Genomic DNA, 57671 nt, shown 5'->3' on the forward strand with positions numbered 1-57671 from the left:
CAACCTCAATTTCTGATTCGATATCTGTATCAGATTCAACGTCAGTAAGTAGTAGAACCAATAATTTACTGCCTGATACAGGAAGTGATGACTCATTCAATGGAGAGATATATGGGTTACTTGCCTTATTATTAATTATTGGTATGAAAAAAAAGAATGAAAATGAATAAAATAATCTTAAAAAGTCTTAAAAATTAATAAATTTTCTTTATAATTAATATGGGGTATTTGAAATATTATATTTGCTTTTATAACATTTTTAGGGAAGCTCTCTTTCTCTCTCCTATGAATAAAAGATTCCCCATATAATATTGTAAGATACCCTTTACTTATAAACTAAAAGCTGTCCAAAATTGGACAGCTTTTTATGTAAAAAATAGTTTGAAAATCTAATAGTCCAATGATAAACTTTATATTTTTATTAAATATCTGATATAATGACAATTTTAAAAATGTTTGCTTTAAAGGCATCATGATTAAATTTAAAGCTGATATTTATCTGGTATTGCTAATAGTGATACAATTATTATTCAATGAAAAATCGAAGTGATATTATGTCAACAGTTGCAATAAGAGTTGATGATCAATTGAGAGATGATGCTATAGAACTTTTCCAATCTTTGGGTTTGGATATGTGACAGCAGTAAAATTGTTTTTGATTCAGTCTGTTAAAACTCAAAGTATTCCTTTTGATATAAAAAATAAAATATCTATTTCTGATGAGGAATTTCAAAAATTAGTAGAATTAAAATTTAAAGGAATTAGAATAAGAGTTGATGATCCTGAAAGTATAAAAGATTTTTTTGGTGATGAAGATTTTTCAGAATATGAGAAATATTTCAAATGAAAATATAGACGGTATTTTACAAGATTTTAGTATAAGTGTTAGTACTTTAAATAGTTTTTTAAGATGTCCATTAAGTCTTTCCTTATGTTGACGTGTTAGGAGTTCTTATGAGTAAAGATGATATCTTATCTGGTTTTTCCTAGATAACTTTTGATCAACTTATTAATGAATCACTTTTAATACCAAATGTGGTACAATTAATTAATGCACTTTCAAATTTTATTGATTTTCAAGCATCAAATATTTTTGGACATTTTTCGAGTTTTCAAATAGCATCATTAATGGTGAAAAAAGAATTTGGATATGCAATAATAAATAAAGGATCAGTCATGAGTGAAGATAAAGACCTTTGTTTTAGAGTTTTGGAACCATATATATATATATTGAATCAAAACTGATTTGGCGTAAAACAAAAAATCTCGATAAGAAACTAGATTATTTTATTACACAATTAAATAAACATATTTTTGAATTAACATCCGAAAGTAAAATGAAAGATTAAGGTGAAAAATTTTGGAATATCTCACATTAAATACTGGGGCAAAAATGCCTATTGTCGGACTGGGGACATGGAACCTTTCTGGGCAAGAATGCGTAGATACAGTTTCAAAAGCTATTGATAATGGCTATCAATTAATAGATACAGCTCAGATGTATGATAATGAAAGAGAAGTAGGTTTTGCAATTGCTAATAGTAAAATGAATCGCGAAAGTCTTTTCATAACAACAAAACTAGATAGTAGAAGTAACAGTTATCAAAAAGCCAAAGATCGAATAAACCAATCCTTAAGTAACTTAAATGTTGATTATCTTGATTTACTACTTATCCATGAACCTTACTCATCGGATGTAGAAATTTATCGTGCCATGGAAGAAGCTTTAAAAGAAGGAAAAATAAAGGCCATTGGACTTTCCAATTATAATAAAAACAATTACCAAAGAATACTAGAAAATTGTAAGATCATTCCTGCTGTTAATCAAATTGAATCTCACTTGTTTTTCCAACGACAATCATTTCAAAATTTCTTATCGACACAAGGAACATTGATCCAGGCATGGTCGCCATTATCACAAAATAAAGTAGATTTAACAAAAATATCCGAAATATCATCTATAGCAGACCATTACAGTAAAACTCCAGCTCAAGTAGTCTTACGTTTTATGATACAACGAGGTATATCTGTGATTCCCAAAACAAGACGAGAAGAGAGATTGATTGAAAATATATCTTTATTTGATTTTGAATTATCTAAAAGTGAGATGGAAACATTGTTCCAACTTGACAAGGATGAGACTCTTTTTAAATGGACTATTGGATTGAATTAAAAGGATAAATTTGGATAAACGAAGATTAAGAAATATAAAGTGAAATATATATAACAAAACGAATAGCAGAACGGTGATACTGAACTTCTATATCGTAAATCACGAAATTATTTAAAAATGAATAAAATAGTTTAAAAGTGCTAAATATTTTTTAGTGCTTTTAAACTACCCTAAAACTGATCTTTTAAGGTTGTATCTTGCAAATTTCAGCTGTTAAAGTAAGTGCTTTCATGTTATTATTAAAAATTTTTGAAAACTAGTAGTTTATGATTGAGGAAAATGCTATGAATTTGGTAGATTATGAAAGACAAGAGGAGCTGAGTAGAGCAAATCAATTGTTTTCAGAAAGCAACAATTTACAAAAAAGACAATTAGATCAACTACAAAATGTTGGATACTTTCAAAGTTAAAGTAATAGTTGATGAATTGTATCTAGGCTATGACAGAGAAGATGAGCAATTTTTACTATCGGATATGATTGCAAAATATTATCGTCAAGAGTTAGATTTTGAAAGTTTGAGAACTTGGAATTATGTAGGTGGCGGTTCTTTAAATTTTTCGAATGTGGAAGAGATTGAGCAGAATAGACAAGGCATATCGCTTTATTTTGGTAGTCGTCAATCAGAAATGTATTTTAACTTTTATGAAAAACGTTATGAAATTGCAAAGCAGGAAGGAATTACTGTTGAAGAAGCATTAGAAATTTTTGAGTTGTGGAATCGTTATGAAATACGCTTATCTCAAAGTAAAGCTAATGTAGTTGTGGATGAATTTATTTCTGGAGTTCCAATTGGTGAAATTTCAAGAGGTTTAATAGTTAGTAAAATAGATGTTTATGATGGAAAAAATGCTTATGGAACTTTTAAAGCAGATAAAAAATGGCAATTAATGTTTGGTGGTGTTGAGCCTTTAAAATTTGTCACTAAACCAGAAGCTTATAGTATTGAACGAACGTTACGTTGGTTAAATGATTCTGTATCACCTTCTTTAGCTATGATTAGAGAGTATGACATGATTGTTGAAGGTGATTATTTACAAACCATTATTAATTCTGGTGAAGTAAATGAACGTGGTGAAAAGATACTTGATGGTATTAAAGCTAGTTTAGGTATTTTGTAGGAGGAAAGTTTTGTATAGTAATAGAGAGTTTGCTTATATTATTTATAGGCAAAATAATTTAGAAAAAATGATAGATTTACTTATTTCTATGATTTCTGATCGAGAGTTTTATTATCCTGAAATTAATCAAGGTGAATTAAGTGACTATCAAAAAGATATTTTTGATCTCATTCAATTTGGCTATGGTGGTTTCTATGAAGTTAAGAAAGAATATGAAGATAGACTCCAACAGTTGACAACATTGAAACGAAAGTTACTTAAGTTTGGTTTGGTTATGCAATCTCTAGAAAAACAAAAGGAGATAGTTATTCGTTTAGCTGGTAAATATCGTTTTGAAAAAAGAATTTTGATGAAAATAGAAATATTTAGAGGTGAGGAATATGATTGAAAAGTTGTTAGAAATAAGCATTAATTAGTATTGCAAAGCTTTTTATGATCTTCTATTGAGGTATCAATTTCAATAGTGATAGAAGAAATATTGTAGTTTTTACAAATTTGCCTAATAGATTGTTTGCATTCATCTTTAAAATTATAATTGGTTAAGCAACAATGAATAATTATTTTATTATCGATGCCATCCATTGACCAAACATTGAGTTGATTAATAGACTTGATGTGAGGTACTTGTTTTAAATCATAAGATAGAGATTGGTAGTTAATGGAATCAGGGACACCATCTAAAAAGATTTTCAAATTAGATATAAATTTTGGTGTTGCCTTTGATAATATGAAAATAGAAATTAAAATTGATAATAAAGGATCAAGAAAGTACCAAGGTTTCAAATTTAGGATAAGCGATAGAATGAGAATAGCAATCCATCCAAGTATATCTTCTAAGAAATGAAGACTAAGAATTTCTTCATTTTTAGTTTTTCCTGAGTGGGTGGCAATACTGGCTAAACCATTGACAAAAATGGCGATAATAGATAATATCGTCATTCCTTGATAATTAACAAATTTAGGGTTCCATAATTTGGGGATATTTTCAATAATGACCCAAGAGGAACCGCTTAGAAGAATTAAACTGGTTATTAAAGCACCTAATAGGCTAAATCTTTTATAACCTAATGAAAATTTAGAATCTTCATTTCTAGAAGCTGTTTTTTCTAAGAAAGCTGAAAAGCCAATGGCTATAGCATCTCCAAAATCATGAATAGAGTCAGCCAATATAGCTCCTGAAAGAAAAATATTTCCATAAATGAACTCAATAATTGAAAAACAAAGATTTAAAATAAAAACAATCATAATTTTTTTACTTGATGTCATGTGTCACTCCTTTTGTTATACTAATATTAAAATATATTCTTTGAGTCTATTATCTATAAAATAATAGAAAGTTGCTAGAAACAATAATGAACATCTGTTCATTATAGAACAGAAAATAGAAAGTGTCCGTAAAAATATGAATAGACAGATTCAAAAAACCAAATCAGCAATTTACAATGCTTTTATTCAGTTATTACAAGAGGATGATTACTCACAAATAACTGTTCAAGATATTATAAGTCTTGCGAATGTAGGAAGAACTACTTTTTATTCACACTATGAGAGTAAAGAAGTATTATTAAAAGAACTTTGTGAAGAACTATTTCATCATTTGTTTAAACAAAAAAGTAATGTTACTTTAAAAGAATACCTAATACATATCTTGAAACATTTTGAGCAAAACATAAATAGTATTGCTACATTATTATTATCCAATGATCCATACTTTTTATTACGTTTTAAAAGCGAATTAGTACATGATGTTTATCCCAAATTACGTCAAGATTACATAGTTAGTAAACAGCTATCAGAAGAATTTATAATGCAATTTGTTTTGTCTAGTTTTATTGAAACTGTAAAATGGTGGCTTCATCAAAGGCCAAAACAAAGACTATCAGCTGAGGAGTTATTGAATTCTTATTTAATTATGATAACGGGATAGGAAAAAATATATTTGAAATCATTATAAAAAGAAAAAAAAGAGGACCTAAGGGTTCTTTTTTTGTGGGAGAAATTATGAAAATAAGGTGCCCAACCGTCATAAGTTGATTTATTGGTATTGAATATAAAAAAAGAAAAAGAGGAAAAACAAAATGTCAAATACACGTTCAGAAGCAGATAAAAAATTGTTAAATGTAGCTCATGAGTTATCAGAATTACTAGTAGGTCATTCTTATGATCAAGCTTGGGAGAAAGCTTGGGAGAAAGCTGGAGAGTTAAATAGTTTACTTAAGAGACGTGAAGAATTTACTTTGCCAGAATATATGATTGATATGATGGAACAACACCTAAAATCATAGCTTTAATATTAAGTCGGTTGTATGATGATCAGCAAGTTATGTTGAAAAATTTAAAAATTGTAAACATGAATAATCAAATATTTTATGACTATAGATATGGTGTTTCGACAAATAGTGCGATAAATAAAAGTCTTAAAAAATGTTTTAAAAATATTAAATATTAATTCAAAAATGACGGCAACAGGTGCAAGGCATACTTATGGAAGTTACTTATTAGCAAAAGGTGTAGATATTTAGGTAGTTGCAAAGTTAATGGGTCATAAGGATATTACACAGTTACTAGAGACTTATGGTCGTGTTTTGACAGCGGTAATCAATAAAGAATATGAAACTGTTAGGAATTTAGTTTCTTAAAGTAAATTTTTAAAAATAAATTTTCTAGAACAAATTTAGAACAAATTTAAAAAACAAAGAAAAAAACCTTTAAAATTAAGGTTTTCAACTATATTATTAGTGCCCCCTACATAGAGAGTCAATCCTATGATAATGATTTCTACTGTCACTATGTATTTTTATAGGTAATTAAATTTTTCATATTTTATGAAAAATAATCAAACTTTTATTAATATGGAACAAAAATGGAACAAATTTATTTCATTTTTTATCGACGATAGTATTGGGTGGAAAGATTAGTTTTAACTTATTTTTTATTGATTTTAAGTCCGTATTCAAATAATTTATTAGTAAATTTATTCATTATTTACGAATTATCATTAGAATTTTTAAATTCTTCCTCTAAAATATTGAAAAAATAACAAAAGTAGAATCAAGATACCTATTGTACCAATATATATTAAATTATTTGTAAAGATATCTGCAACTTGTAATATTGATAGAGCGGATATAATATAAATTGAATAGGTTACACTAAACTAGACAGAAATTATAAAGTGTTCTACACTTAAGAAAAATAGGAGAAAAACCATGTCTAGAAAAGTACGTCGTCACTTCACCGATGATTTTAAGCAACAAATTGTTGACCTTTACAATGCTGGTAGAAAGCGTAGTAGTCTCATCAAGGAATATGAGTTAACCCCTTCCACCTTCGATAAGTGGGTCAGACAAGCCAAAACAACAGGTTCATTCAAGTCTGTTGATAATCTGACAGATGAACAGCGGGAGCTGATTGAACTCAGGAAACGCAATAAAGAACTCGAAATAACTCGAAATGCAATTAGATATCCTAAAGCAAGCGGCGGTGATTATGGCACAAAAAGGGAAATAATCACTGCTAATAAGGATAAATACAGCATTTCAAAGATGTGTCGCTGGCTGAATATGCCACGCTCAAGTTATTACTATCAAGCCGTGGAGTCAGTATCTGAAACGGAGTTTTAAGAACTATTAAAAGAATTTTCCTCGAGAGCGAATCCAGATACGGATCCAGAAAAATCAAAATATGTTTGAATAACGAAGGCATCACACTTTCACGTCGTCGGATTCGACGCATCATGAAGCGACTCAATTTGGTTTCTGTTTATCAGAAAGCCACCTTCAAACCACATTCCAGAGGCAAGAATGAAGCCTCTATTCCCAACCACTTAGACAGGCAATTTAAGCAAGAAAGACCACTACAAGTCTTAGTAACTGACTTAACCTATGTTCGTGTAGGCAATCGTTGGGCTTATGTTTGCCTCATCATTGACCTATACAACCGGTCTGTCTCTTGGTTGGCACAAGACCGCTGAACTCGTTAAGGAAGCCATACAAAGCATCCCTTACGCCCTGACCAAAGTCAAGATGTTCCATTCAGATCGTGGCAAAGAGTTTGATAATCAGTTAATTGATGAAATGTTGGAAGCCTTTGGAATCAAACGTTCGCTTAGTCAGGCTGGTTGTCCTTATGACAATGCCGTAGCTGAAAGTACGTATCGTGCTTTCAAAATTGAATTTGTTTATCAAGAAACCTTTCAATCGCTGGAAGAACTAGCTCTTAAGACTAAAGACTATGTTCATTGGTGGAATTACTACCGAATTCATGGTAGTCTCAACTACCAAACACCAATGACTAAAAGATTAATTGCCTAGAAAAACACTTTATAAATTTTGTACAGAAAAGTGTTGCCTTTTCATAGTTTACCTTAAAATAGCACTGTACCAAATTAAGGAGATGCAGTTTTAACAACGTCTGATAGATTGAAAAGATAAATATCAAATTGATATATAAAGCTTTGTTAATCATTATATTATTATTCTACTTGATATTGAAACTATAAGTAGTATAATTAAAATAGGCTAATTTGAATTAGCTTAATTGGAGATAATATGAATACAAAAGAAAAGATAATTTATGAAGCATTAGGGTTATTTTCTAGAAAAGGTTTTGATTCTGTGTATATGAATGAAATAGCAGAAGCAGTAGGGATAAAAACGCCATCATTATATAAACATTACAAGAGTAAACAAGCTATCTTTGATGCATGTTGTGATACTTTTTATGAGAAAATACGTGCTAAGAGTTCAATTATTGGTCTACCTGATAATAATGAAATACAAACATATTATAGTAAAGTCACATTAGTTGAAATGATAAATAATACTATACAACTTTTTGAGTATCATTTATCGGACTACTTTGTATCTAATTTTAGAAAACTATTAATGATTGAAAGATATAATTCTCCAGAACTGGATATACAATTCAAAGAAATATATATTGAATCTGTTATCACTCAGGAAGAAGAAATTTTTAAAATGATGATTACTAATAAAGTAATACCCAAAAATAACTCGCATGTGTTAGCGGTGAAATTTTACTCACCTATATTTTTCTTATTACAGAAATACGACCTTGATCATGAAAAAATTGATGAGGCAAAAAAAGAAATAGAATTAATGGTAACTGATTTTTATTATGCATATATGGAAATGAGAAATGAAAAATGAAAAAAATATTCAATGTATTTCTAACCCTATTATGTTTATTTGTTATTTTCAACATGATATCGTTTTTTAAAGCTTTAAATAAATCTGAAAAAAAGTTAACACATTTAGACCATCGAGAAGTAAAGCTAAGTTATGGGAAAGTAACATATTTAGACCATGGTAATAGTGAAAACATCTTACTTTCCGTTCATGGATTATATGGTGGTTATGATCAAGCCTTTAATAATCTAAAAGATTTTTCTGATACTTATCGAATAATTGCTCCGTCTCGATTTGGTTATCTAGGCAGTGATATAAAAGGAAATGGAAGTCCTGAAGAACAAGTTAGTTCCTTTATTGAACTGTTGAACCATTTAAATATTGATAAGGTATTTGTAGTTGGTACGTCTGCAGGTGGAACAGTTGCTATAAAATTTGCTCTTGATCATCCAGAGAGATGTAGAGGACTAATTTTATATAGTTCAGCTTCTCCTTGGGACAAAAAACCTAATCATGTTCCAAAGCGATTGGGACCTCCTGAATTTTTAAATAATAATATTGCAATGTGGTTAATATCACCATTTTTTGATCAAACGATGGGGATGAAGCCAAGTACGATTTATCAAATGTTTCCGATTGATAAAAGAGCAAAAGGTGTCAATATAGATAGTGACATTACCAATCGAGATATGGCAGTTAATTTTAACGATTATAGGATTGAAGATTTAAAAGTACCGACATTGATCATACATTCAGAAGATGATAAAGTTGCACCATACTCCGCTCCACAAGGTCACGTTAAACAATCTCTTTATAGGTATCCAAGGTTAACAAAAAAGATCTTCAAAAATGGGGGACATTTGATGGAGGGACATGGAGCTGAAATAAAGAAAACTGTAAAAAAATTTGTGGAAGAGAACTAGCATATAAGTAAGATTGTAAATTTGTCATTGAAATTTAAATTAAGATGTTTTTCGGGGATAAATGATGGGACAAATCCTCTTTAGACAAGGAAAAAAGCCTTTAAATAAAGGCTTTTTTATGTATAGTATGATGCCCCCTACAGGGCTCGAACCTGTGACCCATAGATTAAGAGTCTACTGCTCTACCAACTGAGCTAAGGAGGCACAAAAAAGAAAGCTGTATTGGCACCGGTGGTTCACGATTTGTATTGACACCGCACATTATGAGCAGGTGGGTAACGTGATTTCTCTTTGCAGTTGCTTCCGCGTGATACGGCTTGCATACTAGAGAAATGCTTTGTTTCCCGAAAATACAAAGAAATAGTCGGTCAACACATTGATGTGAACTCGTATGCCACAGCGATTCTTGTTTTTCTATGCTTTTATCATACCACTTTTTGGGAAAAATTCAAGCTAAAATCCCATTTTTTTTGGAAACGGTTGCCTGTTTCCAGTCTTTTTCATGATTGCGACAGTTTGTCAATCCGTTCCTTGTTGGCGCCTAGGGCCCGTTCGTACTTGCCGGTCTCATTGGCCTCGAAGTAGTTTTTGTGCACCAACTTATCGGGCAGGTATTGCTGCTTGACCCATTTTTCTGGGTAGGCATGAGGATAAAGGTAGTCTTGGGCATTTCCCAGTTCTTTGCTGCCGGAATAGTGGTCATCGCGAAGGTGTCTTGGAATAGGGAGATTGCCAGACTTTCTCAGGTCACTGAGTGCAGTATCCATAGCGACGTAGGCTGAGTTTGACTTTGGCGATAAAGCCAAGTCAATAACTACGTTGGCGATTAGGATTCGGGCTTCCGGAAAACCAATCTTTTGGGCGGCTTCCAGTGCCGTAACGGTGTGAATTTGTGCGTCTGGGTTGGCTAAGCCGATATCTTCATAGGCAATGACGGTCAAGCGTCGAGCTAAACTTGGCAGGTCGCCAGCTTCAACCAAGCGAGCTGCGTAATGGAGACTAGCATTGACGTCGGAGCCACGGATGGCCTTTTGCATGGCAGAGAGAACATCATAGTGGCCGTCACCATTTTTATCCATGGTGATGTAACTGCGTTGGAGACTGTTTTCAACGGTGTCCAAAGTGATATGGCGGAGACCATTGGCATCCGGTTCGGTTGACATGACTGCCAGGTCTAGTGAATTATAGGCAGATCTCAGATCGCCATTTGTGGCAGTGGCTATAAAATCAAGAGCATCCTGATCAAGCTGGATGTCAAAAGCAAAGCCTCTTTCTTTGTCGGAGATAGCTGTCGCGATAGCTTTTTTGATAGCCTCATTGGTCAAAGGCTCCAACTCGAAGATTTGCACCCGGCTACGAATAGCGGGAGTAACCGAGAAGAAGGGGTTTTCGGTGGTGGCACCAATCATGATGATATTACCATTTTCCAAAAGTGGTAAGAGGAAGTCCTGTTTGGTTTTGTCCAGGCGATGGATCTCGTCTAGGAGCAGCACCAGACCACCAGAAAACTTGGCTTCTTCAGCAATTTCTTGCAGGCGCTTTTTAGTGTCGGTCGTGGCGTTGAAGGTCCGGAAGGCAAACTTAGTGGTCCCTGCAATCGCGCTAGCAATCGAGGTTTTACCAATTCCCGGCGGTCCAAATAGAATCATTGAAGATAGCATGTTTGCGTCGACCATGCGCCGAATAATCTTCCCAGGTCCAACCAGGTGTTCCTGTCCAATGACTTCAGCAATAGTTCTGGGACGCATTCTCAAGGCTAAATTATCAGGCATCAGAGCCTCCTTTATCGTGTTCTTTAGGCTCTATTGTATCAAAAAATCCCCTTTCTTTCAGGAAAGGGGGATGTGACTAAGGGAAGATTTGGTATCTAAGCCAGATGATCATCACTAATAAGACGAAAAGGATACTGTTTATAACAATATTTTCTTTAAATGGTGTCATCTGATGAAAGAAGACCGTTTTTTGATCTGGGTCACGAGTACCTTTGTATTCTTTGGGGACAAACCACTCTATTAGCCAATAGGTTAATAAGATGATAAAAAATGATAAATTTGCATCTTTTAATAATACAAAAAATATGCCTATAAATAAGATGAAGAATTGACAAATTTTTGCAACTTGTACTTGTCTTAATGTTTTGAGTTTTTTCATAGTCTTCTCCTTAGTCTACCTATAGGGTCATTTTACTGCTAAGCTATTCGAAATTCAAGATTTGTTCTTGATTATGAGAAATGTTTTTATCTTTAATCAACGATAGTTTTCTGAGACCGATTTATGCTACAATAGTGTCATTATTAAAGGAATTGAAGAAAAATCTATGAAACGACAAGCAGTGTCCGCGCGAATGGTAAAATCGCTGGGCTGGGAAGATGGGATTATGGAAGTGGAATACATTTCTGGACTGATTCACCAATACCACCAAGTTACCGAGGCAGAATTTGTTCGAGCAACGACGGGAAATATCGATAAAAAAGTTCGTTTAATCGGGAAATCTCACCCTTTTACAAGAGTAGAGAAAGACTAATAGACGCCCTTTGAGGGGCGTCTATTACTTATTGATTGGAGTACTGAATCATTCATTCCCTTGGGACTGATGGTCCTTATAAAGTGAACCACCAATACCACCGAGGAATCCAATTAAGATTAAGAGAATAACGTTACTTATTTTTTTCATCTAAACGTTTCCTCCTATCGATATCATCTTGTAAATTCTTGGCTAGTTTTGACCAAGACCAGGCAAAGACAACTAATAAGATAATGATTACGATTCCCATATATTTTACCTGATTTCCATTGGATAAGAGCATGATAGCAATATCAGCTTTGCCAATCAATGAAAAAGCGGAAGATGTGAAAAGACTAAACTTTTAATGAAGACTTAGAGGACGATACCTTACTTTGTTTAAAATCTGCCATTTTAAGTTGTCTATAATATGGATGCCCATGTTCCACTAATGTCTCGAACAGAAACCTGTTCTTTGTTTAATCCATATTCTTTCCTAAATAATTGTTGGATTTGAGTAAGACTTAATGTGGATTCTCCTTTGTAACCGTTCAAGTGGTCGGCATAGGTCCAGTCGCTTAGTTTAGCAATGTCAGGGAACTCATCAATTTTGGCATTTTCATCTTTAAAGACAATGAGTAGGCGATGCTTAAATTGTTCTGACACACCTAATTTTGTAAATAAGTTATTGCTGACTTCAATCATATTTTTCACACTTTCTTTTGTGAAAACAGACACCCAAAGGGTATCTGTTTTACATTGCTCCTAGGGGACCTGAATTTTGTAAGGGGGTTAAAATGACCTGGTTGAGCTCAAGATTATATTCTGACATAATCATTTCACGTAGCTTTTTGTCACTGATGTGAGAAAGAACGGTATAGACATTATTTCCTTTAGCATGAGAAATAATCTTGATATGCTCCATCACATTAGGATTCTCTGCTAATTCAATAATCTGATCCGTATGTTTGATTGCGATTGAATAGCTGTAACCACGCATTTTTGTAGCTGGGATTTGTCCGATAATTGCCATATTTTTCACACTTTCTAATAAGCATTTTTTAAAATTGAGATAATTATAAGCTTCCCCCCACTTAAAGTCAATCAAATGATAGTAGTATAGTTTTTTAGTATAGTAGCGCTAGATGTAGTGGTAATAACATTTTTAAGGTCTATTAATAGTGATCAATAGCAGACCTATAGGATTGGGCTATAGGAGGAAAATTGGATGCTTTTCATTCTATATTCAATTCTGACTTCTAAAGAAAAATCATTGCTTTTATGCTACAATAGGGTCAAATACATTAGAACGGAATAGGTATATTTATGGCTAAATTTGGCTTCTTATCGATTATTGAAGAAGAAATGGACAAGCATTTTAATTATGACTACGCAATGGATTGGGACAAGAAAAACCATGCGGTGGAAGTGACCTTTGTTTTGGAGGCTCAAAACAAGGCGGCGGTTGAAACCATTGATGACAAGGGTGAAGTGTCGCAAGAGGATATTGTTTTTGAAGACTATGTGCTCTTTTACAATCCTGAAAAGAGTCAATTTGATAAGGAAGACTACTTGGTGGCTATTCCTTATGAGCCTAAGAAGGGCTTGTCTCGTGAATTCTTGCAGTACTTTGCTCAGTTTCTCAACGAGGTAGCGACTGAGGGGCAGAGCGATCTCATGGATTTCTTAGAAGATGACACTAAGGTTGATTTCGGTCTTGATTGGGACGCGCAAGCTTTTGCCAAAGGGCAAGAAGAGCTGCTTGAGTCTGAATTTTTTGCTTATCCACGGTATTAAGGAGAATTTATGAATACTTGGCAAGAGTTGACGGTTTCAGTCCATCGTGAGGCGGAGGAAGCTGTTTCTAATATTTTGATTGAGGCTGGTAGTCAGGGTGTGGCTATTAGTGATAGTGCTGATTACTTGAGGCAGGAGGATCGTTTTGGCGAGCTCTATCCTGAGGTCGAGCAGTCGGAAATGGTTGCTATTACGGGCTATTTCCCGGATAATATGGATTTACAGGCTTTGCGGGCGCAAATTGAGCAAGATTTGCAAGCCTTGAAAGCTTCTGGTTTGGAGACGGGCGAGATTAGCCTGTCTGCTCAGGACTTGGCTGAGGAAGATTGGGCTGACAATTGGAAGAAATACTATGAGCCAGCTCGGATTACGCATGATTTGACTATTGTGCCTTCTTGGACGGATTATGAGGCTAAGGCTGAGGAAAAGGTTATTCGTCTGGATCCGGGTATGGCCTTTGGGACTGGGACGCATCCAACAACTAAGATGAGTCTTTTTGCCTTGGAGCAGGTTCTGCGTGGGGGCGAGACGGTTATTGACGTGGGTACCGGGTCTGGTGTTCTGTCTATCGCCAGCTCTTTATTAGGGGCCAAGGAAATTTTTGCTTTTGATTTGGATGATGTTGCGGTGCGCGTGGCAGAGGAAAATATCGCCTTAAACCAAGGGACGTCTAATATTCATGTGGCTGCTGGTGACCTTCTAAAAGGTGTCGAACAGAAAGCGCAAGTTATTGTTGCTAACATTCTTGCCGACATCCTCATTCATCTGACTGCGGATGCATACCGCCTGGTTGAAGACGAAGGCTATTTGATCATGTCTGGTATTATTTCTGAGAAATGGGACATGGTCCGCAAGTCAGCTGAAGATGCTGGTTTCTTCCTGGAAACCCATATGATTCAAGGGGAATGGAATGCCTGCATTTTCAAAAAAACCGATAATAGAGCAGGAGTGATTGGTGGCTAATGCAACAGTATTTTATTAAAGGTCCTTTTCAAAATCCAATTGTGATTGATGACAAAGAAACCTTGAAACACATGTTTCAGGTTATGCGGTTGACGGATGGCGAACAACTCCACTTGGTTTTTGAAGATGGTATGAAGCGGTTGGCCGTTGTTTCTGATAGCGCAGCCCATGCTTTTACCATTCTTGAAGATCTGGACCAAAACGTTGAGTTGCCGGTTCAAGTGACTATTGCCTCTGGCTTTCCCAAAGGTGATAAATTAGAATTGGTAACGCAGAAGGCGACTGAATTAGGTGCTCATGCCATTTGGGCCTTCCCCGCAGACTGGTCGGTGGCTAAGTGGGACGGCAAAAAATTGGTCAAGAAGCAGGAAAAATTGGAGAAAATCGCTCAAGGAGCGGCGGAACAGAGCAAACGCAATCTGATTCCAGCCATTCAATTATTTGAACAAAAGGCAGCCTTTCTTAAGACCTTGTCGGACTTTGACCAAGTATTCGTAGCCTATGAAGAATCCGCTAAGGTCGGCGAACAAGCTACCCTGGCAAAAGGTTTGAAGGCCTGTCAAGCAGGCGACAAAATCCTCTTCATTTTTGGACCAGAAGGTGGTTTGTCCCCCCAAGAAATCCAAAACTTTGAAACAGCCGGTGCCCAACTTGCAGGCTTAGGTCCCCGCATCATGCGTACCGAAACAGCACCTTTGTATGCCTTAAGTGCTGTCAGCTATGCGCTGGAGTTAGATAAATAAAAAGATTCTCAAAAATAGGATTATTAGTGAGAGAGAACATATGGTAACTATTAAAGATGTTGCAAAGTTGGCTGGGGTCTCGCCCTCGACAGCCTCGAGAGCTTTGCATGACAATAATATGATTAGTCAGGCGACCAAGGACAAGGTCAGAAAAGCCATGGAGGAATTGGATTATTCCCCCAATTATTCGGCACAAAACCTAGTCAAAAAACAATCCAATACAGTTGGTATAATTTTGCCATTTAGAGGAAATGCTGAAGAACTTGGAGATAACCCATTCTTTATGCAGATTATTCAAGGTATTTCGGAAATTTGCAGTAAAGAAGGCTATTTGGTCAGTCTTGCAACAGGTCATTATGAGGAAGAACTCTTAGCAACAGTCCAGAATATGGTTCGAAGTGGACGGATTGCAAAGTTCATTTTTCTCTACTCAAAGACACATGATAAAGTTTTTGATTATATCATGTCTGTAAAAAGTGAATGTGTGGTTGTAGGCCAGTCTTACAATGATGACAATAAGCATGTTCGTTATGTTAATAATGATAACCTTCAGGCAGGTAAGGATGCCACATCTTATCTTTTGAAAAAAGGATACCAACACATTACATATCTCTATACAGATATGGACGAACTTGTGCAAGCAGAACGATACATGGGCTACGCTGAAGAGATGAAGAAAAAAGGCTTAAAAGCCCAGACGGCTCATCTGAAAGAATTATTAAGTGAGAGTTCCTCAAGTAATCAGTCATTGAAAGAATACTTAAATCTACATCCGACAGAAGCTTTTGTCACCTGCGATGATATTTCAGCTATTCAATTACAAGGTCTCTTGAATGAAGAAGATGCTTCGAAAGCAATCATTAGTTTCAATAATTCCATTTTGGCAAAAATTGCTAATCCATCACTAACTTCAGTTGAGATTTTTCCTTATCAGTTAGGAGAGGAAGCAGCTAACCTCCTCTTAAAAGGTGAAACAAATTATCAAAAACCGATTATTGTTTCCCATGCTATAATTGAACGACAATCAAGTTAATCTTTCCCGTTTTTGGGGAAGATTTTTATTTTTTTAAAAAACGTCTTTACAAAAATATAAAAGGAGCATATAATATAGTCAAGGAAACGCAAACGTTTGCGTAAAACGTTTGCATTGCTGTTAATTCTGTGTTTTGTCATTTTTCATGATAAGCACTTTTGAGAGTAATAAGGAGAAAAAAATGAAGACGTCTGTCAAACAGATTTTTAGTTTTGAATTTTGGCAAAAATTTGGCAAATGCTTAATGGTCGTTATTGCTGTAATGCCTGCTGCTGGTTTGATGATAAGTATTGGAAATTCAATTCCAATGATTAACCATGATTCAGCTTTTCTTGCTTCTTTAGGTAATATTGTTGCTCAAATTGGTTGGGCAGTTATTGTTAACTTGCACTTGCTTTTTGCTTTAGCGATCGGTGGTAGTTGGGCTAAAGAACGTGCTGGTGGTGCCTTTGCTTCAGGTTTAGCCTTCATTCTCATCAATCGTATTACAGGTGCCTTTTTCGGTATTAATGCAGCCATGTTAGCTAATCCAGCTGCCAAAGTTTCTAGTTTATTCGGAACACAAATGATTGTCAAAGATTACTTTACTAGTGTCTTAGAAGCACCTGCTTTGAATACTGGAGTCTTCGTTGGGATTATTGCTGGTTTTGTTGGAGCTACTGCTTACAATAAATATTATAATTATCGTAAATTACCAGAAGTGTTAACTTTCTTTAACGGTAAACGTTTCGTACCATTTGTGGTTATTTTACGTTCTGTATTAGTGGCACTAGCTTTAGTTGTTATTTGGCCTCTTATTCAGTCTGGGATTAATGGTTTTGGTAAATGGATTGCTTCATCTCAAGATACAGCACCATTTTTCGCACCATTCTTATACGGAACTTTAGAACGTTTACTTTTACCATTTGGTTTGCACCACATGCTAACGATTCCAATGAACTATACTGCACTTGGTGGAACTTATGAAGTGATGACCGGTGCTAGTCAAGGGTCTAAAGTATTTGGTCAAGATCCTCTTTGGTTAGCTTGGGTAACAGACCTAGTCAACCTTAAAGGAAGTGATTCATCAGCTTATCACCATTTAATGACCAGTGTTACACCTGCACGTTTCAAAGTAGGGCAAATGATTGGGGCAACTGGTACTCTTATGGGTGTTGCATTAGCTATGTATCGCAATGTTGATGATGATAAAAAATCTAAATATAAAATGATGTTCATTTCAGCTGCAGCAGCGGTATTCTTAACAGGGGTTACTGAGCCACTTGAATACATGTTCATGTTTGCGGCTATGCCTCTTTACATTGTCTATGCTGTTGTACAAGGGGCTTCATTTGCCATGGTTGACTTGGTAAACTTACGTGTTCACTCTTTCGGTAATATTGAATTATTGACGCGGACTCCTATGGCACTTAAAGCTGGCTTAGGTATGGATTTACTTAACTTCGTATGGGTATCAATCCTCTTTGGAGCAATCATGTACTTTATTTCTGATTTCATGATTAAAAAAATGAACTTGGCAACTGCTGGTCGTTTAGGTAATTATGATGCTGATATGTTGGAAAATACAGAAACTACAAGTGCTTCGTCAGAAACAGCTGATGCTAATTCTCAAGTTGTTCAAATCATTAATCTCCTTGGTGGTGCTGAGAATATTACTGATGTGGATGCTTGTATGACACGACTTCGTGTTTCTGTTAAGGATGCACAAGCCGTAGGTAATGAAGCCGCTTGGAAAAAAGCAGGTGCTATGGGACTCATCGTTAAAGGTTCAGGGGTCCAAGCTGTTTATGGTCCAAAAGCTGATATTTTAAAATCGGATGTTCAAGATTTACTTGACTCGGATGTCGCAATTCCGCAGTCTGATTTCTCAGCTAAAGCATCAGAAGAAACAAATACTGTTTCAAAAGGTATTTCAGAGGACATCCTTTCGGTGGCTGATGGTCAAGTCATTCCAATCACAGAAGTGAAAGACCAAGTATTTGCTGGTAAAATGATGGGGGATGGCTTTGCGGTTGAACCAAGTTCTTCTGAAGTATTTGCTCCGGTTACAGGTACTATAACCAGTATTTTCCCAACTAAACATGCCCTAGGTATCTTAACGGATTCTGGTTTGGAAGTTTTAGTACATGTTGGCTTAGATACTGTAGACTTGGACGGTGTTCCATTTGATTTGCAAGTTGAGACTGGTCAAAAAGTTGAAGCTGGTGACCTTTTAATCAAAGTTGACTATCAAGCAATCAAGTCTGCAGGGAAAGAATCAACTATCGTTGTGGTTTTCACCAATCAGGAACTTGTCAAAGAAGTCACATTGACTGCCCAAGGGCAACAAGCTGCTAAAAAACAAGTAGCTACTGTTAAAATGTAAGAGATAATAGAGTCATTCTCACCTCATTTAAAAGGGATGAGAATGACTCTCTTATCCGTTTAGAGAGAGGAAAATGATGGCAAAGTGGTTAACGCTTAATACGCATTCATGGATGGAAGTTAATGCTTTAAAGAAATTATTTGACTTGGCAGAACATATCTTAGCTGAAAAATATGATTTGATCTGCTTACAAGAAATCAATCAGTTAATGACCAGCGAAGTAGCTCCTGAAGACTATTACTATCAAGAAATTCCTGGGATGCCTGAATTGCATAAGGATAATTTTGCTCTCTTATTAGTTAATTATTTAGCAAAGCGGGGCCAAAATTACTATTGGTCTTGGGCTTATAATCATATTGGTTATGACATTTATCATGAGGGCGTAGCGATTCTTTCAAAAAATCCAATTAAGATTGAAGACCTTTTGGTAACTGAGGCAAACGATGAGTATGATTTCCACACAAGACGAGTCCTTTTGGCAGAGACGATAGTTGAAGACCGTCCAGTTGCTGTGACGTCTCTTCATTTGTCTTGGTTTGGTAAAGGTTTTGAAGAAGAGTGGGCTGTTTTGGAAGGACGCTTAGCTGACCTAGATCTTCCTTTAATGCTGATGGGGGATTTCAATAATCCCACTGATGGTCCGGGTTACCAAATGGTAATGGCTAGTCCTTTGGAGCTGCAAGATAGTCATAAGGTTGCTGAGCATGTCTTTGGAAATCATAGTATTGTGGCTGATATTGATGGTTGGGAAGAAAATGATCAGGCCTTTAAAGTGGACCATGCTTTTATGAGCAAGGATTTTCTGGTTAAAAATTCAGAAATTACTTTTGAAGGTGGTACTGCCCCTGTGGTTAGTGACCATTTTGGCTTGTCAGTCGAAACAGAGTGGCTAAGTGATTAAAAAGGTCAGGAAATTATTCCTGACCTTTTTTAATATCTTGCAAAATGTTATCGAGAGCTTCTTGAAGGGTGACTGTTTTGTCGAAAGTCTTTTCGGGGATTATCCCTAGGAAGTCTTTGTGATTCCACCACCTTTTCAGAGCCTCCGCGCCAAACTCTTCGGCCTTACTTCTGGCTGAATGGCGCTTTAATGTCTCTTCAAATGGAACATCATAATAATAAGCAAAGACTTGAAGTTGATTTTGTTGGCTGATAAAGTCCCAAACAGGAGAATACCAATCTGCTTTTAGAATACCTTCTAAAATGATATAGTCACAGTTTTTAATACCATAACTTAACAAGGATATTAATAGTGGGATTGTTGGCGTGTCAAAACCATCATGAGCCAGTAACATTTCTCGACGGAGCTTGTCTTGGGAAAGAAGCAAGGTATTCTCGCCCAATCTAGCTTGAAGAGCATTAGCCAAACTCGTTTTTCCACTAGCAGAATTTCCTCTTATCAGAATGAGTTTGGTCAATCTATCTTCCTCTTTTCTACTAATCAATCATTTGGCTCTTGAGGTAAGCATCTACTAGTTTTTCAGTTGCTTCAACAGAGTCGCGGTGGGTGCGTTCGTATGAGTGGCTTGATTCAATACCTGCTCCGAGGAGGGCGTGTTTGACTTCAGCTCCTGAACGCATGGCTGCTGAGGCATCGGAACCATAGTATGGGTAGATGTCTAATTGATAAGGGATATTATTATCCAAACAAAGGGCTACCATGTGTTGACGTAGGTCATAGTGGTAAGGTCCCGATGCATCTTTGACACAGATAGAAACGGTATATTCATCTGTGGTTTGGTCATCTCCCATTGCTCCCATGTCGACAGCAAGGTACTCAACGGTCTCTTTTGGAAGGCTTGAATTAGCCCCGTGTCCAACTTCTTCAAAGGCTGAGAAGTAGAAGTGAGTGGTGTATGGTAGGGTAATATTATTTTCTTTGTATTCTTTAAGTAATTCAATCAGAATTGCTGCAGACACTTTATCATCTAGATGACGTGATTTGATAAAGCCGGAGTCAGTGAGAACAACACGTGGATCGAAAGAAATGAAGTCACCAACTTCAATGCCTAAGGCGCGTGTTTCATCTGCAGTACGAACTTTTTCATCTAGTCGAACTTCCATATTAGCTTGATTACGTTCGGCAGTTCCGGCGTCTTTATAGACATGGACTGAGGTTTGGTGAATCAGAATCGTTCCTGAGATTTCTTTACCGTTTTTGGCCACATGGACAATACAGTTTTCCCCTTCAATGGCATTGTAGACAAATCCCCCAACGAGATCCATCTTTAGACGACCGTCAGGTTTGATGCCTCGAACCATAGCACCCAAAGTATCTAAATGAGCAGTTACCACCCGGTGTTTGCTGTCATCTTGACCTTTGACAGAAACCATGAGCCCACCTTTATTGGTCCGAACGGGTTCATAACCAAAGCTACTTAATTCAGCTGAAACATAGTCCATAATGGTTTTAGTAAAACCAGTTGGTGATGGGATTTGTGTTAATTTTGTAATGTAGTCAACAGTTGTTTTCATAATTGCTCCCTTTTCATTAGTTCAATACTCTTATTATAGCATGCTAAAGCCAAAGACAGAAGAAAAGCCCAGAGATTTTCTGAGCTCTTTTTATGATTGTGATTCAAATGCGGCTTTTCTTTCCAAAATAACCTTGGCTAAGCGCTCGATATCGGAAATGGTACCTCGCAACTCAAAATCGCCAATCATGGGGAAGCCAAAGCGTTGTTCATATTGTTTGGCTGTCAGACAATATTGGTTGTTAAAATTCCGGTTGCCAGATCCGATGATGCCAAAACAGCGTTTGTAGTTGTCGTGGGCTTTGATGAAATCTCCCAGAGGGTTGGTGAGGATTTCGACATTGCCAGAATCAAGTCCATTGCCCCCTTCAAGGTAGGTTGGTAAGATAGCGACATAATTATCGTCAACTGGGAAAGTTTCATGCTTTAATTCTTTAATATTGATTGTTCTGGTCCCAATACCATGATTTTCCTGTAAATAAAGGCCTAAGCGTTTAACGAAACTTAAGGTGTTACCACTTAAACTGATAAAGACAATGGTTAAATCAGACATTTGATCTCCTAATACTATATCTTGTAATCTGTTTACTAGTTTAGCACAAGATATAGTCATAGACAAGTTAAAAGAGGATGAACTCATCAGTTACCTGGACAAGTCCATCCTCTTTTTGCTTATTTAAGCTTTTCCCAATTGAAGTTTAAAGTTAAAGCCTTATTTGCTTTCTTTTTTGCGTAAAATACCAGCTAAACCAAGGAGGCTAAGTCCCATCATTAGGAAGCCACGTGATTCTTTAACACCAGTATGAGGTAATTGTGCTGCTTTACTTGTTGTTGCTTTTTGGCTCGTTTGTTTGTAAGCATTTGCGGCCAATTGGTAAACATATTGACGTTGGCTTGGTGTAAGGCCGGTTTGGTTTTGTCCAGGAGTTGCTGGTTTTGGTGTTTCTGGTGTTTCAACTGGAGTTGCTGGAACTTCAGGTTTCACATAGGTAAAGACGAAATCACCAAAGCCTTCAACGGTAGAAGGAGCAACATAGGCGATATCTTTAGCACTACCAATTAAATCTTTGGCTTTTTCTGCACTTAAGAAGTGAAGGTCTAAACCTTTAATGGTATCGGCGAAGTACCAATTGTTGTCAGCACTAGGATTGATTGTTTTTTCAGAAACAATATAATTAATGATAGCTTGACGGTTTTCTAAGTTAAGAAGACGGTTGATTGTTGCATTTTTAACACCTGGGAAGTTTCCGCTTGCGCGGTAATTGTTAGTGACAACCATGAATTCTTGGTTAGGATCAATGTCTTTGCCTTGATATTTCAAGTTGATAACACGGTTGGCATCTGGATTAACTAGATTTCCTTTGGCATCATATTTATTGGCTTGAGTAACGTCGAATTCGTAAGTGACACCATCGATAACATCGAAGTTGTAAGTACGGTATTGTGTATTTACCAAGTCTTGTGGACCAGCATTGTTAGGGTCGATAGTATTGAATTGTCCAGCAGACATTTCTAACCATTCTTTGATGTCAGCACCAGTTACTTTGATGATTGCTGTAACGTTATCATAAAGGTAAAGGTCAGCAACGTTTTTAATAGCAATTGGTCCAGCTGGGATATCTGTGTATGCAGTTGGGTCATTACGAGTACCAGCTTTAAATGGAGCCGCAGCTGATAATAATGGTAAGTCTGCTTCAGGTGTGCCAGCTAATTGTTGTTTTGCATACCATAGTTGAGCGTTGTTAACGATTTGGACTGATGGATCATCTTTTACAAGTGCGAAGTAAGAGTTGATTGGAGCTGTTGTTTCACCAACTTGTTGGCGAACGTATTCAATTGTTCCTTTATGCGCTTCTTGTGCAAGTGCAATAATATCAGGATCAGCTACTGTTGATTTGGTATCAATTTTACGGATTTCAGCATGATTTAAGGATTTATTAACAGTCCATTTGCCACCAGTAAAGGTTAAATCTAAGTCAATAACACCAATATGGTCGCCGTATTTTCCAGCCATCGTTACGGGTGTTCCGTTGATTAAACCGGAAACGCCATCAACACCATTATAAGCTTCATAGAAACCAGTGTCTTGTCCTGAAGGGAATTCAGCATGTGAGTGACCTGTAACGACAGCGTCAACGCCAGCTAAGCTAGCAATTTGGTAACCAACGTTTTCTTCGCCAACTTCATAGACATCGTCACCAATACCTGTATGAGCTAGAACGAGAACGATATCAGCGCCAGCATTTTTCATGGTAGGAATGATTTCTTGAACGGCTTGAACGGCATCTTTAACGGTAACTTTGCCTTCCAGGTTAGCCTTATCCCAGGCCATGATTTGAGGTGGAACAATTCCGGTAATACCGATTTTTACAGTTGCTGCTTGGCCATTTGCATCAGTAAAAGTCTTTGTAATGATGTCGTAAGGTTTGAAGAGGAATTTGCCAGTTGCAGCGTCATACACGTTGGCATTCAGAATTGGCAATCCAGCAGAAGCAATGACGCGTTCTAAGTATGGTAAACCATAGTTGAATTCGTGGTTTCCAAGAGTAGAGGCATCAAATCCGAGTTCTTTAAGGGCAGCATACATTGGGTGCACTTCGCCGGCTTGAACGGGGTCAATTAGGGCTGTATAAGTTCCAAGCGGTGTCCCTTGAAGAATGTCACCATTGTCGACAATAACAGTGTTAGGGTTTTCGGCTTTTGCTTGGTCGATAAGGACAGCTGCTTTAGCAAGACCTAGGGCTTGTGAGTCTTTGTCTTGATAATAGTCATAGTTGACAAGATTTGAATGAAGGTCAGTTGTCGAAATAATGCGCACATCAACATTTTGCCCTTCGACTGGAGTAGTAGCTGCTTGTTTAGCGACAGGTGCTAATTGAGCGTTTGTTTTTGCACTTGTACTTGGAGCTGCTGCTGGAGCAGTTGTTGTAGGAGCCACTGCTGGAGGAGTTTGACTAGCTGTTGCTTCCACTGCAGGTGCACTTGTTGGAGCTGCCACAGGTGCAGTTGTTGGGTCACTAGTTGTAGTACTTGCTGCAACAGGACTAGTTGTCGTTGGTGCACTTGTTGAAGGGGTTTCAGCTTTTGCCATTTGTGCTGAACCAGCAGCAACTAACATGGCTAAAAAGAGGGCGCTCTTCGATACGTAATGTTTCTTCATTCCTAAAAAATCTCCTTTAATGTAAAAGTGGTAAAAAAAGAACTTGGACTTTTATTATAGCTTGAAAAAGGGTTTTCATCAATGGATTTTACGAACGTTTTAACAAAATTTTACAAAAAATATACATTATACTAGATGAATTTTCTCATAAATATAAAAATTGAGAAAACAATAATAGGCATTCCATACGATGAAAGTGATTCCTTCTTTTTCTTTTTGATTGAAAGTGTTAAAATAGGGAAAAGAAATTGACTGAGGAAAAGAATGGCAAAAGAAATCAACTTATCTGGTGAAGAAGTTGTTGCTTTGGCAGCAAACTATATGACAAAAAAAGATGTGGCCTTTGTACAAAAAGCGCTTGACTATGCGACTGAGGCCCATTTCTACCAAGCACGAAAATCAGGTGAACCCTACATTATTCATCCCATCCAAGTTGCGGGGATTTTAGCTGACTTACATCTAGACGCGGTCACTGTGACCTGCGGCTTTTTACATGATGTGGTTGAAGATACGGACATCACTATTGATGATATTGAAAAAGAGTTTGGATCTGATGTCAAGGATATTGTTGATGGGGTCACCAAACTTGGTAAGGTTGAATACAAATCACACGAGGAACAATTAGCTGAAAATCACCGTAAGATGTTAATGGCTATGTCTAAAGACATTCGGGTTATTTTGGTAAAATTGGCTGACCGTCTTCATAATATGCGGACCCTTAAACATTTACGCAAGGATAAGCAAGAACGCATTTCCCGGGAAACCATGGAAATCTATGCTCCTTTAGCTCATCGTTTGGGTATTAGTCGCATTAAATGGGAATTGGAAGATCTAGCCTTCCGTTACCTTAATGAGTCAGAATTTTATAAAATTTCTCACATGATGCGGGAAAAACGTCGTGAACGTGAAGCCCTAGTTGATGAAATTGTTGATAAAATCATTACCTATACCAATGACCAAGGTCTCTATGGAGATGTTTATGGTCGTCCGAAACATATTTATTCAATTCACCGTAAGATGCGTGATAAGAAGAAACGCTTTGATCAGATTTTTGACTTGATTGCTATCCGTTGTATTATGGAGACCCAGAGTGATGTTTACGCTATGGTTGGCTACATTCATGAATTATGGCGGCCCATGCCTGGTCGCTTTAAAGACTACATCGCTGCGCCTAAGGCCAACGGTTATCAGTCTATCCACACTACCGTCTATGGCCCTAAAGGCCCCATTGAGATTCAAATTCGTACTAAAGAGATGCATCAAGTCGCTGAATATGGGGTAGCCGCTCACTGGGCTTACAAAAAAGGGATCAAAGGAAAAGTTAGTCAGTCAGACCAAAAAGTCGGCATGAACTGGATCAATGAATTGGTGGAGCTCCAAGATGCCTCCAATGGGGATGCTAAAGACTTTGTCAATTCCGTCAAAGAAGAAATCTTCTCAGAACGTATCTATGTTTTCACGCCAAATGGTGCCGTGCAAGAATTGCCCAAGGAATCAGGTCCTATCGACTTTGCCTATGCCATCCACACCCAAGTTGGTGAAAAAGCGACTGGTGCTAAGGTTAATGGTAAAATGGTGCCCCTTACGGCCAAGTTGAAAACTGGAGATGTGGTTGAAATCGTGACCAACCCAAATTCCTTTGGCCCAAGCCGGGACTGGATTAATTTGGTGAAAACTAACAAAGCCCGTAATAAAATTCGTCAGTTCTTTAAAAACCAAGACAAGGAATTGTCGGTTAATAAAGGTCGCGAGCTTCTGGTCAATTATTTCCAAGAGCAGGGTTATGTTGCTAACAAGTACTTAGAGAAGAAAAAAATTGAAGAAATTCTGCCTCGCCTCAGTGTTAAAAGTGTAGAGTCGCTCTATGCAGCGGTAGGCTTCGGTGACATGAGTCCTGTCTCTGTCTTTAATAAATTGACCGAGAAAGAACGGCGTGAGGAAGAAAGAGCCAAGGCTAAAGCTGAAGCGGAAGAATTGGTCAAAGGTGGCGAAGTTAAGCATGAGAATAAAGAAGTGCTTAAGGTTCGCAGTGAAAATGGGGTTATCATTCAAGGGGCATCAGGTCTCTTGATGCGGATTGCCAAATGCTGTAACCCTGTTCCAGGTGATGCAATTGATGGCTATATTACTAAAGGCCGTGGAATTGCTATTCACCGCACCGATTGTAACAATATTAAGAGTCAAGAAGGTTATGAACAGCGCCTGATTGAAGTTGAATGGGACATGGAAAATTCAAGCAAGGATTATCAAGCAGAAATTGATATTTATGGTTTGAACCGTAGTGGTTTACTTAATGATGTCTTACAAATTCTTTCCAATTCAACCAAGAGTATCTCAGCCGTTAATGCCCAACCGACAAAAGACATGAAATTTGCCAATATTCATGTCAGCTTTGGTATTCCTAATTTAACTCACCTAACAACAGTTGTTGAAAAGATTAAGGCTGTCCCTGATATCTATAATGTCAAACGGACAAATGGTTAAAGGAGTCTAGAATGAAAGTAGTGATTCAAAGAGTTTCTGAAGCTTCCGTTACTATTGATGGACAAATCGCTGGCGCCATCCAGCAAGGTCTATTGCTCCTTGTGGGCTTTGGACCCGAGGATGGACAAGAAGATTTGGACTATGCGGTGCGGAAAATTACCCAAATGCGGATTTTTTCAGACGCGGAGGATAAAATGAACTTGGCTCTAACAGATATCCAAGGGTCAATCCTTTCCATCTCCCAATTCACCCTTTTCGCGGCCACAAAAAAAGGCAATCGACCAGCTTTTACCGGGGCTGCCAAACCTTATTTAGCCAGCGATCTTTACGACCGTTTTAACCTCATGTTAGCCCAACACTGCCCAGTCGAAAAAGGGGTCTTTGGTGCCGATATGAAAGTGTCTTTGGTTAATGATGGCCCAGTGACTATACTCTTAGACACAAAAGAGAGATAAAGAAATTTTCGAAGTGATAAAAGGCCGAGCTTAGTTGATAAGTTCCGGCCTTTTATTATACCTTTATAGTGACTTTGTTTTCTTTGCGATATTGGCTAGGACTAACCTTGTAAAATTTTTTGAAGATTTTACTAAATTGTAGGGGATCTGAATAGCCGACAGAATAGGAAATCTCTGTAATAGTGAGATCGGATTCGGATAATAACTGTGCACTTTTGTCCAACTTAATGTGTAAAATATAGTCCTTTAAGGAGTAACCGGTTTTCTCTTTGAAGATTTTATAGAGATAGGTTCGATCTAAGTTTAATTTATCAGCCATGTCACTTATTCGGATTTTGGAATCATAATTGGCATGAATGAGTTTCAAGCTTTGTTTAACATAATCATTAATCAATTCCTGATCAGAAGATGTTGATTGATGAGGAAATTCTTGGCACAAAAAGGCCAATAATTTGTACAATTCTCCAATCAAGAGTAATTCTGTAACATTTGTTGGTTTTTCATCTGAAAATTTAATTAATTCCATCAACTGGTTTAATATGGGAGATTCCAGGTTGGAGTGACAATAATAGCTTTCAGATAAGGCAGAGTCTTTGATAATAGATTCTGCTTTTGAACCTCTAAAGCCAACCCAAACATAAGTCCAAGGATTGAAACGGTCAGCCTGATAAAATGTTACCTTGTTTTTGGGTAAAAGGAAAATATCACCTTCTTTTAGAGGGATAGTCTTACCATCAATGGTAAAAGTTCCTTGTCCATGAACAATGAAGTGTAAAACGTAATTGTCTCGAACTGCAGGTCCAAAAGAATAAAGAGAGTCACAAATCTCCGCTCCGTAATGATCAACGTTTAACTCAAAGTGATTGATATTAAATTCATTGTAGGTATTTAAAATATTCATGGCAAACTCCTCAAACAACATTATACCATATTAAAGAAACAAAAAGATATAGATAAAGCGTTTTCTTTTATATAAACTATAGATAAAGAAGTGACAGAAAGGTGAGGAAAAGTGATTGAATTTCATGAGGAACAGCAACTGTTCCATATAAAAAGCCGTGATTTTTCTTATATTCTCCAAGTTATTGAGCATGGCATTCTAGTAAACCGCTATTTTGGCAAGTCTATTAAGAAATTTAGTGACAGTAACAAAATTACATATTTGGATCGTGCTTTTTCTGGTAATCCAACCAGTCAAAATCGGACTTTCTCTTTAGATACACTACCATTAGAGTTTTCTAGCACCGGCTTAGGAGATTTTCGAACATCATCACTTGAGGTTCTTGGTCAACATGGTTCAGCTTTGTCTTTAACTTATCGAAGTCATCGGATTTATCAAGGAAAAGAGCAACTTTCAGGCTTACCAAGTAGCTATGATAAAGAGGGTCAAGTAGAGAGCTTAGAAATTGATCTTTATGATTCACTTGCTGATGTAACGGTCACTCTCTATTACCATTTATTTGAAAAAGCGAATTATTTAGTACGCTCTGCCAAGGTGACTGCTGGTCAGTACCCCGTAAAAGTCAACAAACTCATGTCCTTTACAGTGGATTTACCAAGAAGTTATTTCAAAGTTCACACTTTAACTGGTCGATACGGCCATGAGAAAGAATGGAATGTGACTGATTTACCAGATGGTCGCTTCGATATTTCTAGCATACGAGGTGCCTCTAGTCACTCTAAAACACCTTTCATGGCGCTAGCTAATCCAGACACTAGTGAGACAGAAGGTGACATTTACTCAGCACAACTTGTCTATAGTGGTAATTTCAGAGCCTTCGTAGAAAAAACAGCACTTAAAACCAGTCGTTTTGGTATGGGGATCAATGATGATCAATTTAGTTGGCGATTGGAAGCTGATCAAAGTTTCCAAAGCCCAGAGGTTTTGCTTTCCTATACGGACAAAGGATTTAGAGGCTTAACCAATGATAGCCAAGCCTTCGTGAGAGAGCATATCTGCCGCGGTCCTTTTGTTGAAAAGCTGCGCCCCATTCTCATTAACAACTGGGAGGCGACTTACTTTGATTTTACTGAAGCAAAATTGCATGCGCTGGCAGAAAAAGCTAGTCAAGTTGGTATCGAACTTTTTGTCCTAGACGATGGTTGGTTTGGAAAACGGAACTCTGATACCTCTTCTTTAGGAGATTGGTACGAGAATACTGAAAAGTTACCAAGTGGACTTAAAGGTCTTGCTCAAAAGGTCAACGACTTAGGAATGCAATTTGGACTTTGGGTAGAACCGGAAATGATTTCTGAGGATAGTGACTTGTATCGTCAACATCCTGACTGGGCTATTCAAACCAAAGGTCGGACGCATACTTACAGCCGGGAACAATTGGTATTAGATTATGCGAATCCGCAAGTCTGTGATTATATTGTTAATAGCATTTCAAAAGTCTTGGAGTCAGCTAACATTTCCTATATTAAGTGGGATATGAACCGTAACATGACAAATTTACCTGAAGCTTATGCAAACCATGAAAATCAGGAATTCTTCCATCGTTATATCTTAGGGTTATATGATGTGTTAGAAAGACTAACGCAAACATTCCCTGATGTTTTGTTTGAAAGCTGTAGTGGTGGCGGTGGTCGTTATGATTTAGGAATGCTTCATTACATGCCACAAACCTGGGCAAGTGATAATACGGATGCAATTGGACGTCTTTCAATCCAAGAAGGAACAAGCCTCATTTATCCATCTATTACCATGGGTTCCCATGTTTCAGCATCGCCAAATCACCAAACAGGTCGCCACACGAGTCTTCAAACTAGAGGGAATGTGGCAATGCTTGGTAATTTAGGCTATGAATTAGATTTAACCACTTTATCGGATAAGGACTTGTCAGATATTAGTCAACAAGTTAAACTTTATAAGGGTATTCGTGAAACTATTCAATTAGGCGATTATTACCGTTTAGCAAAAACAGATAATTACTATGCTTACAATTATGTTAGTAAAGACCAGTCACAGTTTGTTTTTACATTTGTTAAACTCTTATCTGTAGCAGAATCACCAAGTATTCAGGTTAAACTTTCAGGATTAGATTCTGAAAAAGAATACTACTGTCAAGAACTTGACGCTCGTTTTTATGGTGATGAATTGATGAACATAGGATTAACAATGCCGCATGTTCAGGAAGATTACTTCAGTGTTCAATATATTTTTAATATCATTTAGGAGGGCTTTATGAAAGTCAAAGGTTTATTAAAGGGCGCGGCTATCTGTGCATTTGCAAGTACATTGGTTGCCTGTGGTAATGGCGGTGGTTCAGCTAGCAAGGGTGCTGTTGAAATTGAATATTTCTCACAAAAAGCTGAGATGCAATCAACATTAAAAGATATCATTAAAGATTTTGAAAAAGCAAATCCAGATATCAAAGTTAAATTAACAAGTGTTCCTGATGCTGGTAAAGTGCTTAAAACACGTATGGCAAATAACGAAGATCCAGATGTTATCAATGTCTATCCACAAAATATGGATTTCCAAGAATGGGCTAAAGATGGTCAATTCTTAGAGTTAGACAATAAATCTGGTCTTGAAAACTTGAAAGATGGTGCAGCTAAAACTTACGCTATCAATGACAAGATTTACTCATTACCATTGACTGCAAATGCTTACGGTGTTTATTACAATAAAGACAAATTCAAAGAACTTGGTATTGAAGTTCCAAAAACCTTTGATGAATTTAAAGCTCTAGTTGACATAATCAATAAAGATGGTAAAGCTGCACCATTTGCACTTTCACTTAATGATCCATGGTCTCTAAATGGTTACCATCAATTAGCTTGGGCTACAAACGCTGGTGGTTATGATGGCGCTGAAGAAAAATTAATCCGTAGTGGAAAAGGTGCAATTAAAGCTGATGATGCCGTTACTGAAAAAGTAAATCAAGCACTAGAACTATTACATGGTAATGGTCAAAAAGGTTATGAAGGTGCTAAATATACTGATACTGTTGCTAAATTTGCTAAAGGTGAGGCCTTGATGATGCCTCAGGGTACTTGGGCAGCTCCAGTAATCAACCAACAAAAACCTGACTTCGAAGTTGGTATGTTTGCCTTTCCAGGTCAAAAAGAAGGTGAAGAATTAACTGTTGGTGCAGCTGACTTAGCACTTTCAATTAGTAAAGATTCTAAACATCCAAAAGAAGCTAAAAAATTCCTTGACTACATGTCTAGTAAAAAAGCTATCCAAAAATATTATAATGTTGATGGCTCACCAACTTCTGTAAAAGATGTTGACACTGAAGGTAAGTTTAAGGAAACTGAAGGTGTAACAAAATATGCTTTCTCTGATAAACATATCGTTTGGTTACAAAAAGAATGGCAATCAGAAGAAGAATTCTGGAACATTACTGTTAAAAACATTAAAAATCCAAGTGCTGCAGAATTAGCTAAAGGTCTTAATAAGTTCTTTGACTCAATGAAAAAATAAAAGGTAAAGCTGGTAGTTGACTAGAATGCTAGTCGCTATCAGTTTTTCTTTAATGGAAGTATAGAGGATATATTTATTATGAATAAAAAAAGTTTCGTGTCACGCTATTGGGGCTGGTTATTTATTATCATTCCAGTCATCCTACAAGTCATATTTTTCTATTATCCATTATTTAATGGTATTTTCTACAGTTTAACAGACTGGAGTGGTCTTACTGGTAGTTATAACATTATTGGTTTGAAAAATTATGCTCATATTTTTTCAAACCCTGATTTCTACCAAAGTATGACATTTACCATTTTATTTACTATTGGATTAGTTGTAGGTGAAATCGTTATTGGTTTATTTATGGCCACTTTATTGAATAGAAAAATCAAAGCTGTAGGATTCTTTAGAACATGGTACTTTTTCCCGGCTGTACTTTCAACAGTTACATTAGGTCTGATTTTTAGTCAAATTTTCAACTATGGTGTTCCTCAACTAGGTGAAATACTTCATCTTAAATGGCTCTCCTCAAATCCATTAGTCAGTGAAAAATCAGTTATTCCATCAGTTATTTTTGTAGCTCTTTGGCAAGGGCTGGCCATGCCGATTATTATATTCTTGGCTGGTCTCCAAAGTATCCCCTCAGATATTATTGAAGCTGCTGAAATTGATGGAGCTAATAAAAGTCAAAAATTTTTCCATGTGGAACTTCCATTCTTATTGCCATCGATTTCTATGGTCTTTATCCTTGCAATGAAATCAGGTTTAACAGCATTTGACTTGATCTTTGCATTGACCAGTGGTGGACCAGATGGGAAAACGGAATCATTAGGACTTTTGGTTTATAATTATGCCTTTTCAAATAACCAATTTTCATATGCCAATGCGCTAGCGGTTATCCTATTTATTTTCATTGTCATTATTTCTGTTATTCAGATGACAATTTCTAAGAGATTTGAAGTGTGAGGTAGTTAGAATGTCAAATAAAAAGCAAAGTAACTGGTGGGTTTATCTGATTCTTTTTGCGGGAATCATGTTGATGATTATCCCTCTAATCGTTACCATCGTTTCATCCTTTAAACCAACAGCTGAAATCACTGGTAATTTCTTTGGATTACCAAAGGAATTTACGTTAGATAACTATCAGCGCTTGTTTCAGGATGGAATCTCTCAGTACTTCTTCAATTCAAGTCTTTTAACAGTAGTTGGAGTTGGGTTAATCGTTGTAATTGTTCCTATGGCAGCCTTCTCAATTGCCCGTCACATGAAGCGTAGTAAAGCCTTTGCTATCATGTATATTTTCTTGATTATTGGAATTTTTGTACCATTCCAAGTTATCATGTTACCAATGACAAAACTTATGTCTGTTTTAGATTTGAATAATCATGTTGGACTTATCTTACTCTATTTGGCCTATGCTATTCCACAAACACTCTTCTTGTATGTTGGTTATATCAAAGCTATTGTTCCTGAAGATATGGATGAAGCTGCGGCCATTGATGGTTGTGATAAATTCACAATGTACTGGAAAATTATTTTCCCCTTGTTAAAACCAATGCATGCTACGGTATTAATTATTAATGCTTTGTGGATATGGAATGACTTCTTGCTTCCTTTATTGGTATTAAATAAGGATCAAAATCTCTGGACCCTACCTTTATTCCAATATAACTATCAAGGCATGTACTTTAGCGATTATGGACCAAGCTTTGCCTCTTATGTGGTTGGTATCATTCCAATCCTAATTGTTTACCTCATTTTCCAAAAAAATATTATTTCAGGTATGACAAGTGGAGCAGTTAAATAAGCGAAGGAATTAGAAAGAATAGATTATGGCAATTACAAATAAAACAATGTTGATTACCTATTCCGATAGTTTAGGTAATAATCTGAAAGATTTAAAGACAAATCTAGAAACTCATTTTGGTGAAGCCGTTGGAGGTGTCCATCTATTACCATTCTTCCCTTCTACTGGTGACCGTGGTTTTGCACCAGTTGATTATGACCAAGTCGATTCAGCTTTTGGGGATTGGGAAGATGTTAAAGCTCTAGGAGAAAAGTATTATCTCATGTTTGATTTCATGATTAATCATATTTCTCGTCAATCTAAATATTATCAAGATTATCAAGAAAAGCACGATGACTCCGCTTATAAAGATCTCTTCTTAAACTGGGATAAGTTTTGGCCTGAAAATAGACCAACTCAAGATGATGTGGATCTTATCTATAAGCGTAAAGACCGTGCTCCAAAGCAAGAAATAATTTTTGCTGATGGAAGTAAAGAGTATTTATGGAACACATTTGGTGAAGAACAAATTGATTTGGATGTTACTAAGGAAGTCACCATGCAATTTATTACTGACACCATTAAAAACCTTGCTGCGAATGGTTGTGATTTAATCCGTCTAGATGCCTTTGCTTATGCAATCAAGAAACTAGATACCAATGATTTCTTTGTTGAGCCAGATATTTGGGAACTTTTAGATAAAGTGCGTACCATTGCAGCTGAAACAGAAACTGAAATTCTCCCAGAAATTCATGAGCATTATGCCATTCAATTTAAAATTGCAGACCATGACTATTATGTCTATGACTTTGCATTACCGATGGTTGTCCTATATAGTTTATACAGTGGTAAGAGCAAAAAACTAGCAAAATGGTTACAGATGAGTCCAATGAAACAATTCACGACTCTTGACACACATGATGGTATCGGCGTTGTTGATGTTAAAGATATTCTGACGGACGAAGAAATTGTATACACATCAAATGAATTGTATAAAATTGGTGCTAATGTTAAACGCAAATATTCATCAGCAGAATACAATAATTTAGATATTTATCAAATCAATTCAACTTATTATTCAGCCCTCGGCGATGATAATAAAAAATATTTTATGTCCCGCTTGATTCAAGTGTTTGCTCCAGGAATTCCACAGGTTTATTATGTTGGATTGCTGGCTGGAAAAAATGATTTAGAGCTTTTAGAAGCTACAAAAGAAGGACGTAATATTAACCGTCATTATTACTCTAACGAAGAAATTGCTAAGGAAGTAGAACGACCAGTTGTTAAAGCTTTGATAAACTTATTTACCTATCGTAATCAATCTGAAGCTTTTGATTTGGATGGAAAGATTGAGATTGAAACTCCCGATAACTATTCGATTATTATTAAACGATCTAATAAAGACCAATCTGTAGTTTCAGAAGTTCAGATGAATCTTCAGGAGTGTAGTTATCAAGTCTTTGAAAACGGACAAGAAATCACCTTCTAATTAAAAACCTGTTTCTGAGGAAACAGGTTTTCTATGTTATAATGTCTAAAGAAGATTAAGAAAGGGATAAAGATGGACCTGAAAAAGTCATTTCCAGAAATGCAGGAGAGTCATTTTCCGATGGCTGATGATTCTTGGATCAGTATTGAAAAAGACGAGAATTATTTACATTTTCCTAAGGATAGTTTGACGGCTCGCGAGTTAGAGCTCTTAAAGATGATTGCCCCGGAATCACCTTCTGCTCAGAAAGTGACATCGCCTTGGTATCGCTACTTGGTCAAGCAAGTGGGCTCGGCTCCGCAAGAGGCTAGTCATGTTCAATTTCTTTATCTTAATCATCAGGAAGCTCTCTCTGCGGCCTTTCTCCAGGTCCTAGAGGAGATTTTGTCGGAAGCGATAGCTATTTTTCCGATTTCCCAAAACCGGACGGTCCTTTTCTTAGACATTTCTGATCCGTTAGACAGCTTGGCTATTCTCCAAGATATCCTACCAACTTTGGAAAGTGATTTTGGTCTAGCCTTGTCGCTTTTTGTGGGGAATGAGTGGCACCGTTTAGATAGTGCCAGTTTGCGGGATGTCTTTGAGGAAGAAAATGCCTTGTTTTCGGCCTATTTGCTAAAAAAAGGCGCTTCTAAAGTACAGACTTTTTCCCAATTGATGCTTTGGGCTTACTTACAACATCAGAAAATACCAGCTATTGAAGGGCAATTCCAAAAAGTCCTGATGCAAAATAGTTATTTTTCGGCTTTGATAGAAAGCATGTGGGAATCACAGGGAAATTTGGTGCAAACGGCCCAAAAACTCTATATTCACCGGAATTCTCTCCAATACAAATTAGATAAACTCAAAAAGCAGTCAGGACTTAATCTGAAGGCCCTTGACGATTTGGCTTTTGCCTACCTTTTTATGTTGAAACAATAAACTTGTGCAAGGTGCCCAATAAAGTTTGGGCGCCTTGTCTGTATTTTGTAAGCCTTTTCTTTGATAGAATAGAAGTATCAAAAATGCAGGTGCTTTGCTGGCTAGCTTCAAAGTTAGAAAGCTCAAATCAAGGAGTAAGTAATGGTAGAATTAAATTTAAACCACATTTTCAAAAAATACCCAAATACAACACACTACGCTGTTGAAGATTTCGATTTAGACATCAAAGATAAAGAATTTATCGTTTTCGTTGGTCCTTCAGGATGTGGGAAATCAACAACGCTTCGGATGATTGCTGGTCTTGAAGATATTTCTGAGGGTGAATTAAAAATTGATGGTGAACTTGTTAATGACAAGTCACCAAAAGACCGTGATATTGCCATGGTTTTCCAAAACTATGCCCTATACCCACATATGACTGTTTACGATAATATGGCTTTTGGTCTTAAGTTGCGTAAATACAAAAAAGCTGATATTGACCAACGTGTTAAAGAAGCTGCTCAAATCCTAGGCTTAACAGAGTTTCTAGAACGTAAACCAGCTGACTTGTCAGGTGGACAACGTCAACGTGTTGCCATGGGTCGTGCGATTGTCCGTGATGCAAAAGTATTCTTAATGGATGAGCCTTTATCAAACTTAGATGCTAAATTACGTGTGTCAATGCGTGCTGAAATTGCTAAAATTCACCGTCGTATTGGTTCAACAACAATCTACGTTACTCATGACCAAACAGAAGCGATGACTTTGGCTGACCGTATTGTTATCATGTCAGCGACAAAAAATCCTGAAGGTAACGGAACAATCGGTAAAATTGAACAAGTTGGTTCACCTCAAGAATTGTACAACCAACCAGCTAATAAATTTGTTGCCGGTTTTATCGGAAGCCCAGCTATGAACTTCTTCGATGTCACTATCAATGGTGCCCGAATTACTAGTGAAGATGGCCTTGATATCGGTATTACTGAAGGTCAAGCGAAAATGCTTAAAGAAGCTGGCTATGATGGTAAAAAAGTGACATTTGGTATTCGTCCAGAAGATATCTCAGCTAACCTTCTTGTTGAAGAAACTTTCCCAAGTGCCAATGTTGAAGCAGAAGTTCTCGTTTCTGAATTGTTAGGATCTGAAACAATGCTTTATGTAAAACTTGGTGACACTGAATTTGCTTCACGTGTTGATGCGCGTGATTTCCACAATCCAGGTGAAAAAGTTAGCTTAACCTTTAATGTTTCTAAAGGTCATTTCTTCGACTTAGATACTGAAAAAGCTATTCGTTAAAATCTGATTCCTCCTAGAATAATATAAAGTCCTCGAAATTCTGTTTTGAGGACTTTATATCACCCTTATATAGAAAGTGAGACCTATGGAAAAGCATTGGTGGCATCAAGCTACAATCTATCAAATTTACCCTAAATCCTTTATGGACGCTAACGGCGATGGGATTGGCGACTTGCAAGGTATTATTCAAAAGTTAGACTACTTAGAAAAACTTGGAATAACAGCTATCTGGCTATCACCTGTCTATCAATCGCCAATGGATGACAATGGCTATGATATTTCGGATTATCAGGCTATCGCAGACATTTTTGGCGATATGGCCGACATGGATCTTCTCCTTGAAGAAGCCCAAAAACGCGGCATTAGAATCATCATGGACTTGGTCGTCAATCATACCTCTGATGAACACGCTTGGTTTGTTGAAGCAAGAGAAAATCCGCAAAGTCCAGAAAGAGATTTCTACATTTGGCGTGACCAGCCAAATGCCTTAACATCAACTTTCTCTGGTTCTGCTTGGCAATTAGATGAGGCCTCTGGTCAATATTATTTGCATTTGTTTAGCAAAAAACAACCTGATTTAAACTGGGAAAATGCCGATCTTCGTCAGAAAATCTATGACATGATGAATTTCTGGATTGCTAAAGGCATTGGTGGTTTCCGCATGGATGTTATTGATTTAATAGGTAAAATTCCGGATGCTGAAATTACGGGTAATGGTCCAAAATTACATGACTATTTAAAAGAAATGAACCAAGCTAGTTTCGGCAATTATGATTTACTAACTGTTGGTGAAACTTGGGGGGCAACTCCAGAAATTGCTAAGCAATATTCTCGTCCAGAGAATAAGGAGTTATCTATGGTCTTCCAATTTGAACATATTGGTCTGCAACATGAGCCAAATCGTCCAAAATGGGAATTTGCTAAAGAATTAGATGTGTCAGCTCTCAAAACTATTTTTGCCAAATGGCAGACGGAATTGAAGTTGGGAGAAGGTTGGAATTCCTTGTTTTGGAACAATCATGACCTGCCTCGAGTTCTTTCAATCTGGGGGAATTCGCAAGAACACCGTGTCCAATCTGGTAAAGCCCTGGCCATTTTACTTCATCTGATGCGCGGTACGCCTTATATTTACCAAGGAGAAGAAATTGGCATGACTAACTATCCTTTTGCCTCTTTAGAGCAAGTGGATGATATTGAGTCGGTCAACTATGCTAAAGAAGCTTTGGAGAATGGAGTGTCAGCAGACGATATCATGGCAAGTATTCGCCAAATCGGGCGCGATAATGCCAGAACGCCGATGCAATGGGATGCTTCGACAAATGCTGGTTTTTCAAGTGCTGAGAAGACTTGGTTACCTGTCAATCCGAATTATCAGGACATTAATGTTCAAGCAGCTTTAGCAGACGAAAATTCCCTCTTTTATACCTATCAGACATTAGTAGCTTTGCGTAAGGAGCAGGACTGGTTGGTGGAAGCTGATTTCCAATTGTTAGAAACTGCAGACAAGGTTTTTGCTTATGAACGCCGTTTAGGACAAGATTCCTATTTAATCGTGGTCAACCTTTCTGATCACGAGCAGGATTTCCCTTTGGTCTGCGATTCTTATCAAACCATTATTGCTAATAGTGACCCTCAAAAAGTTATTGATTCCGGTCGTTTGGCAGCCTGGGATGCCTTCTGTATTAAAAAATAAGTTAATGAGAAGCCTTCAGTTTTGAAGGCTTTTTTTGCTTGTCATAAACAGAAAAATGATATTTTTGTTAGATTATTAAAATAAGATTGACAAAACAGGCTCGTTTATTATAATTTAGTTAGAAAACGTTTTCTGAAGAAAAAAGCAAGAAAGGAGTATTAAGATGAAAATAAAACAATTAATGGCCTGTTTTGCTGTCATTGCTGGAACGATTAGTGTGCAAACCTTGATCTCTGCACAAGAAGAAGTGAAAGATGAGGGCTACTTTTCAAGTAGCCAAGTTGAGAATTGGGAAAATAAGATTTTAAGTGAGGCTAATAAAGAAATTCCTATGGGGGACACAAAGCCATATGGTGGTAGGATGCCAAGAGCAGCTATGGGTAATTGGACATGGCGTGATGGTGTAATCTGTATCACTGATTCTCACGCAAAGAGTCCCTTATTTAATAATGGACATGCTGGTATTGTAGCGGCTGCCCCTTATTATGATGCTACTATTGAAGCCAATACTGGTGACGGGGTCCAACCTAAATACGGCCATTGGAATATTCGTTTTAATGGTAACAAGGTTTACCAATACGGTGTCGCTAAAACGACGGTTCAACAGGACCAAAAGGCTGCTCTATGGGCTGCTAAACAAATCGGAAAAGCTTATAACCATATCTTTTTTGATATTAAAACACGAAACAAATTTTATTGTTCACACTTGGTTTGGGCAGCCTATAAAGATACTGCCAATGTTGACATTGGAACTTGGGAATGGGGTCATGCCATTCACCCCTTTGAACTCATGAGCTCCAAAGAAACCACATTAATATATAGAAATCGATAAGGTCATGAAAAAAATACAAGTATTCGTCTGCACTTTTCCCCTGATTATTCTTATAGCTTTATTGACAGCTTGTCATGCTTATCAGGCAAAAAAGGATTATCAGTTTGCTATCTTTGATAAAAAAGATGTTCAAACGTTTAGTGTATCTAAGGGTCAGCTGCAGCCTCTGGAAAAAATTCGCCGTAAGAATACGAAGTTTTTTGAAAAGGAATCTTTTAAACAAGCGGGTCATCGCTATTTAGCCAAGACTTTGGAAGGTGATGGTTTAAAGGTTTTCTTAGAAAGTATCAATCAGAAAACTTTGGAAGAAAAAATCCAGCCAGCCTTGGGTAACGATGCCTATACTTCTATTACGGATGGTAGATATTTTTATGCGACAGCAGTTTTTACTGATCGACTTGACTTCTACAAATATGATTTAAACTTGAAAAAAGTTCTCAAGAAGTCTATTCCGAATAATGAGCATATAAATGCTAGTAATCAATTTCTACTAATTGATGATCAACTCTATCTTTTAGTTTCTTATGTGGATAAAGCTAGTGGCCTACCAGGTACTTGTCTTTGGCTGATGGACAAAGCTCTTTTAACATTAAGGAAAGAATTGATTTAGAAGACTCCTCAGCCTTTTTACGAATGGCCAATGTCGGACATACCTTGTATTTACCAGAATCTTTCAGGGGAAGAGATGCTAATGGTGAGCCTTTGTCTGGTCAACAAATCATGATTTTTGATCTTGATTCTAGACAAAAAAACTATTTCCCCTCATCCGCAAAGTACCCTAAATCTATTTTTTATCATCAAGGTAGCAAGCAACTGATTATTGAAAATGATGCTTTCTATAATAAAGATTTTTCTTGGACACTTATTGAAATAAGTGCCATGAAGGAAAAAATGATTAAGATAAAGCCACAAGGGAAGAGAGATTATTTACCGCCTTTTTTGGCTAATGATAAATCAAGACTTTATTTTCTATTTTCGGATCAATTGCTCGATTACCATTTGAATACTGGTAAATTAAAGCGGACAGATTTAAAGCCATTCGGCATCAGGGATGCCCATGCTATAATCATAAAAAAAGAATGAGTGATTTAAAAGACCATCTGTTTTTAAGAGGTTAAGCAAGGAAATAAATAACAAGCGATTGCACGGCCTTAAAGGCACAAAACTGGCTTACTGTATAATTATTTATAATTATTTAAGAAAACGGTTGCATAAATGATTTTTCCTTTGTATACTAGTTATGAAAAGGATCAAAGGAGGATCATATGTTACATTCAATGATAAAAAAACCTGAAGCCTTCAGACCTGAAAAACGGCAAAAATTTGGGATTCGTCGTTTGAAGGTTGGAGTTGCTTCGGTAACTATTGCAACAGCTCTCTTTTTCTCGGGAGGGCATGTTGTTCAAGCCAATACGGTTGATAGTCTGACAGATGCTACTGCGACAAGTCTCGTCACAGATACCAATTCGTCTAGTGATCAAATTTCAACATCGACTACTCCAACAATTAGCGAGACTCCGATTGCTGTTAATGCTAGTCAGACTTCTGAAACCAGTAATCCAGTTTCTACCGTATCGAATCAGGATGTAACTGTTAATTCGACAGTAGAGACACAGCCAGTTGAAGCTGTCAATCCAACTTCGCTTGCTACAAGCACTTCAAATGATAGTGTTGTTACATCAACTACCCCGACTGTGGAAACGAATGTAGCAGAGACTCCAATTGCTGCTGGTGATATTCGTTTGCATTTTCAAAATGTAACTGATGCCAATGTTGCCAATGCGGCTATTTGGACTTGGGGTGCTGTTGCTAATCCTTCAACTGGGACTTGGCCAACAGCCGCAATGCCATTTAATAGTCAACAAAAAGATGCCTATGGATACTACATTGATATCACAAAGGCAGCTAGTGGAACTGGTGATATTGGTTATGTTCTTTTAGATAATGGTACTAAAATTGGTGGTGATGGTGACCGGAAACTTCCTGTTATCGACCCTAGTATGAATGAAGCTTGGATTGATGCGCAATTCAATAGCTATACTTATCAACCGATTGCTGATGAATCTATCATTCGCATTAATTATAAACGAGCAGACAATAATTATGCTGGCTGGGGTGTTTGGATTTGGGGTGATGTGGCCACTGCAAGTCAAAAATGGCCAACCGACGCTTTAGATTTTGTCAATGAGGGACCAAATGGTCGCTATGTTGATATCCCGCTTTCAAAAGCTTTGGCTTCGAATTTCGGATTTTTATTAGTCAATCAAAATAATCCAGATGCCCCTGGTAATAAAACTGTGGATTATAGCTTCACTGATTGGGAAATTCAGAGTCAGCTCTTTTTGAAGAGTGGCGATGATAGCTTGTACACTAATCCTTACTACATTAAAACTCAAACTGAGCAAGATTTCAGCAAAGCTATTCCTGGAACTAAGAACATTAAAGCTCAAGCTAGCAGTTTGCGTCCTTTTAATTACAATGAAACTGGCATTGTTGATATTGTTTTGACGAATCCTGATAATGCCAAAATTACGCGCATGGATGTTGACACTGCGCAAATCGGTGGTGGCAAGATTCTGATTTCACCAGAATTGAACCGTGTTACGATTACAGCTAGTTCGACAACAGCAGCGGGCACTTACCAATTGCCGATTCGGATTTACGATGCTGATAATGGTTATTATGATAGTCAAGTGACTGTAACCATTAATCCTCGAAACAAGAAGCTTGGTGAAAAGGACTGGGATGAGCAAGTTATTTATTTTGCTGTGACTGACCGTTTTTATAATGGTGATCAGAGCAATGACAATTCTTTTAATCAACCTTATGATAGTGCAGTCAATCAAGCTGGTGTCTATAAGGGTGGTGACTTTAAAGGAATTACTGCTAAATTAGATTACTTGAAGGCTCTTGGTGTTTCAAGTGTTTGGGTGACACCGATTGTCGAAAACGTGCCACAAAATGTTAGTACTGAAGCTGGTAAGGAATACTATGCTTATCACGGCTACTGGGCTGATGATTTTGAAAAATTAAATCCATATTTGGGGACCTTGGATGATTTCCATGAGTTGATTGACCAAGCTGCGGCGCGTGGCATTAATATTATTGTCGATGTGGTCCTCAATCATGCGGGTTATGGTTCAGAGACTAAATTCAAGGATATGATTCGTACAGGGGACCAGATTATTGCTGGGGATGACCAGAAAGATTCTCTTGCCAACCTTCCGGATTTCCGGACTGAAGATCCTTTGGTTCGTGATCAATTAGTTGCTTGGCAAACACAATGGTTAGAAAAAGCAACGACAGCAAACGGCAATAGCATTTATGCTTTCCGTGTTGATACGGTCAAACATGTTGACGACACAACCTGGCAGGATTTTAAAAATGAATTAGCTTTAAAAGATGCTGACTTCCACTTGGTGGGTGAAAGTTGGGGAGCAAATTATAAAGATACCAAGGGTGATTTAGGCACTGGTACTATGGATAGCTTGCTTGACTTTGGCTTTAAAGACATTGCTAAACTCTTCGTAAATGGTCAATTAACAGCTGCTGGAAAAGAACTTGTTGCTCGAAACAATTTCTTGACTAGCAATCAAACCTTAGCACAGTTTTTGGGCAGTCATGATGAAGATGGCTTCCTTTACAGTATTGGCAATGATCTTGATAAGTACAAGTTAGCTATTAGTCTTTTACTGACAGCTAAAGGTCAGCCAGTCATCTATTATGGGGAAGAATTAGGTCAATCAGGTGCTAATAACTGGCCATACTATGATAACCGTTATGAATTAGATTGGTCAAAAGCTGATACCAGCGAACTGTTAAACCACTATAAAGCTCTTTTAAATTTCCGTAACACCCATAGTGATTTGATGGCCAAAGGTGATTTAAACCTTATATCTTCTAGTGACAGTCAAAGATGGTTATTGACTAAGCGCAGCAATGGCAGTGATACAGCTTACTTCCTTTATCACATGGAAGATGCTAGCCGTACTTTCAAGGTAACCCTTTCTTCCGAAAAAGCAACAGTTTTTGACGCTTATTCTGGCAAGTCTTATCAAGCCCAAAAAGCTGCTGATGGGAGCTTCTTTGTTGAGCTTATAGCGCCAAATTCTAAAGATGGCGGAACCATGATTTTACAAGTCACTGATGGCGATATTATTAAGGTTGATACAGTACTTGATGCTGAAACGCCTATCGCAGCAGGCTATATTCGTATGCACTTCAAGACTTTACCGTCAACTGATTTGTCTAGTCTAGGGCTTTGGACTTGGGAAGATGTGGCTAAGCCTTCTGAGCAAAATGGCGCTTGGCCAACAGGTGCGACCAGCTTCAAATCGGCTAAGCAAGATGCCTATGGCTTCTATCTTGACATTCAAATGGCAGAAGGTCCTCGAGATTTAATTAAATGGCTTATTAATAATACCGGAGGCCAAAATATTACTGGCGACCAATCTTTTGATGTGCTGAGTCAAAGCATGAATGAAGTTTGGTTTGATGAAAACTACAAAGCACATTATTATGCGCCTCAAGCTGTCGGAACTCTTCGCATCAACTATTTCCGAACTGATGGTAACTACAGCGACAAATCATTATGGCTTTGGGGCAGTGTCGACCCAGCTCAATTAAAACAATTAGGATCTTGGCCTGATGGTGTCAATTTTACTGACTTAGGTAAGTATGGTGCCTACCTAGATATTAAATTGACAGATTTGCCAAGTGATTTAGGTTTCCTATTGTTGGATGAAAGTAAGAGTGGTGATGCTGTTAAAATTAATCCAACTGACTACAAATTTACAGATTTTAAAAATAACACACAGATTTTCTTGAAAGATGAGGATTCAACCATTTATACAAACCCTTACTTTGTTAATAATGTTCGCATGTTAGGTGCTCAACAAACTAGTCCGACAACTATTGAAGCTAGTATGACTAGTCTTGAAGGTGCTGATAAGCCGACAATTCTTAAAAACCTAACAGTGATTAATGGGGCTAAAGAATTGGTGACAATAGACTCTATTGCTCTAAATGCAGCTCAAAAAACAATCCTCATTACTGGTAATTTTGCTGCCGATAAGGGACCATTTACTGTCACTTATATTTCAGAACAATTTTTAGCTAAAGGCAATTGGGAGTACAAAGATTCCCTTTATGCCTATGATGGATTCCTAGGTTCAAAAGTCAATGAAAATGGTCAATCAGTTGACATGGCTATTTGGTCACCAAGTGCTGATAATGTTTCAGTGGTTGTTTATGATAAAGATGACCAATCTCTTGTTCTTGGTACTGTTGCAATGCTTAAAGGTGACAAGGGTCAATGGACGGGACATCTGGACAGCAATTCCGGTTTGGGTGTGACTGACTATCGGGGCTATTATTACCATTATCAAATTCAACGTGGTGATAAGACCGTGCTTGCTTTAGATCCTTATGCTAAGTCATTAGCAGAATGGAATTCTGATTTAGCCGCTAAAGGACCTGAATATGCAGTTGCTAAGGCAGCCTTCATTGATCCGAGTCAATATGGTCCAAAAGACTTAGTTTATGCTCACATTCCAGGCTTCACAAAACGTGAAGATGCGATTATCTATGAGGCGCATGTTCGTGACTTTACATCTGACCAGGCTATTTCTGGTGATTTGACAAATCAATTTGGAACTTTTGGGGCATTCGTAGAACGCTTACAATATTTGAAAGAATTAGGGGTTACCCACATTCAATTATTGCCAGTTATGTCTTACTATTTCATCAATGAAATGAATAAAGACAGAATGGATAACTATGCTTCTAGTGATACTAACTATAACTGGGGCTATGATCCACAATCTTACTTTGCTTTGACAGGTAATTATTCTTCAGACCCAACTGATCCAAGTAAACGAATTGCTGAATTCAAGAATTTAGTTAATGAGATTCACAAACTTGGTATGGGTGTTCTGCTTGATGTGGTTTACAATCATACTGCTAAGGTCGCTATTTTAGAAGATTTGGAACCAAACTATTACCATTTCATGGATGCTGACGGTACACCTCGAACTGCTTTTGGTGGTGGTCGTGTTGGGACAACCCATTATATGACACATCGTCTCTTGCTTGATTCTATTAAATACATGGTTTCAGAGTATAAGGTTGACGGTTTCCGCTTTGATATGATGGGTGAACATGATGCGGCAACCATTCAAGCTGCATTTGATGCTGCTAAAGCTCTTAATCCAAATATCCTGATGTTGGGAGAAGGTTGGATCACATACGCTGGAGATGAAAACAAGAAAGTTCAAGCGGCAGATCAATCTTGGATGAATCAAACAGATTCTGTTGCATCTTTCTCTGATGATATCCGAAATTTATTGAAATCAGGTTATCCAAATGAAGGGCAACCAGCCTTCTTAACAAATGGTAGTCGTAGCATTAATGGCATCTTTAGCAATATTAAAGGACAACCAACGAACTTTACAGCTGATGATCCTGGTGATGTCATTCAATATATTGAAGCCCATGATAACTTAACCCTATTTGATATTATTGCGCAATCTATTAAAAAAGATCCAAGCATTGCCGAAAATAATGCTGAAATTCACCGTCGTTTGCGTTTAGGTAATTTGATTATCATGACTTCTCAAGGGACTGCATTTGTTCATGCTGGTCAAGAATATGGCCGTACCAAACAATTCCGGGATGAAGCCTACAAACAGCCAGTAGCCAGTGAATTGGTACCAAACAAATCCCATTTGCTTGTAAATGAAGATGGTACACCATTTGAATACCCATACTTTATCCACGATTCTTATGATTCTACTGATGCTATCAATCATTTTGATTGGACTAAGGCAACAAATAGTTCGCTATATCCTGAAAATACTAAGAGTCATGATTACATGCAAGGTTTGATTGCTATTCGTCGTTCGACAGATGCTTTCCGTCTTGGTGACAAAGCGCTTGTTGATCAAAACGTGAGCTTGTTGACTATTCCTGGTCAAGATGGTGTAGCCGAAAATGATCTTGTTATTGGTTATATGGTTACTGCAACAAATGGAGATCGTTATGTGGTCCTCGTTAATTCGGACAGTAAGGTACGTCATTTTACTCTACCAGCAGAATGGAGTAGCGCTAGCGTGCTGGCAGATGGTGAGCGTGCAGGCTTGGCCAATTTAACCAATCCTACTGGTTTGCATTTTGATCAAAACGGTTTAACACTTGATGCTTTGACAGCGACTATCTTGAAGTTGGCGAAAGTGACAGATACAGAACCTGGGGATACAGGTCAGAATCCAGACACACCAAATCCAGGAGATAATGGTGGAAATCCAGACACACCAGTACCTGGTGATACAGGCCAAACCCCTGATACACCGGTCCCAGGTGATAATGGACAAACTCCTGAAACTCCAATTCCTGATGGACCTTCTGGTAGTGGCCATGATCAAGGCAAGCACAAAGGTCATGAAAAACATGATAAAACTAATAAGGGACATGATAAGACGGGAAAAGCGTCAAAAATTATTGACAAAAAACTAAAAAAAGCCATCAAAGTTGACAAGAGTAAGAATAAAAAAGGTATTCTTGCTTTAGCTGGTGGAGCCTTAATTTTACCGTTTGCACTATTGGCACGTAAACAAGGGAAAGATAGCTAAAAGAAGAAAAATCTAGGAAATTTATTTCCTAGATTTTTTTATCAGTTTGAAGTGGAATTATTCTTTAATTGTTTTTGTAACTTTGGCGGGGCTGCCTAGAGCTAATGAATTAGTTGGAATGTCCTTTGTAACAAGGCTATTTGCTCCAATAATACTATTATCACCTATTGTTACTCCTGGTAAAATGGTAGAGTTGGCGCCAATCCAGCAATTTTTACCAATCTTTACAGGGAGATTATATTGATAACCTTGTTGACGTAATGAAACTTCTAATGGGTGAGTACCAGAAATAATTGTCACATTAGGGGCAATCATGGTATTATCACCAATTTCAATATAGGTATCGTCAACGAGAGTTAAGTTGAAATTAACATAGACGTTATTTCCAATGCTGGTAAAATGTCCTCCCCAATTAGCTCTTAATGGTGGTTCGATATAAACATTTTCACCAAGTGAGTGAAACATCTTTTGCATTAAGTCTTGTCTTTTTTGACCTTCCAAAGGTCTAGTTTGATTGAAATCGTATAGGATTTCTTGGCATTGGGTTTGCTTCTCCATAATGGTTGGGTCATTTGGGAAGTAGAGTTGGCCAGAATGCATTAAGTCTTTACTATTCATGGATTGATTCCTTTTATAATGTGGATTCACGGATGGTTAATCGTGTTGCTATTTTGGTAAGTGTTAAGGTGTCAGAAGGTTGGATAAGTTGTTTGTTGAGAATATCAACTGCCATAATGCCCATTTCTTCTGTATAAACTGTAACACTTGAAAGAGCGGGAAAAACTTGTTTAGTGATAGCTGTGTCATTAAAAGATATGATATTAACTCTATTAGGAACTGGTACATTAGCTTCCTGTAAAGCTCTAAGTGCACCGATTGCCAGTGTATCGTTAGCGATAAAGAAGGCGTTTGGAAGTTTGTCGCCTAGTGTAGTGATAGCATCTTTCATCAATTTGTAGCCTGACTGTGCTGAAAATTCTCCTACAAACATAAATTCAGGCTTATAGAGACCTAGTTCACTTGTATAATTTTTAAATGTTCGAAAGCGTTGATCGGTTAGTGTTTGGCTCCGGTCACTGGTTGTTTCTTCTCCAGCAATCATTCCAATATCGTGAAAACCTTTGTCAATAAAATAATCGACAGCCATCATGACAGAATGCTCAAAGTCAGTTGTAACACAATGGTGTCCAGCGGTTAAAGTGTCTGAATCGACAAAAACAAGTGGTAATTTATGTGCTTCGAGGTTTGAAATCTGTTTCTGACTAAATTTTCCGATAGCGATAACGCCTACAACACTAGCGTCTAAGATAATTTTATCATCGTTGAAGAATCGAACAATGTCATAACTAAGTAGACGTGCCCTATTTTCAATTCCAATCCTGATCGAGTAGTAGTAAAGATCATTCAATTCTTCTTGTTGGCTATACCATTGATATATGGCGATTTTTTGCTTTATTTTTGGAAGATTGGTCTTAGATTTATGTTTTGAATAACCAAGTTGATCTGCGATTGTTAAAATGCGGTGTTTGGTATCTTCACCAACTGATAGTGTTTGGTCATCGTTAAGGACACGCGAAACAGTAGCTTGCGACACTTGAGCTAAGGTTGCAATATCTTTCAAGGTTGCCATAGTTTATCTCCTTAGTTTTATTATTATCTTATGATAAGTATATCGTAAAGAAGAGTTTTTAACCACAATTTAGTAAAATTTTAGTAAAGTAATTGACTATAATTTGGAGATTTTCTAAAATAAACTTAATAGAAGAAAAAAGGAGTCTAAAAATGACAAATACTGAATTACAAACAAGGTTTCAAGAGGTTTTTAAATCAGAAGCAGATGCTTTATTCTTTTCACCTGGACGCATTAATTTAATTGGCGAACATACAGATTATAATGGTGGTCATGTTTTTCCTGCGGCAATTACTTTAGGTACTTATGGCGCTGCAAGTAAACGTACTGATACTATTTGTCGTTTCTATTCAGAAAATTTCTCGGATTTAGGTATAATTGAAATTGATCTAAATCAACTTGTTTTTGCCAAAGAAGATAATTGGACAAATTATGCCAAGGGTGTTATCAAGTTCTTAAAAGAAGCAGGGCATGACATTCCTTATGGCTTTGATTTATATGTTAATGGAAATATACCAAATGGTTCAGGTTTATCTTCCTCAGCCTCTCTCGAGCTATTAGTTGGGATTGTTTGTGAAAAATTATTTGACCTTCAACTTGAACGCCTTGATTTAGTGAAAATTGGTAAGCAGACTGAAAATCAATTTATTGGTGTTAACTCTGGAATCATGGATCAATTTGCAATTGGTTTGGGTGCAGATAAAAAAGCTATTTATTTAGATACAAATAGTCTAGAATATGAACTAGTACCATTAGATTTAGGACATTATCAAATTGTCATCATGAATACAAACAAAAGACGGGAACTGGCAGACTCAAAATATAATGAAAGACGTTCAGAATGTGAAGCAGCATTAGAAGAATTGCAAACAAAACTTGTAATTGATTCACTTGGCGCCATTGACAATGAAACTTTTGATCAATATGCCTATCTTATTAAAGATTCCAACAGACTAAAACGTGCTCGTCATGCTGTCTCCGAAAATCAACGAACATTAGAAGCCTTAAAAGCCTTACAAGCGGGCGAATTGGATAAATTTGGTCGTTTGATTAATGCCTCTCATGTCTCTTTAGAACATGACTACCAAGTTACTGGAATTGAACTAGACACCTTGGTTCATTCAGCTTGGGAACAAGATGGTGTTCTTGGAGCAAGGATGACTGGTGCTGGTTTTGGAGGTTGTGCTATCGCCATTGTTGAAAAAGAAAAAGTTCAATCTTTTAAAGAAGCTATTGAAGCAAAATACCTTGACGTTATTGGTTATAAACCAGGATTTTATATTGCAGAAGTCGCTCAAGGTTCTTACGTATTATAAAGCGAGATAATCATGAAAAAACTTGTAAACCAATTTGTAAAAGCTATCATCAAACAATCTGATTATACAGAAGAGGATAGTTTGTATTTAAGAAATAGAATCCTTTCACTTGTTGGAGAAGAGGGAAGTGACAAGCAAACTGAAGAAACAGATTGTATCTTATTAAAAGAAGAGCTCTTAGATTTAGCTCAAAATAATGGCAAAATTGGTCAATTTCTTGAAGAAAGAGACTGTCTTGGTGCAGAGTTGATGAATTTTATGACACCAGTACCAAGTCAAGTCAATAATGCTTTTTGGGAAACTTATAAAATATCTCCTGAGAATGCAATAGCTGATTTTTATAAACTCAGTAAAGCTAATGATTACATCAAAGTGTCAGCTATTGCTAAAAATATAGCATTCAAAACACCTTCACCTTACGGTAATATAGAAATTACGATTAACTTATCAAAGCCTGAGAAAGATCCAAAAGCTATAGCAGCAGCAAAATTAGCCAAGTCCTCAACCTATCCTTTATGTCAATTGTGTATGGAAAATGAAGGGTATCAGGGTCGGTTAAATCATCCAGCGCGGGCAAATCATAGAATTATAAGGATGAAATTAGACCAAGATGCCTGGGGCTTCCAATATTCTCCGTATGCTTACTTTAATGAGCATTGTATTTTCTTTGATCAAGAGCATGTGCCTATGGTCATTTCAAAAAAAACATTTGACCAACTACTGGCGATCGTCGACATTTTCCCGGATTATTTTGCAGGTTCCAACTCTGACTTGCCAATTGTTGGAGGCTCAATCCTAACTCATAACCATTATCAAGGGGGACGACACGATTTTCCAATGGCCCTTGCACAAGCAGAAAAACAATTTCGTTTTAAGGGCTTTTTGAGAATTGAAGCTGAGCTTCTAAAGTGGCCAATGTCAGTTATTCGCTTAAAGGGTGAAAATCCGGCAGAAATCAGTGACCTGGCAGAAATAATTCGTACAGCTTGGCGTCAGCATTCTGATGTAAGTGTTGATATTCTTGCTTATTCAGATGAGGTACCACATCATACAGTTACCCCAATTGCACGAAAGCGCCATGGGAAATATGAACTAGATATTGTATTACGCGACAATCATACAAGCAGTGAATTTCCAGATGGTGTCTATCATCCGCATAAAGAATTGCATCATATTAAAAAAGAAAATATTGGATTAATCGAGGTCATGGGACTAGCTATTCTACCACCACGACTTAAAGATGAACTTCTAGAAGTTGAAAAATACTTATTAGGTGAGTATAATAACATAGCAGACTATCATCTTGAATGGGCGGATGAAATCAAGACACATCAAGTTGTGTCACCTGAAAATGTACATGACCTGGTCCAAAATGAAGTCGGAAAAGTTTTTGTCCGGGTTCTAGAGGATGCAGGCGTTTATAAACAAGATGCGGAAGGCAAAGTAGCCTTCATGCGATTTGTGGAAAGTATTGGAATAGAAGGAGAAAAATAATGGCAATTCTTGTACTTGGGGGAGCAGGATATATAGGCTCTCACATGGTTGATTGGTTGATTGAAAATGGAAGTGAAGAGGTTGTCGTTGTGGATAACTTAGTTACTGGACATCGCCAAGCGGTTCATCCAGAGGCTTCTTTTTATCAAGGTGACTTAGCGGATCAAGACTTTATGCGTCGGGTATTCCAAGAAAACAAAGATATTGATGCGGTTATTCATTTTGCTGCCTTCTCTTTGGTTGGTGAATCAATGACAGATCCTTTAAAATACTTCGACAATAATACCGTTGGTATGGTTAAACTTTTAGAAGTTATGAATGAAGTTGGCGTTAAGAAAATTGTTTTCTCATCAACTGCAGCGACATATGGTATTCCTGAAGAATTGCCGATTAAGGAAACTACTTCTCAAGCACCGATTAATCCTTATGGCGAAAGTAAGTTGATGATGGAAAAAATCATGGATTGGTGTGACCAAGCCTATGGCATCAAATTTGTTGCCCTTCGCTACTTTAATGTAGCGGGTGACAAACCTGATGGCTCAATTGGTGAAGATCATAAACCAGAAACTCATTTAATTCCGATTGTCCTTCAAGTGGCTAATGGTCAACGTGAAAAAATGATGATTTTTGGGGATGATTATGAAACAGCAGATGGTACAAACATTCGTGACTATGTTCATCCTTTCGATTTAGCACAAGCGCACCTGTTAGCCGTTAATTACCTTCGCAAAGGAAATAATTCTTCTGCCTTTAACTTAGGTTCATCAACTGGTTTTTCTAATCTTCAAATCATTGAAGTGGCCCGTAAAGTGACAGGTAAAGAAATTCCTTGTGAAATTGGTCCACGTCGCCAAGGGGATCCGGATGTCTTAGTGGCTGATTCAATTAAAGCGCGTGATATCCTGGGCTGGAAACCAGAATTTGATAACATTGAAAAGATTATTGCCAGCGCTTGGACTTGGCATTCAAGCCACCCAAATGGCTATGAAGTTTAAAGGAAGGGCTTGGACCTCAGCGTCCATGCCTTTAACTATTTAGATTGAAGGAGAGACATAATGGAATTTCAAGAAGCAATTAGCTATTTTACCGAGATTACCATGAACCAACTACTGAAAAAGCAGAATGCAAAGGAAGATTTTATCCTTTTTCTAGGGCGACCTACCTGCTCTTTTTGTCGCCGTTTCGCGCCAAAATTAGCTCAAGTCAGTCAAGAAAAAGAATTAACTGTTTACTATATCCCTAGCGACTCCCTAGCCGATTTTGAAGCTATTCAAGAATTCCGTGCCAGCAATAAGATTCAAACTGTTCCGGCTTTGGTTGTTGGAAATGCTGGAAGTGTTAAGGTGGTTTGTGATTCCAGTTTGTCACCATCAGAAATCGTCGATTTTATCTTGGGCGGTAGCGGAAAATAATTAGCCTCTCCTTGCTATGTTATGCGAATTTTGATATAGTTAAGCAAGACTTTTAATTAAAAGAAGGAGCAATTATGGGATTTTCAACAATAATCATGTTTGTCGTCTTTATTGGACTCATTTTCTATATGCAACGCCAACAAAAGAAACAAGCACAAGAACGTCAAGAACAAATGAATGCCTTACAAAAAGGTGATGAAGTTATTACTATTGGTGGTATGTATGCCTTAGTCGATGAAGTTGACCAAGCAGCAAACAAAATCATCTTAGATGTCGATGGTGTTTACTTACCATTTGAACTGGGAGCCATTAAACGCATCGTTACTAAAGCAAGTGCAGAAGCAGTTACAACAAGTAATGAAGCCGTAGAAGATAAACAGGCTGAAGAAGTCGTACCAGCATCTGAAGAAGTAACTCCAGTAGCTGAAGAATCAGCAATTCAGACAGCTGAAACAAGTGATTCAGCTATTCAAGAGTAAGCAAATATTTGAAAAAATAAGTAGCTTGACTTGAAATCAAGAAAAAGGACTCTAAAATCGCCAAAATTTGGCTATTAGAGGCCTTTTTTTGTGGATTTAGACGCTAAAAGCTAAGTCAAATAGCTCTAATTATGGTAGAATAAAGTAAGTACGCTTAAAATTAAGGAAATGACATGTTACGATTACAGCTAAAACCAAAAGAAGTAAAACTCGAAAAAATTCCTAAACATATTGGCATTATCATGGATGGTAATGGTCGTTGGGCGAAAAAGCGCTTAAAACCACGTGTTTTTGGTCATAAAGCCGGAATGGACGCCCTTCAAGATGTTACCATTGCAGCTTCAGAATTAGGCGTTAAAGTCTTAACCGTTTATGCCTTTTCAACCGAAAATTGGACCAGACCTCAAGATGAAGTCTCTTTTATCATGAATTTACCAGTTGAATTTTTTGATAAATATGTTCCGGAGCTTAACAAAAATAATGTTCGCATCCAAATGATTGGTGAAACCAATCGATTACCAGAAGCAACTTTAAATGCCCTGAATCGAGCTATCGAAGCTACTCGAAAAAATTCAGGACTAGTCTTAAATTTTGCTTTGAATTATGGTGGTCGTGCCGAAATTACTAGTGCAGTGCGGATGATCGCACAAGATGTTTTGGACGCCAATTTAAATCCTGGTGATATCACCGAAGAATTAATTGCCAATTATTTAATGACAGACCACTTGCCTTACCTATATCGTGATCCAGATTTGATTATTAGAACCAGTGGTGAGTTGCGTCTTAGCAATTTCATGCCTTGGCAATCTGCCTATAGTGAATTTTATTTCACACCAATTTTATGGCCAGACTTCAAGCGAGCTGAGTTAATTGCAGCCTTGGAAGATTATAACCGCCGTCACCGTCGTTTTGGTGGCGTTTAGAGGAGTAAATATATGAGAGAACGAATTATCTGGGGGGCAATAGCAGCAGCTATCTTTTTGCCATTCTTAATTATTGGCAGCCTTCCCTTCCAGCTTTTTGTAGCTGTTTTAGCAATGATTGCTGTATCCGAAATGCTTAGAATGAAACAGCTAGAGGTCTTTTCATTTGAAGGTGTCCTAGCCATGTTGGCAGCCTTTGTCCTAACTGTCCCTATGGATAACTACCTCATTTTTTTACCAGTGGACTCCAGTTTTGCCTGTTTTGGCCTTATTGTCTTCTTCTTTTTAGCGGGGACAGTCCTAAATAGTGAGCGTTATTCCTTTGATGACGCAGCCTTTCCAATAGCAGCAAGTCTTTATGTGGGTATTGGTTTCCAAAATTTGGTCAATGCTCGCATGTCTGGAATCGACAAAGTCTTGTTAGCGCTTTTCATCGTCTGGGCAACTGACATGGGGGCTTATTTCATCGGCCGTAAGTTTGGCCGTCGAAAATTATTGGCTAAAGTATCACCAAATAAAACCATTGAAGGTAGCTTGGGTGGAATTGCTTCTGCAGTCCTCGTCTCATTAATTTTCATGCTTTTTGATAAGGCTGTATATGCACCGCATCACTTCTTAACCATGTTAGTATTTGTTATTTTCTTTTCGATTTTTGCGCAATTTGGCGATCTTGTGGAAAGTTCTATTAAGAGACACTTTGGTGTTAAAGATTCAGGGAAATTAATTCCAGGTCATGGTGGTATATTAGACCGCTTTGATTCCATGATTTTTGTTTTCCCCATCATGCATCTTTTTGGACTTTTTTAAACTCAAAAAAGTAGACTGAAAGGAAATTTATGCTAGGCTTATTAACCTTTATCCTTATTTTCGGCATAATTGTTGTTGTCCATGAATTTGGGCATTTCTATTTTGCCAAGAAATCAGGTATTTTGGTTCGTGAATTCGCAATAGGTATGGGCCCCAAACTCTTCGCTCATACTGATAAAGAAGGAACCTTATATACTGTTAGAATGCTCCCCTTAGGTGGCTATGTTCGTATGGCTGGCTGGGGTGATGATAAAACGGAAATTAAAACCGGCACGCCAGCTAGCTTGACCCTTAATCAAGCTGGCTTGGTAAGTCGTATAAATCTCTCGAAAACCAATATCGATCCGACAAGCTTGCCAATGAATGTCACCTCATATGACTTAGAAGACAAGTTATCTATTACTGGCTTGGTCATTGATGAGACCAAAACTTATGCGGTCGACCATGAAGCCACCATCGTAGAAGAAGATGGAACAGAGATTAGAATTGCCCCTCTGGATGTTCAGTATCAGAATGCCAGTGTTTGGGGACGTTTAATCACCAACTTTGCTGGTCCAATGAATAATTTTATTCTGGGACTTTTGGTCTTCATCTTATTGACCTTTGTCCAAGGTGGGGCTCTTGACTATTCAAGTAACCACATCAGGGTAGCTGATGGTGGTGCTGCTCAGGCTGCAGGAATCAAGACCAATGACCAGATTCTAAAAGTTGGCAAATACAAGGTAGCTAACTGGGAAGATTTAATTAAAGCTGTTGATCAATCAACAAAAGGCCTTAAAGAAGGACAAACCATCCCTGTGACTGTAAAGTCTAAAGGGGACAGTAAGATTGTCCAAGTCAAACCCAAAAAAGTGGCTAAGAGCTATGTCATTGGCGTTCAAGTGCCATTGAAAACTGGGCTTATGGACAAAATCTTAGGCGGCTTCCAAATGGCTCTTAGCGGAGCTACACTCATTATCACTGCACTGAAAAATCTTATACTGAGCTTTAGTTTAGATAAACTGGGTGGTCCGGTAGCTATGTATCAGATGTCTAACCAGGCAGCCCACAATGGTTTAGAATCTGTGCTGACTTTGATGGGCATGTTATCCATCAACCTTGGTATTTTCAACCTTGTGCCAATCCCGGCCTTAGATGGTGGGAAAATCTTAATGAACATCATTGAAGCCATTCGTCGCAAACCACTCAAACAAGAAACAGAAACATATATTACCTTTGCAGGAGTTGCCATCATGTTAGTTCTTATGGTAGCAGTGACCTGGAATGATATTATCCGAGCTTTTTTCTAAGTTAAGAGGAGAAAAATAATCTAATGAAACAATCAAAAATGTTAATCCCAACCTTACGGGAAATGCCAAGTGATGCACAAGTTATCAGCCATGCCTTGATGTTGCGTGCTGGTTATGTTCGTCAAGTCTCAGCGGGTATTTATGCCTATTTACCACTAGCAAACCGCACCATTGAAAAATTAAAAACCATTATGCGTCAAGAATTTGATAAAATTGGTGCCGTTGAAATGCTGGCTCCTGCTTTATTAACAGCTGATTTGTGGCGTGAGTCTGGTCGTTATGAAACTTATGGAGATGACCTTTATAAATTAAAAAATCGTGAATCCTCAGACTTTATCTTAGGACCAACTCACGAAGAAACCTTCACTACCTTGGTACGTGATGCGGTTAAATCATATAAACAATTACCTTTAAATCTTTATCAAATTCAAGCTAAATATCGTGATGAAAAACGTCCACGTAACGGACTATTAAGAACGCGCGAATTCATCATGAAAGATGGTTATAGCTTCCACCAAAACTACGAAGACTTAGATGTCACTTACGAAGACTACCGTAAAGCCTATGAAGCTATCTTTACGAGATCAGGTCTTGAGTTTAAAGGGATTATTGGAGATGGCGGTGCAATGGGAGGAAAAGATTCCCAAGAATTCATGGCCATCACTCCTGAACGGACTGACCTTGACCGTTGGTTGGTATTAGATAAATCCATTCCATCAGTCAATGATATTCCAGAATCAGTTCTTGCAGAAATCAAGGAAGAGCTAAGCTCATGGTTGATTTCAGGTGAAGATACCATTGCTTACTCAAGTGAATCTAGCTATGCTGCTAACTTAGAAATGGCCAGCAATGCTTTTGCCCCAAACACAAAGGTTGAAGCTCAAGAAAATTTGGTTGAAGTGGCAACACCAGACTGCAAAACTATTGACCAAGTG

Annotated in this window: 48 protein-coding genes, 1 tRNA gene, 1 other RNA gene and 5 pseudogenes (2 of these 55 cut by a window edge); 40 read left to right on the top strand and 15 right to left on the bottom strand. The window is 37.3% G+C overall.

All coding sequences use genetic code 11. From position 1 onward, the window contains the following. Positions 1-61: the start of a hypothetical protein gene (locus A9Q68_RS11085; protein WP_276204050.1), read on the bottom strand. 4595 nt of this gene lie to the left of the window's left edge; only the first 61 of its 4656 coding nucleotides appear in the window; it begins with the start codon at positions 59-61; its stop codon lies beyond the left edge, outside the window. 493 nt (positions 62-554) lie between these two features. Here A9Q68_RS11085 and A9Q68_RS10990 point away from each other — a divergent pair. The 4 genes and pseudogenes from A9Q68_RS10990 (at position 555) to A9Q68_RS09255 (ending at position 3680) form a co-directional block, all read left to right on the top strand. Continuing rightward, a pseudogene (locus A9Q68_RS10990) lies at positions 555-847 on the top strand (type II toxin-antitoxin system RelB/DinJ family antitoxin). Between the two features lie 513 nt (positions 848-1360). Beyond that, the gene (locus A9Q68_RS09245) at positions 1361-2173 is read left to right on the top strand and encodes an aldo/keto reductase (RefSeq protein WP_071794414.1); all 813 of its coding nucleotides are present in this window, start codon (positions 1361-1363) and stop codon (positions 2171-2173) included. Positions 2174-2590: 417 nt separating this feature from the next. Beyond that, positions 2591-3292 (top strand): annotated as a pseudogene (locus A9Q68_RS09250) (replication initiation factor domain-containing protein); the annotation flags it as partial. Positions 3293-3302: 10 nt separating this feature from the next. After that, a complete protein-coding gene (locus tag A9Q68_RS09255) occupies positions 3303-3680 on the top strand; it encodes a hypothetical protein (RefSeq protein ID WP_071794415.1) in 378 nt (125 codons plus the stop codon). Between the two features lie 20 nt (positions 3681-3700). On the opposite strand, the gene A9Q68_RS09260 is transcribed toward A9Q68_RS09255, so the two are convergent. Next, a complete protein-coding gene (locus A9Q68_RS09260; protein ID WP_071794416.1) occupies positions 3701-4558 on the bottom strand; it encodes a cation diffusion facilitator family transporter in 858 nt (285 codons plus the stop codon). A gap of 136 nt (positions 4559-4694) precedes the next feature. Here A9Q68_RS09260 and A9Q68_RS09265 point away from each other — a divergent pair, with 136 nt between their 5' ends. The 6 genes and pseudogenes from A9Q68_RS09265 (at position 4695) to A9Q68_RS09295 (ending at position 9365) form a co-directional block, all read left to right on the top strand. Then, the gene (locus A9Q68_RS09265) at positions 4695-5219 is read left to right on the top strand and encodes a TetR/AcrR family transcriptional regulator (RefSeq protein WP_071794417.1); all 525 of its coding nucleotides are present in this window, start codon (positions 4695-4697) and stop codon (positions 5217-5219) included. Between the two features lie 151 nt (positions 5220-5370). After that, positions 5371-5574: pseudogene (locus A9Q68_RS09270) on the top strand (hypothetical protein); the annotation flags it as partial. Then, positions 5574-5931: pseudogene (locus tag A9Q68_RS09275) on the top strand (tyrosine-type recombinase/integrase); the annotation flags it as partial. The pseudogenes A9Q68_RS09270 and A9Q68_RS09275, both read left to right, overlap by 1 nt. A gap of 570 nt (positions 5932-6501) precedes the next feature. Beyond that, positions 6502-7605: pseudogene (locus tag A9Q68_RS10610) on the top strand (IS3 family transposase). A 237-nt stretch (positions 7606-7842) separates the two neighbouring features. Next, positions 7843-8463 (top strand): TetR/AcrR family transcriptional regulator, encoded by a 621-nt coding sequence (locus A9Q68_RS09290; protein ID WP_071794418.1) that lies wholly within the window; start codon positions 7843-7845, stop codon positions 8461-8463. Continuing rightward, on the top strand, positions 8460-9365 hold the full coding sequence (locus A9Q68_RS09295; protein ID WP_071794419.1) for an alpha/beta fold hydrolase: 906 nt from the start codon (positions 8460-8462) through the stop codon (positions 9363-9365). Before A9Q68_RS09290 ends, A9Q68_RS09295 begins: the two co-directional genes overlap by 4 nt. 131 nt (positions 9366-9496) lie before the next feature. Here the strand turns inward: A9Q68_RS09295 and A9Q68_RS09300 are convergent. The 4 genes from A9Q68_RS09300 to A9Q68_RS09315 form a co-directional block, all read right to left on the bottom strand. After that, positions 9497-9569, bottom strand: a tRNA-Lys gene (locus tag A9Q68_RS09300). A 6-nt stretch (positions 9570-9575) separates the two neighbouring features. Beyond that, positions 9576-9771, bottom strand: a non-coding RNA gene (ssrS, locus tag A9Q68_RS09305) — 6S RNA. 94 nt (positions 9772-9865) lie between these two features. Further along, positions 9866-11137, bottom strand: a complete 1272-nt coding sequence (locus A9Q68_RS09310) for a replication-associated recombination protein A (protein ID WP_071794420.1) — start codon at positions 11135-11137, stop codon at positions 9866-9868. Between the two features lie 76 nt (positions 11138-11213). Next, the gene (locus A9Q68_RS09315; protein ID WP_071794421.1) at positions 11214-11516 is read right to left on the bottom strand and encodes a hypothetical protein; all 303 of its coding nucleotides are present in this window, start codon (positions 11514-11516) and stop codon (positions 11214-11216) included. A 193-nt stretch (positions 11517-11709) separates the two neighbouring features. On the opposite strand from A9Q68_RS09315, the gene A9Q68_RS09320 reads away from it, so the two are divergent. Continuing rightward, positions 11710-11889, top strand: coding sequence for a hypothetical protein (locus A9Q68_RS09320; protein WP_129587073.1), 180 nt, complete (start codon positions 11710-11712; stop codon positions 11887-11889). Between the two features lie 402 nt (positions 11890-12291). Here the strand turns inward: A9Q68_RS09320 and A9Q68_RS09325 are convergent, their stop codons facing one another. After that, on the bottom strand, positions 12292-12582 hold the full coding sequence (locus A9Q68_RS09325; RefSeq protein ID WP_131814178.1) for a hypothetical protein: 291 nt from the start codon (positions 12580-12582) through the stop codon (positions 12292-12294). A gap of 40 nt (positions 12583-12622) precedes the next feature. Continuing rightward, positions 12623-12901 (bottom strand): hypothetical protein, encoded by a 279-nt coding sequence (locus A9Q68_RS09330; RefSeq protein ID WP_071794424.1) that lies wholly within the window; start codon positions 12899-12901, stop codon positions 12623-12625. Between the two features lie 293 nt (positions 12902-13194). On the opposite strand from A9Q68_RS09330, the gene A9Q68_RS09335 reads away from it, so the two are divergent. The 6 genes from A9Q68_RS09335 to A9Q68_RS09360 all read left to right on the top strand — a co-directional run bounded on the left by A9Q68_RS09335 (position 13195) and on the right by A9Q68_RS09360 (position 19670). Continuing rightward, positions 13195-13665, top strand: a complete 471-nt coding sequence (locus tag A9Q68_RS09335) for a DUF3013 family protein (protein ID WP_071794425.1) — start codon at positions 13195-13197, stop codon at positions 13663-13665. A gap of 9 nt (positions 13666-13674) precedes the next feature. Then, complete coding sequence (prmA, locus tag A9Q68_RS09340) at positions 13675-14628, top strand: 50S ribosomal protein L11 methyltransferase (RefSeq protein WP_071794426.1); 954 nt, start codon at positions 13675-13677, stop codon at positions 14626-14628. Beyond that, the gene (locus A9Q68_RS09345; protein ID WP_071794427.1) at positions 14628-15371 is read left to right on the top strand and encodes a 16S rRNA (uracil(1498)-N(3))-methyltransferase; all 744 of its coding nucleotides are present in this window, start codon (positions 14628-14630) and stop codon (positions 15369-15371) included. Before prmA ends, A9Q68_RS09345 begins: the two co-directional genes overlap by 1 nt. A gap of 40 nt (positions 15372-15411) precedes the next feature. Further along, the gene (locus tag A9Q68_RS09350) at positions 15412-16404 is read left to right on the top strand and encodes a LacI family DNA-binding transcriptional regulator (RefSeq protein WP_071794428.1); all 993 of its coding nucleotides are present in this window, start codon (positions 15412-15414) and stop codon (positions 16402-16404) included. A gap of 181 nt (positions 16405-16585) precedes the next feature. After that, a complete protein-coding gene (locus A9Q68_RS09355; protein ID WP_071794429.1) occupies positions 16586-18769 on the top strand; it encodes a PTS transporter subunit IIBC in 2184 nt (727 codons plus the stop codon). A gap of 76 nt (positions 18770-18845) precedes the next feature. Continuing rightward, a complete protein-coding gene (locus tag A9Q68_RS09360) occupies positions 18846-19670 on the top strand; it encodes an endonuclease/exonuclease/phosphatase family protein (protein WP_071794430.1) in 825 nt (274 codons plus the stop codon). A 13-nt stretch (positions 19671-19683) separates the two neighbouring features. Here A9Q68_RS09360 and A9Q68_RS09365 read toward each other — a convergent pair whose 3' ends face one another. The 4 genes from A9Q68_RS09365 to A9Q68_RS09380 all read right to left on the bottom strand — a co-directional run bounded on the left by A9Q68_RS09365 (position 19684) and on the right by A9Q68_RS09380 (position 24403). After that, positions 19684-20187, bottom strand: coding sequence for a kinase (locus A9Q68_RS09365; RefSeq protein WP_071794533.1), 504 nt, complete (start codon positions 20185-20187; stop codon positions 19684-19686). Between the two features lie 19 nt (positions 20188-20206). Next, positions 20207-21244: a M42 family metallopeptidase gene (locus A9Q68_RS09370; RefSeq protein ID WP_071794431.1), complete on the bottom strand. Its 1038-nt coding sequence runs from the start codon at positions 21242-21244 to the stop codon at positions 20207-20209. Between the two features lie 90 nt (positions 21245-21334). Then, on the bottom strand, positions 21335-21796 hold the full coding sequence (gene nrdI, locus A9Q68_RS09375; protein WP_071794432.1) for a class Ib ribonucleoside-diphosphate reductase assembly flavoprotein NrdI: 462 nt from the start codon (positions 21794-21796) through the stop codon (positions 21335-21337). A 159-nt stretch (positions 21797-21955) separates the two neighbouring features. After that, positions 21956-24403, bottom strand: coding sequence for a bifunctional 2',3'-cyclic-nucleotide 2'-phosphodiesterase/3'-nucleotidase (locus A9Q68_RS09380; protein WP_071794433.1), 2448 nt, complete (start codon positions 24401-24403; stop codon positions 21956-21958). Between the two features lie 264 nt (positions 24404-24667). Here A9Q68_RS09380 and A9Q68_RS09385 point away from each other — a divergent pair, with 264 nt between their 5' ends. Further along, the gene (locus A9Q68_RS09385) at positions 24668-26887 is read left to right on the top strand and encodes a RelA/SpoT family protein (RefSeq protein ID WP_071794434.1); all 2220 of its coding nucleotides are present in this window, start codon (positions 24668-24670) and stop codon (positions 26885-26887) included. A gap of 11 nt (positions 26888-26898) precedes the next feature. Further along, on the top strand, positions 26899-27342 hold the full coding sequence (dtd, locus tag A9Q68_RS09390) for a D-aminoacyl-tRNA deacylase (RefSeq protein WP_071794435.1): 444 nt from the start codon (positions 26899-26901) through the stop codon (positions 27340-27342). A gap of 55 nt (positions 27343-27397) precedes the next feature. Here the strand turns inward: dtd and A9Q68_RS09395 are convergent, their stop codons facing one another. Next, a complete protein-coding gene (locus tag A9Q68_RS09395) occupies positions 27398-28243 on the bottom strand; it encodes an AraC family transcriptional regulator (RefSeq protein ID WP_071794436.1) in 846 nt (281 codons plus the stop codon). Between the two features lie 111 nt (positions 28244-28354). Here A9Q68_RS09395 and A9Q68_RS09400 point away from each other — a divergent pair, with 111 nt between their 5' ends. From A9Q68_RS09400 to A9Q68_RS10615, 12 genes are all read left to right on the top strand, one after another. Continuing rightward, a complete protein-coding gene (locus A9Q68_RS09400) occupies positions 28355-30520 on the top strand; it encodes an alpha-galactosidase (protein WP_071794437.1) in 2166 nt (721 codons plus the stop codon). 9 nt (positions 30521-30529) lie between these two features. Beyond that, on the top strand, positions 30530-31777 hold the full coding sequence (locus tag A9Q68_RS09405; RefSeq protein WP_071794438.1) for an extracellular solute-binding protein: 1248 nt from the start codon (positions 30530-30532) through the stop codon (positions 31775-31777). A 78-nt stretch (positions 31778-31855) separates the two neighbouring features. Further along, complete coding sequence (locus A9Q68_RS09410; protein ID WP_071794439.1) at positions 31856-32728, top strand: carbohydrate ABC transporter permease; 873 nt, start codon at positions 31856-31858, stop codon at positions 32726-32728. Between the two features lie 10 nt (positions 32729-32738). Beyond that, positions 32739-33569: a carbohydrate ABC transporter permease gene (locus tag A9Q68_RS09415; protein WP_071794440.1), complete on the top strand. Its 831-nt coding sequence runs from the start codon at positions 32739-32741 to the stop codon at positions 33567-33569. A gap of 25 nt (positions 33570-33594) precedes the next feature. Beyond that, entirely contained in the window at positions 33595-35037 is a 1443-nt protein-coding gene (gene gtfA / locus A9Q68_RS09420; RefSeq protein WP_071794441.1) for a sucrose phosphorylase, read from the top strand. Between the two features lie 72 nt (positions 35038-35109). Next, positions 35110-35958: a helix-turn-helix domain-containing protein gene (locus A9Q68_RS09425; protein ID WP_071794442.1), complete on the top strand. Its 849-nt coding sequence runs from the start codon at positions 35110-35112 to the stop codon at positions 35956-35958. Positions 35959-36099: 141 nt separating this feature from the next. Beyond that, positions 36100-37233 (top strand): ABC transporter ATP-binding protein, encoded by a 1134-nt coding sequence (locus A9Q68_RS09430; protein ID WP_071794443.1) that lies wholly within the window; start codon positions 36100-36102, stop codon positions 37231-37233. Between the two features lie 85 nt (positions 37234-37318). After that, entirely contained in the window at positions 37319-38926 is a 1608-nt protein-coding gene (dexB, locus tag A9Q68_RS09435) for a glucan 1,6-alpha-glucosidase DexB (RefSeq protein ID WP_071794444.1), read from the top strand. A gap of 163 nt (positions 38927-39089) precedes the next feature. After that, positions 39090-39758 carry a YiiX/YebB-like N1pC/P60 family cysteine hydrolase gene (locus A9Q68_RS09440; RefSeq protein WP_083426057.1) on the top strand — a complete coding sequence of 223 codons (669 nt, stop codon included), beginning with the start codon at positions 39090-39092 and terminating at the stop codon, positions 39756-39758. A 4-nt stretch (positions 39759-39762) separates the two neighbouring features. Next, complete coding sequence (locus A9Q68_RS10995) at positions 39763-40368, top strand: hypothetical protein (protein WP_240494228.1); 606 nt, start codon at positions 39763-39765, stop codon at positions 40366-40368. A gap of 44 nt (positions 40369-40412) precedes the next feature. Continuing rightward, on the top strand, positions 40413-40841 hold the full coding sequence (locus tag A9Q68_RS11000; RefSeq protein ID WP_240494229.1) for a hypothetical protein: 429 nt from the start codon (positions 40413-40415) through the stop codon (positions 40839-40841). A gap of 182 nt (positions 40842-41023) precedes the next feature. Next, positions 41024-47386, top strand: a complete 6363-nt coding sequence (locus tag A9Q68_RS10615; protein ID WP_083426058.1) for a pullulanase — start codon at positions 41024-41026, stop codon at positions 47384-47386. A 57-nt stretch (positions 47387-47443) separates the two neighbouring features. Here A9Q68_RS10615 and A9Q68_RS09480 read toward each other — a convergent pair whose 3' ends face one another. Together A9Q68_RS09480 and A9Q68_RS09485 are read right to left on the bottom strand one after the other, a co-directional pair. Further along, a complete protein-coding gene (locus tag A9Q68_RS09480) occupies positions 47444-48004 on the bottom strand; it encodes a sugar O-acetyltransferase (protein ID WP_071794445.1) in 561 nt (186 codons plus the stop codon). A 13-nt stretch (positions 48005-48017) separates the two neighbouring features. Further along, complete coding sequence (locus A9Q68_RS09485) at positions 48018-49016, bottom strand: LacI family DNA-binding transcriptional regulator (RefSeq protein WP_071794446.1); 999 nt, start codon at positions 49014-49016, stop codon at positions 48018-48020. Between the two features lie 152 nt (positions 49017-49168). On the opposite strand from A9Q68_RS09485, the gene A9Q68_RS09490 reads away from it, so the two are divergent. The 9 genes from A9Q68_RS09490 to A9Q68_RS09530 form a co-directional block, all read left to right on the top strand. Next, a complete protein-coding gene (locus tag A9Q68_RS09490) occupies positions 49169-50332 on the top strand; it encodes a galactokinase (RefSeq protein WP_071794447.1) in 1164 nt (387 codons plus the stop codon). A 12-nt stretch (positions 50333-50344) separates the two neighbouring features. Then, the gene (gene galT / locus A9Q68_RS09495) at positions 50345-51826 is read left to right on the top strand and encodes a UDP-glucose--hexose-1-phosphate uridylyltransferase (protein ID WP_071794448.1); all 1482 of its coding nucleotides are present in this window, start codon (positions 50345-50347) and stop codon (positions 51824-51826) included. Beyond that, positions 51826-52821, top strand: a complete 996-nt coding sequence (gene galE / locus A9Q68_RS09500; RefSeq protein WP_071794449.1) for a UDP-glucose 4-epimerase GalE — start codon at positions 51826-51828, stop codon at positions 52819-52821. Before galT ends, galE begins: the two co-directional genes overlap by 1 nt. Positions 52822-52881: 60 nt before the next feature. Beyond that, positions 52882-53238, top strand: coding sequence for a DUF6568 family protein (locus A9Q68_RS09505; protein ID WP_071794450.1), 357 nt, complete (start codon positions 52882-52884; stop codon positions 53236-53238). A 74-nt stretch (positions 53239-53312) separates the two neighbouring features. Further along, positions 53313-53717 carry a preprotein translocase subunit YajC gene (gene yajC / locus A9Q68_RS09510; protein WP_071794451.1) on the top strand — a complete coding sequence of 135 codons (405 nt, stop codon included), beginning with the start codon at positions 53313-53315 and terminating at the stop codon, positions 53715-53717. A 173-nt stretch (positions 53718-53890) separates the two neighbouring features. Continuing rightward, on the top strand, positions 53891-54640 hold the full coding sequence (locus A9Q68_RS09515) for an isoprenyl transferase (RefSeq protein WP_071794452.1): 750 nt from the start codon (positions 53891-53893) through the stop codon (positions 54638-54640). 12 nt (positions 54641-54652) lie between these two features. After that, on the top strand, positions 54653-55447 hold the full coding sequence (locus A9Q68_RS09520) for a phosphatidate cytidylyltransferase (RefSeq protein ID WP_071794453.1): 795 nt from the start codon (positions 54653-54655) through the stop codon (positions 55445-55447). Positions 55448-55476: 29 nt separating this feature from the next. Further along, positions 55477-56736, top strand: coding sequence for an RIP metalloprotease RseP (gene rseP / locus A9Q68_RS09525; RefSeq protein ID WP_071794454.1), 1260 nt, complete (start codon positions 55477-55479; stop codon positions 56734-56736). Between the two features lie 23 nt (positions 56737-56759). Next, a protein-coding gene (locus A9Q68_RS09530; protein WP_071794455.1) for a proline--tRNA ligase crosses the window boundary here: on the top strand, positions 56760-57671 show its 5' end (the start). It continues 942 nt past the right edge of the window; the window shows 912 of its 1854 coding nt (coding positions 1-912); its start codon is at positions 56760-56762; its stop codon lies beyond the right edge, outside the window.

The sequence above is a fragment of the Streptococcus bovimastitidis genome (genome assembly GCF_001885095.1).
In the GTDB taxonomy this organism is placed as follows: Bacteria; Bacillota; Bacilli; order Lactobacillales; family Streptococcaceae; genus Streptococcus; species Streptococcus bovimastitidis.

What these genes read in the sequence shown, in the direction of transcription:
- A9Q68_RS10995 (WP_240494228.1), top strand. Translation starts at nt 39,763, where the DNA reads ATGAAAAAAATACAAGTATTCGTCTGCACTTTTCCCCTGATTATTCTT.
- A9Q68_RS09515 (WP_071794452.1), top strand. Translation starts at nt 53,891, where the DNA reads ATGTTACGATTACAGCTAAAACCAAAAGAAGTAAAACTCGAAAAAATT.
- A9Q68_RS09395 (WP_071794436.1), bottom strand. Translation starts at nt 28,243, where the DNA reads ATGAATATTTTAAATACCTACAATGAATTTAATATCAATCACTTTGAG.
- A9Q68_RS09360 (WP_071794430.1), top strand. Translation starts at nt 18,846, where the DNA reads ATGGCAAAGTGGTTAACGCTTAATACGCATTCATGGATGGAAGTTAAT.
- A9Q68_RS09295 (WP_071794419.1), top strand. Translation starts at nt 8,460, where the DNA reads ATGAAAAAAATATTCAATGTATTTCTAACCCTATTATGTTTATTTGTT.
- A9Q68_RS09410 (WP_071794439.1), top strand. Translation starts at nt 31,856, where the DNA reads ATGAATAAAAAAAGTTTCGTGTCACGCTATTGGGGCTGGTTATTTATT.
- A9Q68_RS09385 (WP_071794434.1), top strand. Translation starts at nt 24,668, where the DNA reads ATGGCAAAAGAAATCAACTTATCTGGTGAAGAAGTTGTTGCTTTGGCA.
- A9Q68_RS09315 (WP_071794421.1), bottom strand. Translation starts at nt 11,516, where the DNA reads ATGAAAAAACTCAAAACATTAAGACAAGTACAAGTTGCAAAAATTTGT.
- A9Q68_RS10615 (WP_083426058.1), top strand. Translation starts at nt 41,024, where the DNA reads ATGTTACATTCAATGATAAAAAAACCTGAAGCCTTCAGACCTGAAAAA.
- A9Q68_RS09370 (WP_071794431.1), bottom strand. Translation starts at nt 21,244, where the DNA reads ATGAAAACAACTGTTGACTACATTACAAAATTAACACAAATCCCATCA.
- yajC (WP_071794451.1), top strand. Translation starts at nt 53,313, where the DNA reads ATGGGATTTTCAACAATAATCATGTTTGTCGTCTTTATTGGACTCATT.
- A9Q68_RS09345 (WP_071794427.1), top strand. Translation starts at nt 14,628, where the DNA reads ATGCAACAGTATTTTATTAAAGGTCCTTTTCAAAATCCAATTGTGATT.
- A9Q68_RS09430 (WP_071794443.1), top strand. Translation starts at nt 36,100, where the DNA reads ATGGTAGAATTAAATTTAAACCACATTTTCAAAAAATACCCAAATACA.
- A9Q68_RS09490 (WP_071794447.1), top strand. Translation starts at nt 49,169, where the DNA reads ATGACAAATACTGAATTACAAACAAGGTTTCAAGAGGTTTTTAAATCA.
- galE (WP_071794449.1), top strand. Translation starts at nt 51,826, where the DNA reads ATGGCAATTCTTGTACTTGGGGGAGCAGGATATATAGGCTCTCACATG.
- A9Q68_RS09425 (WP_071794442.1), top strand. Translation starts at nt 35,110, where the DNA reads ATGGACCTGAAAAAGTCATTTCCAGAAATGCAGGAGAGTCATTTTCCG.
- gtfA (WP_071794441.1), top strand. Translation starts at nt 33,595, where the DNA reads ATGGCAATTACAAATAAAACAATGTTGATTACCTATTCCGATAGTTTA.
- A9Q68_RS09330 (WP_071794424.1), bottom strand. Translation starts at nt 12,901, where the DNA reads ATGGCAATTATCGGACAAATCCCAGCTACAAAAATGCGTGGTTACAGC.
- A9Q68_RS09480 (WP_071794445.1), bottom strand. Translation starts at nt 48,004, where the DNA reads ATGAATAGTAAAGACTTAATGCATTCTGGCCAACTCTACTTCCCAAAT.
- A9Q68_RS09485 (WP_071794446.1), bottom strand. Translation starts at nt 49,016, where the DNA reads ATGGCAACCTTGAAAGATATTGCAACCTTAGCTCAAGTGTCGCAAGCT.
- A9Q68_RS09335 (WP_071794425.1), top strand. Translation starts at nt 13,195, where the DNA reads ATGGCTAAATTTGGCTTCTTATCGATTATTGAAGAAGAAATGGACAAG.
- nrdI (WP_071794432.1), bottom strand. Translation starts at nt 21,796, where the DNA reads ATGTCTGATTTAACCATTGTCTTTATCAGTTTAAGTGGTAACACCTTA.
- A9Q68_RS09520 (WP_071794453.1), top strand. Translation starts at nt 54,653, where the DNA reads ATGAGAGAACGAATTATCTGGGGGGCAATAGCAGCAGCTATCTTTTTG.
- A9Q68_RS09260 (WP_071794416.1), bottom strand. Translation starts at nt 4,558, where the DNA reads ATGACATCAAGTAAAAAAATTATGATTGTTTTTATTTTAAATCTTTGT.
- prmA (WP_071794426.1), top strand. Translation starts at nt 13,675, where the DNA reads ATGAATACTTGGCAAGAGTTGACGGTTTCAGTCCATCGTGAGGCGGAG.
- A9Q68_RS09405 (WP_071794438.1), top strand. Translation starts at nt 30,530, where the DNA reads ATGAAAGTCAAAGGTTTATTAAAGGGCGCGGCTATCTGTGCATTTGCA.
- A9Q68_RS09350 (WP_071794428.1), top strand. Translation starts at nt 15,412, where the DNA reads ATGGTAACTATTAAAGATGTTGCAAAGTTGGCTGGGGTCTCGCCCTCG.
- galT (WP_071794448.1), top strand. Translation starts at nt 50,345, where the DNA reads ATGAAAAAACTTGTAAACCAATTTGTAAAAGCTATCATCAAACAATCT.
- A9Q68_RS09380 (WP_071794433.1), bottom strand. Translation starts at nt 24,403, where the DNA reads ATGAAGAAACATTACGTATCGAAGAGCGCCCTCTTTTTAGCCATGTTA.
- rseP (WP_071794454.1), top strand. Translation starts at nt 55,477, where the DNA reads ATGCTAGGCTTATTAACCTTTATCCTTATTTTCGGCATAATTGTTGTT.
- A9Q68_RS09310 (WP_071794420.1), bottom strand. Translation starts at nt 11,137, where the DNA reads ATGCCTGATAATTTAGCCTTGAGAATGCGTCCCAGAACTATTGCTGAA.
- A9Q68_RS09265 (WP_071794417.1), top strand. Translation starts at nt 4,695, where the DNA reads ATGAATAGACAGATTCAAAAAACCAAATCAGCAATTTACAATGCTTTT.
- dexB (WP_071794444.1), top strand. Translation starts at nt 37,319, where the DNA reads ATGGAAAAGCATTGGTGGCATCAAGCTACAATCTATCAAATTTACCCT.
- A9Q68_RS09320 (WP_129587073.1), top strand. Translation starts at nt 11,710, where the DNA reads ATGGTAAAATCGCTGGGCTGGGAAGATGGGATTATGGAAGTGGAATAC.
- dtd (WP_071794435.1), top strand. Translation starts at nt 26,899, where the DNA reads ATGAAAGTAGTGATTCAAAGAGTTTCTGAAGCTTCCGTTACTATTGAT.
- A9Q68_RS09290 (WP_071794418.1), top strand. Translation starts at nt 7,843, where the DNA reads ATGAATACAAAAGAAAAGATAATTTATGAAGCATTAGGGTTATTTTCT.
- A9Q68_RS09355 (WP_071794429.1), top strand. Translation starts at nt 16,586, where the DNA reads ATGAAGACGTCTGTCAAACAGATTTTTAGTTTTGAATTTTGGCAAAAA.
- A9Q68_RS09440 (WP_083426057.1), top strand. Translation starts at nt 39,090, where the DNA reads ATGAAAATAAAACAATTAATGGCCTGTTTTGCTGTCATTGCTGGAACG.
- A9Q68_RS09415 (WP_071794440.1), top strand. Translation starts at nt 32,739, where the DNA reads ATGTCAAATAAAAAGCAAAGTAACTGGTGGGTTTATCTGATTCTTTTT.
- A9Q68_RS09505 (WP_071794450.1), top strand. Translation starts at nt 52,882, where the DNA reads ATGGAATTTCAAGAAGCAATTAGCTATTTTACCGAGATTACCATGAAC.